At 68.3% G+C, this 55,271-nt stretch carries 57 protein-coding genes (1 of these 57 running past the window's edge); 36 read left to right on the top strand and 21 right to left on the bottom strand.

Translation table 11 applies throughout. From position 1 onward, the window contains the following. A protein-coding gene (locus MKK88_RS17780) for a class 1 fructose-bisphosphatase (RefSeq protein WP_244001981.1) crosses the window boundary here: on the bottom strand, window positions 1-468 show its start. 588 nt of this gene lie to the left of the window's left edge; the window shows 468 of its 1,056 coding nt (coding positions 1-468); the start codon lies at window positions 466-468; its stop codon lies off the left edge, out of view. 195 nt (window positions 469-663) lie between these two features. Between MKK88_RS17780 and MKK88_RS17775 the strand changes: the two genes are divergently transcribed. Together MKK88_RS17775 and MKK88_RS17770 are read left to right on the top strand one after the other, a co-directional pair. Next, window positions 664-1,611: a LysR family transcriptional regulator gene (locus tag MKK88_RS17775; RefSeq protein ID WP_244002072.1), complete on the top strand. Its 948-nt coding sequence runs from the start codon at window positions 664-666 to the stop codon at window positions 1,609-1,611. Beyond that, complete coding sequence (locus MKK88_RS17770) at window positions 1,608-2,849, top strand: NAD(P)/FAD-dependent oxidoreductase (protein ID WP_244001979.1); 1,242 nt, start codon at window positions 1,608-1,610, stop codon at window positions 2,847-2,849. The genes MKK88_RS17775 and MKK88_RS17770 overlap by 4 nt, the downstream gene beginning before the upstream one ends. A 6-nt stretch (window positions 2,850-2,855) precedes the next feature. Here MKK88_RS17770 and MKK88_RS17765 read toward each other — a convergent pair whose 3' ends face one another. The 3 genes from MKK88_RS17765 to MKK88_RS17755 form a co-directional block, all read right to left on the bottom strand. Beyond that, the gene (locus MKK88_RS17765) at window positions 2,856-4,097 is read right to left on the bottom strand and encodes an MFS transporter (RefSeq protein ID WP_244001977.1); all 1,242 of its coding nucleotides are present in this window, start codon (window positions 4,095-4,097) and stop codon (window positions 2,856-2,858) included. Between the two features lie 83 nt (window positions 4,098-4,180). Next, window positions 4,181-4,420 carry a hypothetical protein gene (locus MKK88_RS17760; RefSeq protein WP_244001975.1) on the bottom strand — a complete coding sequence of 80 codons (240 nt, stop codon included), beginning with the start codon at window positions 4,418-4,420 and terminating at the stop codon, window positions 4,181-4,183. 36 nt (window positions 4,421-4,456) lie between these two features. Continuing rightward, window positions 4,457-5,344: a LysR family transcriptional regulator gene (locus MKK88_RS17755; protein ID WP_244001973.1), complete on the bottom strand. Its 888-nt coding sequence runs from the start codon at window positions 5,342-5,344 to the stop codon at window positions 4,457-4,459. Between the two features lie 96 nt (window positions 5,345-5,440). Between MKK88_RS17755 and MKK88_RS17750 the strand changes: the two genes are divergently transcribed. Both MKK88_RS17750 and MKK88_RS17745 read left to right on the top strand, forming a co-directional pair. Then, the gene (locus MKK88_RS17750) at window positions 5,441-6,067 is read left to right on the top strand and encodes a glutathione S-transferase family protein (protein WP_244001971.1); all 627 of its coding nucleotides are present in this window, start codon (window positions 5,441-5,443) and stop codon (window positions 6,065-6,067) included. 8 nt (window positions 6,068-6,075) lie between these two features. Continuing rightward, window positions 6,076-6,996, top strand: coding sequence for a pyridoxamine 5'-phosphate oxidase family protein (locus MKK88_RS17745; protein ID WP_244001969.1), 921 nt, complete (start codon window positions 6,076-6,078; stop codon window positions 6,994-6,996). A 7-nt stretch (window positions 6,997-7,003) separates the two neighbouring features. Here MKK88_RS17745 and MKK88_RS17740 read toward each other — a convergent pair whose 3' ends face one another. Continuing rightward, window positions 7,004-7,660: a glutathione S-transferase family protein gene (locus MKK88_RS17740; RefSeq protein WP_244001967.1), complete on the bottom strand. Its 657-nt coding sequence runs from the start codon at window positions 7,658-7,660 to the stop codon at window positions 7,004-7,006. Between the two features lie 200 nt (window positions 7,661-7,860). Here MKK88_RS17740 and MKK88_RS17735 point away from each other — a divergent pair, with 200 nt between their 5' ends. From MKK88_RS17735 to MKK88_RS17720, 4 genes are all read left to right on the top strand, one after another. Then, window positions 7,861-8,241, top strand: coding sequence for a response regulator (locus tag MKK88_RS17735; RefSeq protein WP_012320502.1), 381 nt, complete (start codon window positions 7,861-7,863; stop codon window positions 8,239-8,241). Between the two features lie 68 nt (window positions 8,242-8,309). Beyond that, window positions 8,310-10,283 (top strand): AI-2E family transporter, encoded by a 1,974-nt coding sequence (locus tag MKK88_RS17730; protein ID WP_244001965.1) that lies wholly within the window; start codon window positions 8,310-8,312, stop codon window positions 10,281-10,283. A gap of 119 nt (window positions 10,284-10,402) precedes the next feature. After that, the gene (locus MKK88_RS17725; RefSeq protein WP_244001963.1) at window positions 10,403-12,022 is read left to right on the top strand and encodes a hybrid sensor histidine kinase/response regulator; all 1,620 of its coding nucleotides are present in this window, start codon (window positions 10,403-10,405) and stop codon (window positions 12,020-12,022) included. 18 nt (window positions 12,023-12,040) lie between these two features. After that, complete coding sequence (locus MKK88_RS17720; protein ID WP_244001961.1) at window positions 12,041-12,355, top strand: plasmid stabilization protein; 315 nt, start codon at window positions 12,041-12,043, stop codon at window positions 12,353-12,355. Window positions 12,356-12,508: 153 nt separating this feature from the next. On the opposite strand, the gene MKK88_RS17715 is transcribed toward MKK88_RS17720, so the two are convergent. After that, window positions 12,509-13,405, bottom strand: a complete 897-nt coding sequence (locus MKK88_RS17715) for a ketopantoate reductase family protein (protein WP_244002070.1) — start codon at window positions 13,403-13,405, stop codon at window positions 12,509-12,511. A gap of 11 nt (window positions 13,406-13,416) precedes the next feature. Then, window positions 13,417-16,497 carry an FAD-binding and (Fe-S)-binding domain-containing protein gene (locus MKK88_RS17710; protein ID WP_244001959.1) on the bottom strand — a complete coding sequence of 1,027 codons (3,081 nt, stop codon included), beginning with the start codon at window positions 16,495-16,497 and terminating at the stop codon, window positions 13,417-13,419. Between the two features lie 116 nt (window positions 16,498-16,613). On the opposite strand from MKK88_RS17710, the gene MKK88_RS17705 reads away from it, so the two are divergent. From MKK88_RS17705 to rpmG, 6 genes are all read left to right on the top strand, one after another. Further along, window positions 16,614-16,952: a hypothetical protein gene (locus MKK88_RS17705; protein WP_244001957.1), complete on the top strand. Its 339-nt coding sequence runs from the start codon at window positions 16,614-16,616 to the stop codon at window positions 16,950-16,952. A gap of 131 nt (window positions 16,953-17,083) precedes the next feature. Continuing rightward, window positions 17,084-19,399, top strand: coding sequence for a ribonuclease R (gene rnr / locus MKK88_RS17700; RefSeq protein ID WP_244001955.1), 2,316 nt, complete (start codon window positions 17,084-17,086; stop codon window positions 19,397-19,399). Between the two features lie 23 nt (window positions 19,400-19,422). Continuing rightward, window positions 19,423-19,887, top strand: coding sequence for a DUF983 domain-containing protein (locus MKK88_RS17695; protein WP_244001953.1), 465 nt, complete (start codon window positions 19,423-19,425; stop codon window positions 19,885-19,887). Further along, window positions 19,844-20,587: an NUDIX hydrolase gene (locus tag MKK88_RS17690; protein ID WP_244001951.1), complete on the top strand. Its 744-nt coding sequence runs from the start codon at window positions 19,844-19,846 to the stop codon at window positions 20,585-20,587. Before MKK88_RS17695 ends, MKK88_RS17690 begins: the two co-directional genes overlap by 44 nt. Beyond that, window positions 20,584-21,768 carry an MFS transporter gene (locus MKK88_RS17685; protein WP_244001949.1) on the top strand — a complete coding sequence of 395 codons (1,185 nt, stop codon included), beginning with the start codon at window positions 20,584-20,586 and terminating at the stop codon, window positions 21,766-21,768. The genes MKK88_RS17690 and MKK88_RS17685 overlap by 4 nt, the downstream gene beginning before the upstream one ends. A 107-nt stretch (window positions 21,769-21,875) precedes the next feature. Then, a complete protein-coding gene (gene rpmG / locus MKK88_RS17680; protein ID WP_160532473.1) occupies window positions 21,876-22,043 on the top strand; it encodes a 50S ribosomal protein L33 in 168 nt (55 codons plus the stop codon). Window positions 22,044-22,170: 127 nt separating this feature from the next. Here the strand turns inward: rpmG and MKK88_RS17675 are convergent, their stop codons facing one another. Continuing rightward, window positions 22,171-23,076 carry a hypothetical protein gene (locus MKK88_RS17675; protein ID WP_244001947.1) on the bottom strand — a complete coding sequence of 302 codons (906 nt, stop codon included), beginning with the start codon at window positions 23,074-23,076 and terminating at the stop codon, window positions 22,171-22,173. Window positions 23,077-23,315: 239 nt separating this feature from the next. On the opposite strand from MKK88_RS17675, the gene MKK88_RS17670 reads away from it, so the two are divergent. Continuing rightward, window positions 23,316-23,783 carry a hypothetical protein gene (locus MKK88_RS17670; protein WP_244001946.1) on the top strand — a complete coding sequence of 156 codons (468 nt, stop codon included), beginning with the start codon at window positions 23,316-23,318 and terminating at the stop codon, window positions 23,781-23,783. Window positions 23,784-23,976: 193 nt separating this feature from the next. On the opposite strand, the gene MKK88_RS17665 is transcribed toward MKK88_RS17670, so the two are convergent. After that, the gene (locus MKK88_RS17665) at window positions 23,977-25,086 is read right to left on the bottom strand and encodes a hypothetical protein (RefSeq protein WP_244001944.1); all 1,110 of its coding nucleotides are present in this window, start codon (window positions 25,084-25,086) and stop codon (window positions 23,977-23,979) included. A gap of 450 nt (window positions 25,087-25,536) precedes the next feature. Between MKK88_RS17665 and MKK88_RS17660 the strand changes: the two genes are divergently transcribed. The 7 genes from MKK88_RS17660 to MKK88_RS17625 all read left to right on the top strand — a co-directional run bounded on the left by MKK88_RS17660 (window position 25,537) and on the right by MKK88_RS17625 (window position 29,327). Beyond that, window positions 25,537-25,731, top strand: coding sequence for a ribbon-helix-helix domain-containing protein (locus MKK88_RS17660; RefSeq protein WP_244001943.1), 195 nt, complete (start codon window positions 25,537-25,539; stop codon window positions 25,729-25,731). Window positions 25,732-26,106: 375 nt separating this feature from the next. Continuing rightward, window positions 26,107-26,397: a hypothetical protein gene (locus tag MKK88_RS17650; protein ID WP_244001939.1), complete on the top strand. Its 291-nt coding sequence runs from the start codon at window positions 26,107-26,109 to the stop codon at window positions 26,395-26,397. Then, on the top strand, window positions 26,397-26,645 hold the full coding sequence (locus tag MKK88_RS17645; protein ID WP_244001937.1) for a hypothetical protein: 249 nt from the start codon (window positions 26,397-26,399) through the stop codon (window positions 26,643-26,645). Before MKK88_RS17650 ends, MKK88_RS17645 begins: the two co-directional genes overlap by 1 nt. 167 nt (window positions 26,646-26,812) lie before the next feature. Beyond that, entirely contained in the window at window positions 26,813-27,160 is a 348-nt protein-coding gene (locus MKK88_RS17640) for a cupin domain-containing protein (protein WP_244001935.1), read from the top strand. Between the two features lie 150 nt (window positions 27,161-27,310). After that, window positions 27,311-27,577 carry a DUF837 domain-containing protein gene (locus MKK88_RS17635; protein WP_244001933.1) on the top strand — a complete coding sequence of 89 codons (267 nt, stop codon included), beginning with the start codon at window positions 27,311-27,313 and terminating at the stop codon, window positions 27,575-27,577. A gap of 115 nt (window positions 27,578-27,692) precedes the next feature. Then, window positions 27,693-28,808, top strand: a complete 1,116-nt coding sequence (locus MKK88_RS17630) for a hypothetical protein (RefSeq protein ID WP_244001931.1) — start codon at window positions 27,693-27,695, stop codon at window positions 28,806-28,808. 9 nt (window positions 28,809-28,817) lie between these two features. Then, window positions 28,818-29,327, top strand: a complete 510-nt coding sequence (locus MKK88_RS17625) for a hypothetical protein (RefSeq protein WP_244001929.1) — start codon at window positions 28,818-28,820, stop codon at window positions 29,325-29,327. Here MKK88_RS17625 and MKK88_RS17620 read toward each other — a convergent pair. Next, window positions 29,281-29,688 carry a hypothetical protein gene (locus MKK88_RS17620; protein WP_244001927.1) on the bottom strand — a complete coding sequence of 136 codons (408 nt, stop codon included), beginning with the start codon at window positions 29,686-29,688 and terminating at the stop codon, window positions 29,281-29,283. The two genes, MKK88_RS17625 and MKK88_RS17620, sit on opposite strands and share 47 nt — an antisense overlap. Window positions 29,689-30,660: 972 nt before the next feature. Between MKK88_RS17620 and MKK88_RS34305 the strand changes: the two genes are divergently transcribed. Beyond that, the gene (locus tag MKK88_RS34305; protein ID WP_409566675.1) at window positions 30,661-30,960 is read left to right on the top strand and encodes a DUF3761 domain-containing protein; all 300 of its coding nucleotides are present in this window, start codon (window positions 30,661-30,663) and stop codon (window positions 30,958-30,960) included. Between the two features lie 739 nt (window positions 30,961-31,699). Here MKK88_RS34305 and MKK88_RS17610 read toward each other — a convergent pair. Beyond that, entirely contained in the window at window positions 31,700-32,068 is a 369-nt protein-coding gene (locus MKK88_RS17610; protein WP_244001923.1) for a hypothetical protein, read from the bottom strand. Between the two features lie 167 nt (window positions 32,069-32,235). Here MKK88_RS17610 and MKK88_RS17605 point away from each other — a divergent pair, with 167 nt between their 5' ends. Further along, window positions 32,236-32,682: a hypothetical protein gene (locus MKK88_RS17605; RefSeq protein WP_244001921.1), complete on the top strand. Its 447-nt coding sequence runs from the start codon at window positions 32,236-32,238 to the stop codon at window positions 32,680-32,682. Window positions 32,683-33,420: 738 nt separating this feature from the next. Here the strand turns inward: MKK88_RS17605 and MKK88_RS33870 are convergent. After that, on the bottom strand, window positions 33,421-33,546 hold the full coding sequence (locus MKK88_RS33870) for a hypothetical protein (RefSeq protein WP_279602375.1): 126 nt from the start codon (window positions 33,544-33,546) through the stop codon (window positions 33,421-33,423). Window positions 33,547-33,710: 164 nt separating this feature from the next. Between MKK88_RS33870 and MKK88_RS17600 the strand changes: the two genes are divergently transcribed. Continuing rightward, window positions 33,711-34,178: a hypothetical protein gene (locus MKK88_RS17600; protein ID WP_244001919.1), complete on the top strand. Its 468-nt coding sequence runs from the start codon at window positions 33,711-33,713 to the stop codon at window positions 34,176-34,178. A 116-nt stretch (window positions 34,179-34,294) separates the two neighbouring features. Here the strand turns inward: MKK88_RS17600 and MKK88_RS17595 are convergent, their stop codons facing one another. The 8 genes from MKK88_RS17595 to MKK88_RS17560 form a co-directional block, all read right to left on the bottom strand. Further along, the gene (locus tag MKK88_RS17595) at window positions 34,295-35,599 is read right to left on the bottom strand and encodes an MFS transporter (protein WP_244001917.1); all 1,305 of its coding nucleotides are present in this window, start codon (window positions 35,597-35,599) and stop codon (window positions 34,295-34,297) included. 120 nt (window positions 35,600-35,719) lie between these two features. Next, entirely contained in the window at window positions 35,720-36,409 is a 690-nt protein-coding gene (locus MKK88_RS17590) for a 4-carboxy-4-hydroxy-2-oxoadipate aldolase/oxaloacetate decarboxylase (protein WP_244001915.1), read from the bottom strand. Next, window positions 36,406-37,131: a PIG-L deacetylase family protein gene (locus MKK88_RS17585; protein ID WP_244001913.1), complete on the bottom strand. Its 726-nt coding sequence runs from the start codon at window positions 37,129-37,131 to the stop codon at window positions 36,406-36,408. The genes MKK88_RS17590 and MKK88_RS17585 overlap by 4 nt, the downstream gene beginning before the upstream one ends. Before the next feature lie 187 nt (window positions 37,132-37,318). After that, window positions 37,319-38,215 carry a LysR family transcriptional regulator gene (locus tag MKK88_RS17580; protein WP_244001911.1) on the bottom strand — a complete coding sequence of 299 codons (897 nt, stop codon included), beginning with the start codon at window positions 38,213-38,215 and terminating at the stop codon, window positions 37,319-37,321. A 113-nt stretch (window positions 38,216-38,328) separates the two neighbouring features. After that, window positions 38,329-39,837, bottom strand: coding sequence for an MmgE/PrpD family protein (locus MKK88_RS17575; protein ID WP_244001909.1), 1,509 nt, complete (start codon window positions 39,835-39,837; stop codon window positions 38,329-38,331). Between the two features lie 63 nt (window positions 39,838-39,900). Further along, window positions 39,901-41,379 (bottom strand): MmgE/PrpD family protein, encoded by a 1,479-nt coding sequence (locus tag MKK88_RS17570; protein WP_244001907.1) that lies wholly within the window; start codon window positions 41,377-41,379, stop codon window positions 39,901-39,903. A gap of 32 nt (window positions 41,380-41,411) precedes the next feature. Beyond that, window positions 41,412-42,392: a 2-hydroxyacid dehydrogenase gene (locus MKK88_RS17565; RefSeq protein ID WP_244001905.1), complete on the bottom strand. Its 981-nt coding sequence runs from the start codon at window positions 42,390-42,392 to the stop codon at window positions 41,412-41,414. Window positions 42,393-42,413: 21 nt separating this feature from the next. Next, window positions 42,414-43,670 carry an alpha-hydroxy acid oxidase gene (locus tag MKK88_RS17560; protein ID WP_244001904.1) on the bottom strand — a complete coding sequence of 419 codons (1,257 nt, stop codon included), beginning with the start codon at window positions 43,668-43,670 and terminating at the stop codon, window positions 42,414-42,416. 335 nt (window positions 43,671-44,005) lie between these two features. Here MKK88_RS17560 and MKK88_RS17555 point away from each other — a divergent pair, with 335 nt between their 5' ends. From MKK88_RS17555 to MKK88_RS33865, 10 genes are all read left to right on the top strand, one after another. Then, window positions 44,006-44,899 carry an amidohydrolase family protein gene (locus tag MKK88_RS17555; protein WP_244001902.1) on the top strand — a complete coding sequence of 298 codons (894 nt, stop codon included), beginning with the start codon at window positions 44,006-44,008 and terminating at the stop codon, window positions 44,897-44,899. 113 nt (window positions 44,900-45,012) lie between these two features. Beyond that, window positions 45,013-45,798 (top strand): IclR family transcriptional regulator, encoded by a 786-nt coding sequence (locus tag MKK88_RS17550; RefSeq protein WP_244001900.1) that lies wholly within the window; start codon window positions 45,013-45,015, stop codon window positions 45,796-45,798. A gap of 87 nt (window positions 45,799-45,885) precedes the next feature. Next, window positions 45,886-46,689: a class II aldolase/adducin family protein gene (locus MKK88_RS17545; RefSeq protein WP_244001898.1), complete on the top strand. Its 804-nt coding sequence runs from the start codon at window positions 45,886-45,888 to the stop codon at window positions 46,687-46,689. Window positions 46,690-46,694: 5 nt separating this feature from the next. Next, window positions 46,695-48,074 (top strand): MmgE/PrpD family protein, encoded by a 1,380-nt coding sequence (locus tag MKK88_RS17540; RefSeq protein WP_244001896.1) that lies wholly within the window; start codon window positions 46,695-46,697, stop codon window positions 48,072-48,074. Window positions 48,075-48,144: 70 nt separating this feature from the next. Next, on the top strand, window positions 48,145-49,485 hold the full coding sequence (locus MKK88_RS17535; protein WP_244001894.1) for an MFS transporter: 1,341 nt from the start codon (window positions 48,145-48,147) through the stop codon (window positions 49,483-49,485). 14 nt (window positions 49,486-49,499) lie between these two features. Beyond that, a complete protein-coding gene (locus tag MKK88_RS17530; protein ID WP_244001892.1) occupies window positions 49,500-50,945 on the top strand; it encodes an MFS transporter in 1,446 nt (481 codons plus the stop codon). Continuing rightward, window positions 50,894-51,682: an enoyl-CoA hydratase gene (locus MKK88_RS17525; protein ID WP_244001890.1), complete on the top strand. Its 789-nt coding sequence runs from the start codon at window positions 50,894-50,896 to the stop codon at window positions 51,680-51,682. The genes MKK88_RS17530 and MKK88_RS17525 overlap by 52 nt, the downstream gene beginning before the upstream one ends. A 43-nt stretch (window positions 51,683-51,725) precedes the next feature. After that, a complete protein-coding gene (locus MKK88_RS17520) occupies window positions 51,726-52,898 on the top strand; it encodes a CaiB/BaiF CoA transferase family protein (protein WP_244001888.1) in 1,173 nt (390 codons plus the stop codon). Between the two features lie 70 nt (window positions 52,899-52,968). Beyond that, on the top strand, window positions 52,969-54,276 hold the full coding sequence (locus MKK88_RS17515) for an MFS transporter (protein ID WP_244001886.1): 1,308 nt from the start codon (window positions 52,969-52,971) through the stop codon (window positions 54,274-54,276). A 7-nt stretch (window positions 54,277-54,283) separates the two neighbouring features. Next, on the top strand, window positions 54,284-54,418 hold the full coding sequence (locus MKK88_RS33865; RefSeq protein ID WP_279602374.1) for a hypothetical protein: 135 nt from the start codon (window positions 54,284-54,286) through the stop codon (window positions 54,416-54,418). A 67-nt stretch (window positions 54,419-54,485) separates the two neighbouring features. Here MKK88_RS33865 and MKK88_RS17510 read toward each other — a convergent pair whose 3' ends face one another. Next, a complete protein-coding gene (locus MKK88_RS17510; protein ID WP_244001884.1) occupies window positions 54,486-55,082 on the bottom strand; it encodes an ABC transporter permease in 597 nt (198 codons plus the stop codon). Window positions 55,083-55,097: 15 nt separating this feature from the next. Between MKK88_RS17510 and MKK88_RS17505 the strand changes: the two genes are divergently transcribed. Continuing rightward, window positions 55,098-55,271, top strand: a 174-nt coding sequence (locus tag MKK88_RS17505) for a transposase (RefSeq protein ID WP_244000709.1), incomplete at its 3' end; no start/stop codon positions are given.

Raw genomic sequence — 55,271 nt, 5'->3', positions numbered from 1 at the left:
CGCGATCTGCGCCGAGCCGGGCGTCGTGAACGAGGCGATCGGGTTCGACGAATCCTTGATCGACGGCCGGATGCCGAAGATCATCCCCACCGCCATGTTGACGCCGATGTTGGAGGAGCCGTCGAGGGGATCGATGGCCACCGCGAGCGGCGCGTCGGGGTTCAGCCGCATCACCTCCTCGGCCTCCTCGGAGGCGACTTCCGCCACGGGGGCGCCGCGCAGGGCCGCCGTCACGCTCTCGTGGGCGATCACATCGAGCGCCTTCTGCACATCGCCGTCGCTGTTATGATCGCCCACCGCCGCGAGGTCGCCGCCGAGCGCCCCGCGCCCGATCCGCTCGCTGATCTCCACCGCCGAGCGCGCCACCGCGGCGATCACCGCCGCGGCGTCCTTCAACGCCGGGTTGCCGTCCACGGCCTGCGCCAGACAGGTGTCGAGGGGCGTCCCGATCGCCGCTGAGATTGCCATCGGCTTAACTCTCCTGCTCGGATCCCGCCCGCCGGGATCGCGCATTCCGCGCCGGCTCTGTAGCGGCCGCGCCCCTGTCAAGATAGCGGTCCCTGTCTCCGGATCGACAGGAACCCGCGGCGGCGCCTTCAAGATTTCTGTGCGATCTTGTGCCATAGGACGAAAAAAAACGAGATGTCCGCCGAGAAATCCGCCATGCGCAACCTCTCCCTCAAGCAGCTCCAGGCGGTCGCGGCGGTGGCCCGCCTCGGCACCATGACCCGGGCGGCGCAGGAGCTGAACGTCACCTCGGCTGCCCTCTATGCGCGCATCCGCCAGCTGGAGGAGGAGGCGGGCCTGCTGCTGTTCGACCGGACGCCCGGCGGCCTCAAGCCGACCGATGCCGGCCGTGAGATGCTCTGGGCGATCGACAGCATCAACACCGTGCTGGAAACGTGCACGGATCGCCTGCGGACGCTCCGCGGCGCCGAGGGCGGGCGCGTGGCGCTCGGCGTCGTCTCCACCGCCAAATATTTCGCCCCACAGGTGATCGCGGGCTTCGTCAAGAAGCATCCGGGGGTCGAGATCAGCCTGTCGGTGCGCAACCGCGGTCAGACCGTTGAGGCGTTGCGCGGCTACGAGATCGACTTCGCCCTGATGGGCCGCCCGCCCCGGGATTTTCCGATCGAAGCCGCCACCTTCGGCCCGCACCCGATCGTGCTGATCGCGGCCCCGGACCATCCCCTGGCGGGGCGGCCCGGCCTCACCCGGGAGGATCTCGCCGATCAGCCGTTCTTCCTGCGCGAGGAAGGCTCGGGCACCCGGATGGTGTTCGAGGAATTCATGGCCGGCGTGCTGGTCAAGCGGGCGCCCCTGGAGATCGACACGGGCTCGAACGAGACCATCAAGCAGGCCGTCATGGCCGGGCTCGGGATCGCGCTGCTGTCGGTGCATTCGGTGGCGGCGGAGCTGGAGAGCGGCCGCCTCGTGCTCCTCGACGTGAAGGGCCTGCCCATCCGGCGCGACTGGTACGCGGTCCGACGCGCCGACAAGGTTTTGGGGCCGGCGGCTTCGGCGGTCTGGTCCTACCTGATGTCGGAGGGTGCAAACAGCCTGCCGGGCGTCGCGCGCAGCGGCCTGGTGCTGGCGGGGGCCCGGGCATGAGCGCGGCCGGCATCGTCGTCGCGGGCGCGGGCCAGGCGGGCTTCCAGCTCGCCGCTTCCTTACGCGAGGACGGCTTCCGGGAGCCGATCACCCTGGTGGGCGACGAGACCGCCCTGCCCTATCAGCGCCCGCCCCTGTCGAAGGCCTATCTCGCCGGCAAGACCGACCGGGAGGGCCTGTTCCTGCGCCAGCCGGGCTTCTTCGCCGAGCACACGATCACGCATCGGCCGGGGAACCGCGCCACGGCGATCGACCGGGCGGCCCGGCGGCTGCACCTGTCGAACGGCGACAGCCTCGCCTACGACCACCTCGTGCTTGCCACGGGCGCCCGCAACCGCCCCCTGCCGGTCCCCGGGGCCGATCTCGGCGGCGTGCACCAGCTGCGCGGGCTCGCGGATGCCGACGCGCTTCGCGCGGAGATCGCGGCAGCCCGGTCGATCGTGGTGGTGGGCGCGGGCTTCATCGGACTGGAATTCGCCGCCGTGGCGGCCGGGCGCGGCCTCCCGGTGACGGTGATCGAGGCGGCCGACCGGCCGATGGCCCGGGCGGTCTCGGCCGAGATGGGGTCGTTCTTCCGCGGCGCCCATGAGGCGATGGGCGTGCGCTTCGCCTTCGGGGCGGGCGTGACGGCGATCCTCGGGCGCGACGGCCGAGCGGCCGGAATCGCCCTGGCGGATGGGACAGAGCGTCCCGCTGACCTCGTCCTGATCGGCATCGGCGTGCTGCCGAACCGGGAACTCGCCCTGGAGGCGGGGCTACCGGCCGAGGACGGCGTGCGGGTCGACGCGTTCCTCGCCACCCCCGATCCGGCGATCTCGGCGATCGGCGATTGTGCCCGGTTCCCCAGCCCCTTCGCGCAGGGGCTCACGGCGGACGGCACCGTGCGGATCGAATCCGTGCAGAACGCCATCGACCAGGGCCGCGGCCTCGCGGCCCGGCTCCTCGGCAAGCCCGCCGCCTACGGCGCGCTGCCCTGGTTTTGGAGCGACCAGGGCCCGCACAAGCTGCAGATCGCCGGGCTGTCGGGCCCGGGCGATTCCAGCGTGGTCCGCGGCTCGGGCCCGGCCTTCTCGGTCTTCCGCTTCCGCGACGGGCGCCTGAGCGCGGTGGAATCCGTCGACCGCGCGGGCGACCACATGGTGGCCCGGCGTCTTCTCACCGCCGGGACGCCGCTGACGCCGGATCAGGCGGCTAACACGAGCTTCGATCTCAAGGCGCTGGCGATGCAGCGGGGCTGAACCCGCTCAGCCCGGAAACGCCACCGGCGCCGGCTTCTGCCGCAGGGCGTAGGCCGTGCCGATCCCCAGCGCCAGGATGGTGACGGCGCAGCCCATCAGCGCCCCGAACTGGCCGAGCCGCACGAGCGCCTGACCGATCACCGCGACGCCGAGCGCCTGCCCGCAGAAGAACGAGAAGGCGTGGAGCGCCACCGCGGAGGCCCGCGCCTTGGGCGCCACTTCAGTGACCTGCGTCTGGTAGGTGTTGTGCAGCATGTAGAAGCCGAGGCCCATGGCGGTGAGCGCCGCGCAATCGACCGGCCACGAGCCGGCGAGTCCCACCACGGTGAGCGACGCGCCGCAGATCAAACCGCCGCCGATCAGCATCCGCGGCAGGCCGAGGAGCCGCACCAGCAGCCCGACCAGCGCCGAGTAGAGTAAGCCCCCGACCGCGAACCCCGCCAGTACGAGGCCGGCCTCGCGCGGGCCACCCTCCCCCCGCGCCTCGATCAGCGGTGCGAGATGCGGGAAGACGCCGAAAATCGCGATCGCCTCGATGAACACCGCCGAGAACAGGACCCGCGCCCGGGGATTGTGCAGGATCGTCCGGTAGCGCGTCACCGCCTCTCCGAAGGCTGGACGGCGGGCGGGAGCCCGACCGGCGCGGTCGAAGCCGAACACGGTCGCCGCGCAGGCGCAGGCCGCCACCCCCGCCGTGACGGCGAACACCCCGCGCCAGCCGATCGCCGCCTCGATCAGGCCCGCGAAGGTTGAGCCGGAGAGCTGGCCGAGAATCACCGCGACGAGGAAACGCCCGATCGCCACCTGACGGCTCTCCATCGGCACGCGGTCGCCGAGCAGCGCCAGGGAGAGCGGGATGCAGCCGCCGGCCGCTGCGCCAGCCAGCATGCGCAGGCCGAACAGGCTGCCGATATCGGGGGCGAGGCTGCACAGGGTGAGCGCCACCGCGAGCACCGCGAGGCAGGTGCTCATCACCCGCTCCTTGCCCAGGGCGTCCCCGATCGGCCCCAGCACCGGCTGGATGAACGCGTAGGGAAGCGCGAAGGCGGTGGAGAGCAGTGCAACCGTATGGGCGTCGCTTCCGAGATCCCGGGCGAGCACGCCGACCAGGGGCTCGACCGAGCGCAGCGCGAAGGTGCTGCCGAACCCGGCGCAGGCCAGCACCACGATCAGCCGCGGGATCGAGGTGGCCGGTGGCGCGGCCTGGACGACCGCAGGGTTGAGGGCCTGCTCAGGGCTGTCGGTCATGGGGGACGCTTCGCGACGCGGGCGGGGTGCGATATGCCGCATCGCATCTCCCCGGCCCCAGAGGAACCCCGCCGCGCGACAGATCAGCGTGCGTAGAACGCGGGATCCGACGCGTCGGTCGAATGCTCGAATGCCCATCGTAAGACCGAGCAAAGCGGGAGGTTGGGATCGAGCCCGTGCGGCGGCACCGGCTCCAGGAACCAGCGGTTGTCGATCGTCAGGATCTCGGGGCTGCGGTCGAGATCGGCGCCCGCCCGATCCACCACAGCGTCGAGGGCTGCTCTATCCGCCCCGCGCTGATTGCGGCAGCGCCTGCGTTTCACGGTCGCTTCCATTGGCGCACCGCCCGCGATGACGGATCAGGGGGCACGCAGCACCGGCAGGGCTTTCAGCGCGTCGGCCGCGAAATCCAGGAACGCGTTCACCCGCGCAGGCCGGAAATCCGCGCTCGGGGTCACGAGTTGCACCGGCACCGGCGGCGGCTCGTAATCCGCGAGCAGGCGCACGAGCTGGCCCGACGCGATGTCCTCGGCCGCCTGATAGGACAGGACCCGCGCGATACCGCGCCCGGCCCGGGCCGCGATCAGGGCGGCCTCGACCTCGTTGACGATGAGGCGTGGGGTCAGGCGCACGCGGTTCGCCCCGAAACGCCACTCCCGCAAACCCGTGCGCACGAAGCCCTGGATGGTATCGTGCTCGGCGAGATCCGCAGGGAGGTGGGGCATGCCCCGGGCAACGAGGTAGTCCGGGCTTGCCACCACGATCTGGCGCACCCGCCCGACTTGCCGGGCGACGAGGCGTGACTCCGCGAGCCGCCCGATCCGCAGGGCGACGTCGATGCCCTCTTCCACGAGGTCGAGATTGCGGTCGGCGAGCACCAGCTCGACCTGCGTCTCTGGATAGGCATCGAGGAAGCCCGACACGACGGGCGCCACGTGCTTGCGCCCGAACAGCAACGGTGCCGTGACCCGCACGAGGCCGCGCACGGCGTCGCGCGCGGCCCCCGAGACGGCCGCCTCGTAACCCGCCAGGATGCCGCGCGCCCGCTCGGCGAGTTCGAGGCCGGCCGGCGTCGGGGCGAGGCGCCGGGTCGTGCGTTCGACGAGGCGGGTGCCGGCCCGCGCTTCCAGACTGGCGAGCGCGCGGGTCACGGCGGCGGCGGAGCGGCGCTGGCGCCGCGCTGCACCCGCCAGGCTGCCCGCATCGATGATCGCGACGAAGAGCGTGAGTTCGTCCAGCCGGTCCATCGATTGCTGCGCGGATTGAAAGTCTGATTGTCAGAATCTGCGGATTTCGGGCAAACGGCGCAAGGGCGACATTCGGCAGGCAACGGAGCCCAGCCGATGACCGAACCGAACCTCACCCTCTACGGTCTGCCCCTCTCAGGCCATTCGCACCGCGCGGCGCTGTTCCTGTCGCTGCTCGGCCTGCCCTATCGCTTCGTCACGGTGGCGGACCGGGATCAGCCTGAGGCTGCGGAACTCCGGCGCCTGAACCCGCTCGGCCAGATTCCGGTCTTGGTCGATGGTCCGGTGGTGATCGCCGATAGCAACGCGATCCTGGTCTATCTGGCCGCCCGCTACGCGCCGGAGAGCGGCTGGATGCCGAACGACCCGCTCGGCGCCGCGCAGGTTCAGCGCTGGCTGTCCGTCGCAGCCGGCGAAGTGCGCTACGGGCCGGCGCTCGCCCGGCTGATGGTCGTGTTCGGCGCCCAGGCCGACCGGGCCGCCGTCCACGCCACTGCGGCCCGGATCCTCACCTTCATGAACGACCATCTGGCCGGTCGCCCCTACCTCGCGGCCGATCGGGCGACGCTCGCCGACATCGCCTGCTATTCCTACGTCGCCCACGCCCCGGAGGGTGGTGTCTCGCTCGCGCCCTACCCGGCCGTCCGGGCGTGGCTCGCCCGCGTGGAGGCGCTGCCGGGCTTCGTTCCGATGCCCGCCTCCCCCATTCCCCAATCCGAGTGAGGTGTGCCATGGCCAGCTTCCATGCTGACGAGATCCGCGCGCAAGAGCAGGCGGGCCACGTCCTGGGCGAGACCCCGGCGATCCGCCCGCTCATGCCCGAGCAGCACCGCACCTTCTTCGCAGGCCTGCCCTACCTGTTCGTGGGCACCGTGGACGCCGCCGGCGCGCCGAGCGCCACCGTGCTGACGGGGCAGCCCGGCTTCGTGCAGTCGCCCGACGCGATGCATCTCACCATCGCGTCGGCCCTCGACCCGGCCGATCCCGCGCTCCGCGCCCTCGTGCCCGGCGCCGAGGCAGGACTCCTGGGCCTCGACTTCGCCACGCGCCGCCGCAATCGGGCCAACGGGCGCGTGATGCATCGCGACCGGGACGGCCTGACGATCGCCATCGCGCAAAGCTTCGGCAACTGCCCGCAATACATCCAGCGGCGCGTGGCCGAGCCCGAGCCCGAGATGCGCCAAGCGGGGCCGATCGAACCCCTGGCAGCCCTGGATCCGGAGGCCGCCGCGCTGATCCACGGCGCCGACACGCTGTTCGTGGCGAGCCGATCCCGGGACGGGCTCGCCGATGGCGGCGCCGACATCTCGCATCGGGGCGGCCGGCCGGGCTTCGTCCGGGTCGCGGGCGACGTGCTGACGGTGCCGGACTTCTCCGGCAACCGCTACTTCAACACCCTGGGCAACCTGCTCGGCGAGACGCGCGCGGCGTTGCTGTTTCTCGATTTCGAGCGCGGCGACCTGCTGATGCTTCAGGGGCACACGGTGATCGACTGGAGCGGTGCTGAAGCCGCCCAGCTGACGGGGGCGCAGCGGACCTGGTCGTTCACCGTCGAGGCCGGCTGGCGGCGCCGGGCCGCCGTCCCCCTGCGCTGGAGCCGGCCCGAGCCGGCACCGCAGCTTGCACGCACCGGCATCTGGGAGACGGCGTGACGCCTCGTCAGGCCGCCCCGGCCTGTGCTGCGGCCGCCGCGTGCTCCGCGGCGAGCTGCGCATCCGCGGCCGCCACCCTCTGGAAGGCCGGCCGGGACCGGACCCGCTCGACATAGCCGGTCAGCACCGGATCGGGCGCCACGAGGCCGAAACCCGTGGTCCAGCCGAGGGCGCTGCCCCAGAGGATATCGGCGGCGCTGAACCTTTCGCCGAGGAGATAGGGTCCCGGCGTCAGCGCCTCGATCACACGCACGATCACGCTGTCGTACTCTCCATAGGCCGACATGCCGCGCGGGCCGGGCTCCCGCTTCAGGTGACGGTCGATCACGGCGGGCTCGAAGCACGAGCCGTAGAACACCATCCAGCGCAGGTAGGTCGCCCGGGCGGGATCGGTCGTTGCCGGAGCGAGGCCGGCCTCCGGGAACAGGTCGGCGAGGTAGAGGTAGATGGCGGCCTGCTCGGTCACCAGCGCGCCGCCGTGCCGGATCGCCGGCACCTTCGCCATCGGGTTGATGACGCGGTAGGCCTCCTGAAGGTGCTCGCCCGCGCGCATGTTGAGCGCGTGGAGCCGGTACGGCACGCCCAGCTCCTCGAGGAGCACGCGCACCCCGGAGGAACGCGTATTGGGCGAATGATAGAACGTGATGTCAGCCCGATCCGCCACTCTGTTCCTCCCCGATATTGACGATTCGTAGACTGGCACGCTCATACCAGCCGACGCCGGGGTCAACCGCACGGCCCGCCCCCTTCTCGACGGACCGGAATCGCGGCAGGAGCGTTGGGCGATTGTGCGGTGCCGCGCGTTGGCATGCCGGCCGGCAGGTCGCGAGCCGGGAATTTCGCGAGCCGGGGATTCGAGTTCTGATGGCGAAGATTCTGTTGGTCGAGGACCACGAAGAGATCTGGGATTTCCTGTCCCGGCGGCTCAAGCGCCGCGGCTACGAGGTCATCCTGGCCCATGACGGCGAGGCCGGCGTCCGGCAGGCGCGCTCGGGCCAGCCCGACGTGATCCTCCTCGATATGAACCTGCCGGTCCTCGACGGCTGGTCAGTCGCCCGCACGCTCAAGTCCGGCACCGACACGCGGGCGATCCCGATCATCGCGCTCACCGCCCACGCCATGTCGGGGGATCGCGACAAGGCGATCCAGGCGGGCTGCGACGACTACCATCCCAAGCCCGTCGATTTCTCCAAGCTGCTCAGCCAGATCAGCGCTGCCCTGGGCGAGACCGCACAGGCGAGCTGACGCGGATCCGTTCGCGCCCATGGCCGTTCCCACCCGACCCCTACGCGTGAGAAGTCTGGAGCGTGTCCGTGAGTGAGGATCCCGTCACTGCCCAGCGCCTGCGGGAGGGCCTCCCGGTCATCGTGGCGCTGGCCTCGCTCCTCCTTGTCGTGGCGACGATGGCGGCCTTGTATCTCGGGCGCGACATCCTGGTTCCGGTGACGTTGGCGATCCTGCTGAGCTTCGTCCTGGTGCCGGCGGTTCGAATGCTCCGGCGGCTGCACGTGCCGCGCGCCGCGGCGGTGCTGCTGGTCGTGGTGATCGTGTTCGGTGCCCTGTTCGGGATCGGCAGCCTGATCGCCAGCGAGGCCTCACAGCTCGCCGCCGACCTGCCACGCTACACCCAGACCATGCGCACGAAGATCAAGGACCTGCGCGGCGCGACCGCCGGCAGCGGAAGCCTGTCGCGCATCGTCGACATGGTGCAGGATCTGAGTGCCACCCTGCAGCCGCCACCGGCCGCGGAAATGCGTGGCGAGCGGGGATCGGCCACCCATCCGCTCACGGTCGAGATCACGCCCGCGCGTGCCAGCGTGATCGACACGCTCCAGACCTTCGCGGGCCCCGTCCTGCATCCGCTCGCCACGACCGGCCTGATCCTGATCTTCACGGTCTTCATCCTGCTCCAGCGGGAGGATCTGAGGAACCGGGCGATCCGGCTGGCCGGCGGTTCGGAGGATCTGCGCCGGACCACGGCGGCGATCGACGATGCCACGAGCCGGCTCAGCCGCTTCTTCCTGGCGCAGCTTGCCCTCAACATCGCCTTCGGTCTGGTGATCGGCTTCGGCCTCTGGCTGATCGGCGTGCCGAGCCCGACCCTGTTCGGCGTGCTCGCCGCGATCCTGCGGTTCGTGCCCTATATCGGCGCCGCGATCAGCGCCCTGCTGCCGCTGATCCTCGCCGCGGCGGTCGATCCCGGGTGGTCGATGGTGATCGCCACCGCGGCCCTGTTCCTGGTGGTCGAACCGATCTGCGGCCACGTGATCGAGCCGCTGCTTTACGGTCATTCCACCGGCCTCTCGCCGATCGCCGTCATCCTGGCGGCGACGATCTGGACCTTCCTGTGGGGGCCGATCGGCCTCGTGCTGGCGACGCCCCTCACGGTCTGCCTCGTGGTGCTGGGGCGGCACGTGGAGCGGCTCTGGTATCTCGACGTGCTGCTCGGCGACCAGCCGGCCCTGTCGCCACCCGAGATCTTCTATCAGCGCATGCTGGCCGGCGATCCGGCCGAGGCGATCGACCAGGGCTGGCAGTTCCTGAAGGCCCGTGCCCTCGTCACCTACTATGACGAGGTCGCGCTGGCCGGCCTGCTCCTGGCCCAGGAGGACATGTCGCGCGGGACCCTCGATCGCGAACGCCAGGAAGAGGTCGGCGCGGCGATCCGCACCGTCGTCGATCGCCTCGGGACGGCGCCGGTCGCGCGGCGATCCCGGCGCGGATCGGGGCGGGGGCCTGATACCGAGACCGCCGCGGCCTTGGCCGCGATCGGGCCCGACCGGGACGTCGCCGGCATCGTCCTCACTCGCGAGGATCTGGCGCCCCATTGGCGCAGCGAGACGCCGGTTCTGTGCGTATCCAGCCGCGGCCCGTTCGACGAGGCGGCGACCCTGATGCTGAGCCAGATCCTCGCCCGGCACGGGCTCGCCTCGCAAATCCTGTCGATGGCAGCGATCCGCGCCGGCGAGCGACCTTCGAACCCGGAGGGGCTGGCCCTGATCTGCTTCTCCTATCTGGAACCGGTCAGCCTTTCGCAGATTCGCTTCACCGTTCGGCAGGCGCGGGCCGCGGTGCCGGGGGTGCGCATCCTCGTGGGTTTCTGGCGCGAGCGCGACCCGGCCACCCTGGAGCGCCTGCGCCGGGCGACCTCGGCGGACTTCCTCGTGACCTCGCTCAACGAGGCGCTCTCGGCGGTGCTGGGCACCTGCCGCGAGCCGACGCGACGCGTCGCCCCTCCGTCACCGGCCCCCCTGCCCGGCCCGGTGCGCAAGGCGGCAACCGCCTGAGCGTTCGACATCAGGAAACCGCGCAGTCGACTTCGCGTTGCAGACCGCTAGAGTCTGCACCGGCAGGTCGTGACGGGCCGCACGCCTCTGCCAAACCGGAAGAGTGAAGACCGCTTCGCATGTCCGAGACCCCAGAAACCCCGCCCGTCGGATCCGGTCCCCAGGTCCGGGACAGCGCGCCGAGCGACGTCACGGATCGCAAGAGCGATATCTTCTTCGCCGCGGTCGAGACGACGCGGATGCCGATGATCGTCACCGATCCGCGCCAGCCCGACAACCCGATCATCTTCGCCAACCGCGCCTTCCTGGCGATGACCGGCTACACGCCGGAGGAGCTGATCGGGCGCAACTGCCGCTTCCTGCAGGGCCCCGACACCGACCGGGAAAGCGTCGCGCAGGTCCGCGCGGCGATCGCCGAGAAGCGGGAATTCGCCACCGAAATCCTGAACTACCGCAAGAACGGCTCGACCTTCTGGAACGCCCTGTTCGTCTCGCCGGTCTACAATGCCGACGGCGAGCTCGTGTATTACTTCGGCTCGCAGCTCGACGTGTCGCGGCGCCGCGACGCCGAGGAGGCCCTGGGCCAAGCGCAGAAGATGGAGGCGCTCGGCCAGCTCACGGGCGGCATCGCGCATGATTTCAACAACCTGCTGCAGGTGATCGTCGGCTACGTCGACATCCTGGCGGCCGGCCTGGAGAAGCCGGATGCCGACCGCGCCCGGCTGGGGCGCGCCACCGACAACATCCGCCAGGCCGCCGATCGCGCCACCACCCTGACGCAGCAATTGCTCGCCTTCGCCCGCAAGCAGCGGCTGGACGGCCGCGCGGTCAACCTCAACACCCTGATCGAGGGTATGGGCGAAATGGTCGCCCGGTCGGTGGGCGAAGCGGTCAAGGTCGAGCTCGATCTCGCCCCGGACCTCTGGAACTGCCGCGTCGACCCGACCCAGGCCGAGGTCGCGATCCTGAACGTGCTGATCAACGCCCGCGACGCGATGCCGGAGGGCGGCACGGTGCGGATCGCCACAGAGAACAGCGAGATCGCCGCCCGCGGCCGGGAGATCGGGCCGTTGCGTGACGGCCGCTACGTCAGCATCGCGATCCGCGACACCGGCACCGGCATCCCGCCGGCCGTGCTGGCCCGGGTGATGGACCCGTTCTTCACCACCAAGGAGGAGGGCAAGGGCACCGGCCTCGGACTCTCGATGGTGTACGGCTTCGCCAAGCAGTCGGGCGGCGCGGCGCAGATCGAATCCACCGTCGGCGAGGGCACGACGGTGCGGCTCTCGTTCCCGGCGACGGACGGCGACGTCAGCGCGGTGCCGAAGGTCTCGCTGCGGTCCGTAGACCGGCAAGGCACCGAGACGATCCTGATCGTCGACGACCGGGAGGATGTGGCCGAACTGGCCCGCACGATCCTGCGGGATTTCGGCTACGTGACCCTGATGGCCAGCAATGCCCGCGAGGCGCTGGAGATCCTCGATTCCAGCGAGCGGGTCGATTTGCTGTTCACCGACCTGATCATGCCCGGCGGCATGAACGGCGTTCTGCTCGCCCGGGAGGCCCGGCGGCGCCAGCCCAAGCTCAAGGTCCTGCTCGCCACCGGCTACGCGGAGGCGAGCCTGGAGCGAACCGATATCGGCGGTTCGGAGTTTGATCTGCTCAACAAGCCTTACCGGCGCACCGAGCTGGTCCGCCGTGTGCGGTCCATTCTCGACGGCCCGACCGGGGTAGGCTGAGCGCACAGGAGTCGCGCGATGTCACAGGGCGACAAGGCGAAATACACCGACAAGCAGAAGCGCAAGGCCGAGCACATCGCGGAATCCTACGAATCCCGCGGCGTGCCGGAGAAGGAGGCGGAAGCCCGCGCCTGGGCCACCGTCAACAAGGATGACGGTGGCGGCAAGAAGCCCGGCGGCTCGGGACGCGGGAAGGCGACCGACCATCCGGCCGCCCACAAGGGCGGCGAATCGGGTGGCAAGGCATCGGCCGAACGCAGCGCGGCCGAGCGCTCCGCCTCCGCCAAGAAGGCCGCCGCCACCCGCAAGGCCAACGCCGCCGCGCGCGCTTGATCGCGTGCCGCCGACCCCGCGCCGTCCGGCTGCGGTGGATCGACGATGTCGAGGCGAGACATCGCGAGCGTATCGCCCACCCGGCCCGACGGGATGGCTGCGGGAAGCGGTCGCGCGCGATCCCGAGGGGACAGGCGGCCGCATCCTACGACCTTAGTCCCGAACCTGCGCCTCAGCGAGTTTGACGAGCGTGTGCAGCATCCGATTGGCCGGCGTTGGGATACCCAGCGCGGTTCCCGTGCGTACGACGTAGCCGTTGAGGTGATCGATTTCGCTGGGCCGGCCGCGGGCAAGATCCTGAGCGGTGGAGGAGCGCTGATCGGCCATCGTGGTGCTGAGGCCCAGCACGCGATCGAGGATGTCGGGCGCCACGGACACCCCGGCCGCCTCGGCCACGGCGACGCATTCCCGCACCACGTCGGTCATGCATGCCACCACGCCCTCGCCCTGCACCAGCCGTCCGTAGGGGAGTTGCGTCAGCGCCGAGAGGGCGTTGTAGGCGCAGTTGAGGATCAGCTTGCCCCACAGGGCGTCGATGGCCCGCTCCGACACGGTGGTGGGGATGCCGGCGGCCGTGAAGGCGGCGGCGATGCGCCCGCTCACCGGTGAGGCGCCGATGATCAGGTCGCCCCGCCCGTTGTGCCGGACGCGGCCCGGCCCGGCCATTTCCGTGGCGACATAGACCGCTACCGGCACGACGGGCCGCCCCAGCACCGCAGCCAAGCGGTCGGCATTGTCGACGCCGTTCTGGAGGCTCAGGACCGCCGCCGCGGGATCGAGATGCGGGGCGATCGTCGCGCCGGCCGCCTCGGTGTCACCGGACTTCACGCAGACGAGGACCAGCTTAGCGTCGGCGACCCCGCTCCCCTCGGTGGTCGCCCGCACGGCCACGGAATCGGTTTGGGCCGCACGCTCCAGAACCAGACCCGATCCCCGAACAGCCTCCGCCAGAGCAGGCCGTCCGATCAGCGTCACCGTATGGCCGGCCTTCGCCAGCAGAAACCCGTAATAGCAGCCGACCGCCCCGGCCCCCACCACGGCGACGGTCAGGCCCGCGCCGCTCATCGCGCCGCAGCCGCCGCGCGCTCGGGATGGAACGGCGCCGCGCCGACCTCCGCACGAACATGTTCGAGAAGCGCCTGGACCGGGTGGCGCAGCCGCACGCCATCGACCAGCTTGGCCTGGGACCGGCAGGAATAACCGTCGGCTAGCAACGTACAACCCGGGGCCTCGGCGACGTGGCGGGCCCAGCTCAGGCCATAGATCGCCTCCGAGGTCGCGCGGTGGTGCGCCTCGTGCCCGTAGGTCCCCGCCATGCCGCAGCAGCCGGCCGCCGGCACCTCGAGATGCAGTCCGAGATGGGCGAACACGGCCTGCCAGTCGCGCACCGCCCCCGGCGCGTTGGTGCGCTCGGTGCAGTGGGGTAGGAGCCGCATGGTTCGGCCGCCCTGACGCGGCGTGATCCGGTCGAGCCGGTTCGCCAGCCATTCCTGCAGGAGTTGAACCTTCGGCAGGTCACCACCCAGCACCTGCGCGTATTCGGACCGATAGGTCAGCGTCATCGACGGGTCGATGCCGACCAACGGCACGCCCTGCCGGGCGAAGGCACGCAGCATCGCGGCGTTGGATCGCGCAACGTCGCTGAAACGGGCCAGGAAACCGTGAACGTGCAGCGGCTTGCCATTCGGCCGGTAGGGCACCAGCCAGGGCTGGAATCCGAGGGCGATGAGCAGCGCGCAGGCGTCGGCCACCACCTCCGCATCGAAATGGCTGGTGAAGGCGTCCTGCACCACCAGAACCGTCGTCTCGCGCGCGGGCGGGCTCAGCCGGGCCAGCGCCTCCGGGCTCGCGACGGCGACGCCGAGATCCGCGAGCCGCGTCCGGAGATCGACGGGCGACAGGGGCGGGATCGCCACCAGCCCGGCCTTGGCCAGGAGCAGGCGCGTGATCGGGCTGGTCAGCAGCGCGTTGCTCAAGCGCGGCGTCCGGGCGGCCAGCGGCAGCAGCGGCTCCAGCGCCGCCACGAGGTGGTCCTTCAAGGGGCGGGCGTAGCGCGTGTGGTAGAGCGCCAGGAACTTCGCCCGGAAGGTCGGCACGTCGACCTTGATCGGGCAGGACCCCGTGCAGGATTTGCAGGCGAGGCAGCCATCCATCGCCTCCTTGACGGCATGTGAGAAATCCTTCGCCTCGGACCGCGGCCGCAGGGCGCTGAGCAGGGTGGCGCCCACGTCGCGGAGCCAGCCGGAGCGCTGGCGCGCCAGTTCGGCGGCCGGATCGAGCCCTTCCGCCGCCGTCCGCCGAAGCCACTCGCGCATCAGCGAGGCGCGACCCTTGGGCGAGTGCCGGCGCTCTCGCGTCGCCTTCCAGGACGGGCACATGGCCTCGTCGGCATCAAAGGAGAAGCAGGCGCCGTTGCCGTTGCAGTGGAGCGCCTCATCGAATTGCTGGCGGACCAATGCCGGGATGGTGCGATCCTGCTCGCCCCGGCGCGGTACGCCGTCGATCCGCGTGAGGCTCTGCCCGCGCGCCGAGGCGATCTTGCCGGGGTTCATGCGGTCGCCCGGGTCGAAGGCGCGCTTGATCGCCTCCAGCGCGGGCATCAGCGGCCCGAAGGTCGCGGGTACGAATTCCGAGCGAAACCCCTTGCCGTGCTCGCCCCAGAGCAGTCCGCCATACTTAGCGGTGAGCGCGACCACGCCCTCCGTGATCTCGCGGATGAGCTTATTCTGGTCCGGATCCTTCAGGTCGATCGCCGGGCGGACGTGCAGCACGCCAGCATCGACATGGCCGAACATGCCGTAGCGCAGCCCCTTGCCGTCGAGGAGCGCCCGGAACTCGGCGATGTAATCGGCGAGCCGCTCCGGCGGGACGGCGGTGTCCTCCACGAAGGGGATCGGCCGGGCATCGCCCTTGGCGGCACCCAGCAGGCCCACGGCCTTCTTGCGCATGGTCCAGAGCCGCTCGATCGCTTCGCCCCGGGCGATGGTGAAGCCCAGGCGCTTGGTGTCGGTGCCGCGCTCGGCCTCCAGCCTCCCGGTGAGCCGCCCGAGGGCCGTCTCCACGCCGGCCTCGTCGTCGCCGACGAGCTCCACGAGGTTAATTCCGTCCACCGGCCGGCCAGCTGGGTCATCGGGGAAGAAGGCCTGCACCTCGGCCCAGATCGGGTCCTTCCGGGCGAGCGCCAGCACGGTCGAGTCGATGGTCTCCACCGAGGCGGCGCCGAAGGGCAGCAAAGCCTGCGCATCGCGGAGTGCGGCGTCGAAATCCACGTAGGAAAGCGCCACCAGCACCGCCGCCTTCGGGATCGGCAGCACGTTGAGCCGCGCCTCCGCGATCAGCGCCAGGGTACCCTCCGAACCGCAGAGCACGCTCTTGAGATCGAACCGGCCCGCCGCGTCGCGCAGATGGGCGAGGTCGTAGCCGGTCAGGCAGCGGTTGAGCTTGGGGAACCGCTCCTCGATCAGCGCGGCATTCTCGGTGACGACGGCATCGACGGTGCGGTGGATCTCCCCTGCCCGGTCGTTGCGCCCCTTGGCGGCCGCGAGGCCGGCCGCGTCCAGGGGCTCGGCGGTCCAGACCGTGCCGTCGGTGAGGATGCAGGTCAGCGCCAGGACGTGGTCTCGGGTCTTGCCGTAGAGGCACGAGCCCTGCCCGCAGGCATCCGTCGAGATCATCCCGCCGATCGTGGCGCGGTTCGAGGTCGAGAGTTCCGGCGCGAAGAACAGGCCGTGCTTGGCCAGTTCCCGGTTGAGCTGGTCCTTTACCACCCCCGGCTCGACCCGGACGCTGCGGTGGGCGACGTCGATTTCCAGGATGCGGTTCATGTGCCGCGACGTGTCGACCACGAGGCCGTGGCCGAGCGACTGGCCATTGGTGCCGGTCGCTCCGCCGCGGGGCCGGATCACGATCTCGGCAAAACGCGGATCCTCAAGCAGCTTGGCGATGCGCACGAGGTCGTCGCGGGAGCGCGGGAAGGCCACGGCCCCCGGCTCGACCTGATAGATCGAGTTGTCGGTGGAGAAGACGGTGCGGTCGGCATCCGACAGCGACAGGTCCCCCTCGAAGCCGCGCAGGCGCAGCTCCGCGCAGGCCGCGGTGTAAAGGGGCACGGCCTCGATAGGGCGGGTCAGGACCGGGATCATCCCTGCTTTCTACACCGCGCCGGTCGCGAGGGAAGATCGGCGGTTCTGTCACATCGGGTCGCCGGTCGCTGGCATCCGGCTTGCCATGCCTCCGGGACCTTCGGAACGGAATGCCCATGAACGCGAGCGTGGAACGGGTCAGGGATGCCCTGGCCGAGTTGATCAAGGCGGCCCTGATCTCGGACGACGCGGCGAGTCTCGCCTGCCGGGACGCGGGCCGCGCCAAGCTTGCAGCGCTCGCGGGCGATCCGCCCGACCCGGCGAGCCTGCGCATGGACGGCGCCTGGACGCTGGCGATCCAGGAGGCCGAGACGCCCGAACTCGCGCCGCAGGAGGGACAGGTGAACCTGACCCTGCCACGCGCCTGCCCGTTTACCCTGGATGAGATCGTGGCGCCGGGCTTCGACGTGGATCGGGCCGTCGACCACATCCGGAAAATCGCCTCGACCGGCTGAGCGGACCTGTTGAGGAGCGGCGGCGTGGCGTTGCCGCAGGCGGGTCCGGCACCCATGTTAGGATCACAGGACCAGACTGGTCCGACGCCCGTCCGGGCCCCCTCTTCCGAGAACCATCCGGCACCCCTCGTTTGGCACGACGCACCACCGCCCCGGCGGCCGAGCCCGCCGCTCCCCCGCCCGTCCCCACCCGTGAGCAGATCCTCGCCTTCGTGGCCGAGTCGAAGGAGCGCGTCGGCAAGCGCGAGATCGCCAAGGCGTTCGGCATCACGGGTTCGGCCAAGATCGAGCTTAAGCGCCTCCTCAAAGAGATCGAGGCGGACGGCGCCCTTGACCGCGACCGCGGTGGTCTCTCCCCGGCCGGGCAGCTGCCGCCGGTCGTGCTGGCCGATATCCGCTCGCGCGACCGCCACGGCGATTTTCTGGCGGTTCCGGCGGAATGGACCGGCTCCGGCAAGCCCCCGTCCATCGTGCTGACGCAGGCCCGCGGCCCCCGCAAGGGCAGCCGGCCGGCGCCCGGCATCGGCGACCGGGCGCTGATCCGCGTCGAGCGCGACGCCGAGGGCGGCTACAGCGGCCGCGTCGTCAAGGTCATCGGGAAGAACAAGGCCGAGATCATCGGCGTCTACCGGGAAGGCGCGCAGGGCGGCCGGATCGTGCCGGTCGAGAAGCGCTCGCAGGGCCGCGAGATCCTGATCCCGCCCGGCGAGGAGGGACAGGCCCGCGACGGCGACCTCGTCAGCGTCTCGCTGGAGCGGGAGACCCGCTTCGGCCTGCCGCGGGGGCGCGTGCGCGAGCGGCTGGGCTCGCTGGGTTCCGAGAAGGCCGTGAGCCTGATCGCGCTCCATCTGCACAACATCCCGCACGTGTTCGCGGACGCGACCCTGGCCGAGGCGGATGCCGCCAAGCCCGCCACCCTGCAGGGCCGGGAGGATTGGCGCGACCGCCCCCTGCTCACCATCGACCCGCCGGACGCCAAGGACCACGACGACGCCGTGATGGCCGAGGCCGATCCCGACCCGGCTAATCCAGGCGGCTTCATCCTCACCGTCGCCATTGCGGACGTCGCCGCCTACGTGCGCCCCGGCGCAAGCCTCGACCGTGAGGCGCTGGAGCGGGGCAATTCGGTCTACTTCCCCGACCGGGTCGTGCCGATGCTGCCGGAGCGGATCTCCAACGACCTCTGCTCGCTTCGCGAGGGCGAGGATCGGCCGGCACTCGCGGTGCGCATGGTCATCTCGGCCGATGGCGAGAAGCGCCGCCACGGGTTCCACCGGGTGATGATGCGCTCCCGCGCCAAGCTCGCCTACGCGCAGGCGCAGGCGGCCATCGACGGGCATCCGGACGACACGACCGGCCCGCTGTTGGAAACGGCGCTCCGCCCCCTCTGGGCCGCCTACGCGGCCCTGCGTGCGGCCCGCGACCGCCGCGGCCCGTTGGCGCTCGATCTGCCCGAGCGCAAGGTCCTGCTCAGCCCGGACGGCGCCGTCGACCGGGTGATCGTGCCGGAACGCCTCGACGCCCATCGGCTCATCGAGGAATTCATGATCCAGGCGAACGTGGCCGCCGCCGAGACGCTTGAGCAGGCCAAGCAGCCGTTGATCTACCGCGTCCACGACGAGCCGGCGCTCGAGAAGATGCGGGCCCTCGGCGAGGTTCTGGCCTCGGTGGGCATCAAGCTGCCGAAGGAAGGGGCGCTGCGCCCGGCCCTGTTCAACCGCATCCTTGCCCTCGCGGCCGAGACCGAGCACGGGGTCTTCCTCAACGAGGTGATCCTGCGCAGCCAGGCCCAGGCCGTCTACGCCGCCGAGAATCTCGGGCATTTCGGCCTGAACCTGCGCCGCTACGCCCATTTCACCTCGCCGATCCGGCGCTACGCCGACCTGATCGTCCACCGGGCGCTGATCACCGCCGGCAAGCTCGGCTCCGATGGGCTGCCCCCGGAGGTCTCGATGGGCGAACTCGCCCAGATCGGCGAGCAGATTTCGGCGGCCGAGCGCCGGGCCATGGCGGCCGAGCGCGAGACGATCGACCGGCTGATCGCCCACCACCTCGCCGATCAGGTCGGGGCGACCTTCGCGGGCCAGATTGCCGGGGTCACCCGGGCCGGACTCTTCATCAAGCTCGACGAGACGGGGGCGGACGGGTTCGTACCGATCTCGCAGCTCGGCGCCGAGTATTTTCGCCATGAGGAAGGCCGCCACGCCCTGGTGGGCGAGCGCACCGGCGAGACTTTTCGCCTGGGCGACCGGGTCGAAGTGCGGCTCGTCGAGGCCGCGCCGGTGGCTGGCGCGCTGCGCTTCGAGCTGCTGAGCGAGGGCCGCTCCGGCGCCAACACCTCCGGCCCCGGCAGGAAGCCCGGCGGCCGTCCGTTCAAGGCCGCACCGCCCGGCCGGCCCGCCGGCATCCGCAACACCGGGTCGCGCCACCGCGGCTCGCGCCGCTGAGCCGGTCGGTGTAGACCCCGACCATGGCTACCGACGCGATTCCCGAGCGCACCCGCCTGATCCCCGCGATGGCCCGGGGCTTCATCGGCCGCTGCCCGCATTGCGGCCAGGGGCGGATCTTCGGCCGCTTCCTGAAGGTGCGGCCCGAATGCGAGGCCTGCGGCCTCGAACTGCACCACCACCGCGCCGACGATCTGCCACCCTACGTGGTGATCTTCATCGTCGCCCATATCGTCGGCTACCTGATCCTGGAGACGGAGAACGCCTACGAGGTTCCCCTCTGGGTCGAGATGGGGGTCTGGCCAGTCTTCACGCTCCTGTTCGCGCTGATTCTGCTCCAGCCGGTCAAGGGTGCCGTCGTCGGGTTGCAATACGCCCTTGGCATGCACGGCTTCGCCAAGCTACCGCGGAGCCGTCCCGCCCCGGGGCCCGAGGAGACGCGCCTTGCCGCTGCCGCAGCCGGAGTCCCAGATCGCGACCGCGCCTGAGCGCAAGCCCGAAGCGGCGCGCCTGCGCCCGCGGGACGCCGCCACCATGATCGTGATCGACCGGCGCGGGCGGGGCGGCCCGAAGGTCCTGATGGGCCGGCGCAATCCGAACCTCGCCTTCATGCCGGGCAAGTTCGTCTTCCCGGGCGGGCGGATCGAGCTCGGCGACCGCCACATGCCGGTGGCCGGGGCCTTGCCCGATTACGCCGAGGCGGCGCTGACCCGGCAGGTCTCTAGGCCGCCGCATCATCTCGGCCGGGCGCTCGCCCTCGCCGCCATTCGCGAGACCTACGAGGAGACAGGCCTGCTGCTCGGCACGACCGAGCACGGCGCCCCGGAGGAGACGCCGGCGGGCTGGGAGGGGTTCGCCCGGCACGGCGTCCTGCCGGATCTGGAGGCGCTGCACCTCGTGGCGCGGGCGATCACGCCGCCCAAGCGCGTACGCCGGTTCGATACGCGTTTCTTCACGGTCGACCATCGGATGGTGGTGGCCGAGGAGCCGGGACGTGTGACGGCCGACGCTGAGTTCACCGAACTCGCCTGGGTCCGCCTCGACGCCGCGCGCAAGCTCGACCTGCCGTACATCACCCGCGCCATCCTGGACGATCTGGAGGCCCAGATCGCCGTCGATTTTGCCCCGCACCGCATGATTCCCTTTCACTATGAGCGCTACGGCCGGCGCGAACGGGTCGCCCTGTGAACCGGGAGGAACTGGAGCACGCGGGACGGCGCGGGATCAGCGCGGAGGATGTGGCGGCGATCGCGGCGGCGGTGACCTGCGTCACCGTCGTCGGCATCGGGCTGAGCCTGTCGATCCCGCTCCTGTCGATCGAGCTGGAGCGGCGCGGCGCGTCGAGCACGCTGATCGGGATTAACACCGCGGTGGCGGGCATCGCCAGCATCTGCACGGTGCCGTTCGTGCCGCGGCTGGCCGCGCGGATCGGCGTCGCGCCGCTGCTCGGCCTCGCGCTGGTCGTTGGGGCGATGAGCCTTGCCCTGTTCCCGATCCTGCCGGGGATCGCGCTCTGGTTCCCCCTGCGCTTCGTCTTCTCGATGACCCTCGGCGCCCTGTTCGTGCTGTCCGAGTACTGGATCAACGCCGCCGCCCCGCCGGAGCGCCGGGGCTTGGTGATGGGCATCTACGCCACCGTCCTGGCGGCGGGCTTCGCGGTGGGCCCGCTCCTGCTGGCCCTCGTCGGAACCGAGGGGCCAGCGCCCTACGCGACCGGTGCGGTCCTGATGCTGGCCGGCGGATTACCGATCCTGCTCGCCCGCGGGCTGTCGCCGACGATCGAGCCGGGTTCGGGCCAGGGCCTTCTCGGCTATCTCCGACTCGCCCCCGGCGCGCTCGCGGCCGCGCTCGCCTACGGGGCCGTCGAAACCGGCATCTTCGCGATCCTGCCCCTCTACGGGCTGCGCCTCGGCTACGACGCGCAAGGGGCGGCCGGGCTCGTCAGCCTGATCGCCCTCGGCAACGTGCTGTTCCAGATCCCGTTCGGCTGGCTCGCCGACCGGTTCGACCGGGGCGCGGTCCTGCTCGGCGCCGGCCTTGCGGGCGCCGCCGGCTCGGCGCTTATTCCTCTGACAGCCGGAAACCCGTTGGCGTTCGGCCTGCTGTTGCTGGTCTGGGGCGGCATCGCCGGCACGCTCTACACCGTCGGTCTCGCCATGCTGGGCGACCGGACGCCGGCGAACGATCTCGCGGGCGCCAACGCGGCCTTCGTGGTGCTCTACAATGTCGGCCTGATGCTGGGGCCGCCGGTGATCGGCGGCGGGCTCGACCTCGTGCCGCCGCACGGCTTCGCGTGGGCGCTGCTCGCCCTGTTCCTGGTCTTCGCGGGCGCCCTCGCCGCAACGGAGCGCAAGCGCGCCCGCTCTTGACCTGCCCGGCCCGATCGGGCATTCACCCGACCGTATTCGGCCGGGTCTTCCCGGCCATTTGCGTTTCGCTCACGCGGAATGCCGCACCCCTGCAGGAGCGCCGCGCCATGGCCAAGGCCGTCACCGTCAAGATCAAGCTCATGTCCACCGCCGACACGGGCTACTTCTACGTCACCAAGAAGAACTCCCGGACGCAGACCGAGAAGCTGTCGATGCGCAAGTACGACCCGGTCGCGCGCAAGCACGTCGAGTTCAAGGAAACCAAGATCAAGTAAGCGTTTCGACGCTAACGTATTGACTTGATTAGCAAAGCCGCTCCAAATTCGGGGCGGCTTTCTTCGTCCGGGTCACAACAGGATCACGCAACGAACGCGCTACCGCTCGCTGGAAAGCCCCACGAGTTCAGCCCTCTTGCTTGGGGCGAACCCTCTTTGGCACCCAGTCCAACTCGGTCGCGACATCGGCTTCCACCGTGATGCCATCGCCCAGCCGGTACGCATTCTCCGACAGCAAGCGCCGGGCAGCTTCAAGGGCTGCCTTCTTCCCTTCGCAGAACTCTACGATCGTATCGATTTCTTCGGCCTGCGTTCGGGCTTCATCCCATCGCATGATGCGGACAAAGGCGTACCAGCCGCCTTTACCTGTCCTCTGTCGAATCCGGATGTCCTTCAGGCGGTCGACCTCCGCGGCGAACGCCTCGTACAGGATCTTCTCTCCGTCATAGATCCTGGCGTAGCGGCGCAGCTCGTAGGCCAAGCCCTTCAGCGCCGGCTCGGAGAGCTGCTCGAGCTCATAGCCGATCGTGCCGAAGGCAGCCTGGATCTTCGATAGGGCCCGCTCGCCGTCGTGCGTCAGCGGGGGCACCTTCACAGCGGTGCCCTTCACGGGTCGCACTTCCTCGATCTCGGCTGCCGCCCAGGGCCAAATCGCGGCGCTGATCCCATCGAGCTCCTCGCCGGTCACCGGCCAACGATGCTTGGCCTCCCACTTCTTCCGTTCGAGCTTTGGACGCAGGTCAACCACGGTAGCCTTCGAGCGGCCGGGCCGATCGAAGGCCCATGAAAAATCGAACGGCTCGATGACGAGCTTGCCCGCTTCGTCGAACTCCCAGAATGAGCCCTTCGCATCCAGGATACGGGCCGGCTTCCCATCATCATTCTCGACAATGATCTGCGCCACCCGCTGACGGGTCCCGGCATAATCAGGCAAGGCGTCCTCACCCTGCCACAAGCCCTCACAGATCCGACGCGGCACGCTCCGCAAGTTGCCGGCTTTCTCGAAGACGAAGTGCCGTACCGTGATTCCCATGCCGGCACTCACCGATCCGCGAAGCGCTCAAGCGTATCTGCCGGAGGCTTACGCTCGCAACCGGGCACATATGGCTCGCAGAATTAATAGGGCTCTGCCACTCTAAGCCCGCATGGCGAACCATCCAGATGTTGCTGTCGATTTCAGCGTGAGGATATCCGAGCTCTCGGATGCGCCTCCGGAATGCTACATCCAGACAATCCGGGGAATAATTGGCACATACGACGGGAACTGACGGCTTGCGACCGCTGGGATCTCTGCGTGCCGACTTGTTTTGCATTCAAGAATTCGTGAATAATAATATAGCACTTTTTGAAATGTACGACTGTCTCTCAGCCCATTTGGCCGAAAGCCTTGAAATAATATACGACATCGAATGTGAAGAATTCCGCGATGACGTGATAGACGCACTTGGGTTTGAGTTTGGACCTGAGATCATTTGGCACTTAAATGTTACAAGACTGGACGTAGCTTCCGGACACCGTGGAAACCGGGTTGGGGTGCGAGCGCTTGGTTTACTTAGACGTTTTGTTCAGCGCGAAGGACTGATCGTAACACTCAAGGCATTCCCCGACGCGAAAGGACATCCTGGCGCTGCGGCGATTCGGAAGCTCAGCCGCTATTATGTTGGCTCCGGTGAGTTGGGTCTCGTGGAGGCGGGCAAGCCTTCAGGCGGATGGCTTACGGGGAATTGGTCGCTCCGCTGACTGCACAGAGCTCTGAATGCCACAGAGCTTGAGGGGCCCTTAAAACTGGATTCTATCGCCTCATCGTCCAGCAGAGCGATGATGCGCTCCACGACGTCGAGCGCCAGTTCGGCGAGCTGCTCAAATTCTTCTCGAGGTATGGTCGCGGCGGCCACTCGATAGCTACCGGGAAAGCTGACGACGTTGCTCATGTTCAGCCCCAGGCCTTCACGGCTTCCAGAAGGAGATCGCGATTGCGGATGGCCCCCTCGCACAAGAGCTCGTCCTTGATGCGCAGGCTCAGAGCGGTATCGCGCTCCCAATCAGCTTGGGGATTCCGCAGACGCATCTCGTCAGCGATGCGGTCTCGGATAAATGCCGCCCGTTCGCCCTCGGCATCAGCCAACGCGCCGGCTGGCGTATGGCGGTGCGATCCCGCCTGGCGATAATCGATGCAGTAAGCGAGCTCCGAAACGGCCTGCCATTGGTCCCTGACGGACGTGTAGGCATCCCAGAGGTTGCTCAGCGCCAGGATGTCGAGATTGCTGAGATCGACCGCATAGGCCTGTGTCATCGCCCATTCGGCTGCACCTCCGGCTTTGAGCGCAACGGGGCTACCCTGCTGCCTAGCGAAGCGGTTGGCCGTGTCCAGCAGGATGGTGAGCGCTTCCTCCTGGAACGTGTTGCCGATCTCTATGCCGCTATCTCGGAGGAACTCTTGCAGGTGCGCGGCCAAGGCGCATAGGCCAGCCGTTGTGGTCGGCGTGGTTGCGGCCAGCGCTCCGTAGGCCTGATCCGCATGCTGGCAGGCCAATTCGGACAGCTCGTCAGTCAGCTGCGAATTGGCTGCAACGAAGGCCGTGCGATGCGCTGCGATTGCCGGGAGGATGGGATCAGCCTGCTCTGATGCTTCGGCAGCCGCGAGCGTATCAATCCCATCGCAGATCGCCCGCACGGCGGCATATGCCAGGCCGCTGTCGAGCGAGTTCACCTCGAAGCTCATACGCAGCACGTCGACCTTGCAAGCGAGATCACCGATCGAATGCACCGGCGCATCGATGACAGCCTGCTCCGCGGCCGTTGCTATGGTCCCGAGGCGATCCGCAGCCTCGTCCGTCAGCCCGCGCTGATTCACGGCCTCGACGGCGGCCAGCCAGTGATCGCGCAGTTCGGCGGCGCACGCCGAAGCGGTCGGCTCTGCAGCCTCCTGTCCCTTGGAGAGGCGCCTCAGAACGCGGGCGGCCGATGCCTCAACGTCGGCTGCGCGCTCACGCAGAGAGGCACGCTGAGGGGGCCGCATCTTTCCCTGAGTTGGCTTTGCCATCACAACCTCCACGCGCACGGCATGAAGCCGTAGGCGAAGACACCTCCGGCGATAATGGCGATGGCGGTCAGCAGCTCGCCGGCAGAATCGAGGAACCGAAGCGCGCGGCTATGCGGAGTATCAGGTCGAACCGGGGCGACTGCCTCCCAGGGTTCGATCGCACCGGGCAATGGCTCGTGCGGCAGGGAGCGGTAGCGGAGGTCACCTGTGTGTTCGCGAACCGTGCCAATGACAACAGGACGACGGATTGGAACGGGCTAGCTGAAGTCCGGAATGGTGGCGTAGGGCCGTGAGAGCGAACGGGAGCGTTCACCGGCGCGCGCCGGTGCTGTAGGCTTACTGATAGCCATGATCGTCTCCGAAGGACGTGCTTGGTTAGGGCCGAACAAGAGCACCACCTCTTGTTCGGCCCGGCGGTTTCTGACATTATCAACCTGCGAGAGGTTGTCAATGTCAGAAACCGGCAAAAACAAGGGCGGCCGTCCTCGCGTCGATGCCACTCCGATCACAGTTCGGGTCCCGCCGGGTCAGCTCGACAGCCTTGATGCATGGATCGCCGATCGTCCGGAGCCGAAGCCCAGCCGACCCGAGGCCATTAGGGAAGCTGTTTCGGAGCACCTGAAGGCGAAGGGCTACCTGAAGTGAGCCGCCCTCGTCGCGTCGGCCTGCCTTGGTACGTAGCTGAGAACTATGAGGCGTTGCGGGGTAGTCTTGCCGATGGCGCGAAGCTGCCGCCACTGTACGAGACGTGGCGTGCAGCAACCGAGCAGATGGAAGGCGTGGTCCAGCGCAGCGGCGTTGAGGTCGTGCGTGTGCCGATCGAGCCGGTGGCCTTCGCATCGTGGTGTGCACAAGATGGCTCAGAAAGAGACGGCGCAGCCCGTGCTAGGTATGCAGCCGAGATGATCGCCGCGGATGAGCCTGCCTGAAGGCAAAGTCGTCAGCGTCATCTTGCTCGTTGAGAACGGCGAGGGACCGGGGGTGCGGCTGCGCAAGGAATGAAAAGCCTGAGCAAGCCTCGTGGCTGATGAGCCCATACGCCCCGGCAGCGAGGCAGACTTCACCGTTCTCGCTGATGCCAACAAGGACCGGGAGCGCGTCAAGCTCGTTCACAACGAGCGTACGAAGCTTTCCGCGACGATGTTCAACAACGTCGCTACCGCCTTCTTCGTCGGCGGCGGGGTCGCTCCGATGCTCGGAGTATCCTCAGCATCCCCAAGCCCCTGGCAGCTCGCTCTCGGACCGGTTTGGCTCCTCGTAGGTTTCGTCCTACATTTCGGTGCTCGCCTCATCCTCAGGAGCCTCAAGTGATGAGCTTCCTGCAGATCTATCTGGTTTTGGGTCTGCCGGCCGTCGCCTTGATCGCGCTGGCCGTAGCTATCCTTCTGGCACGGCGAAGCGCGCGTCGCGTCGATGCGGCGGATGCTCAGGTGCAGCGTGCAGTCTCTGAGCGCCGCCGATACCTCGAAGGCTTGGCCGGCGAGGGCGTGAACGGGCTTGAAGGCAAGGTGGCTATAGCAAAAGCCAACATCGTCGCCATTCGTCGTTATGGCGAATGAGGATTTCCGCCGTCAGGCTCCCGGAGTCGCCATCCAGACCACGCCAGGGTTGACCGTTTCCGTGTCGCGCAGCTGCCGGGCCTCGCGGATCGCCTTGGGGGTCAGGCCGAGGTCAGCAACCGGTGCTCGCTTCGTGACATTCGGCATCGATCATGAGGGAATAGATCGTGACGTCGGACCCTGAATCCTCGCCCTCGATCAAGAGGACTGAGCTCAGCCGGTTGCCGGTCACCGGCCTCGATCACCTGGAGATCATCACCCAGCTCGTGGAGTTCCCGCCGGGGGCAACCTCGCTGCGCCACTTTCACAACGGCGAGGAGACCTTCTACGTGCTGGAAGGCGGCTTTGTGCAGGAGATCGGCCGGCCGCCGCGGGAGCGGATTCCCGGCGAGCACGGCATCATCCGGCGCGGCACCCATCACTCGGGCTACACCGTCGTCGGCGACAGGACCATCAAGGTCCTGTCGGTCTACGTCGCCGACAAGGACAAGCCGCTGCAGGTGCCCGTGGGGTGATCGCCGGAGCGCCTTAGCATTGCGAGGCAAGCATCCGAGACCGCAACTGATTGCTGATGCAGAAATTGGCGCAGTGAAGAGCGGGGATAGCCGCTAAGCCCCACTAGGAATGGCTGTGTTCACGTGCACCCTCGGTGGAGAGGCAGCTGCATGGTCACGATCTCAGAGATCCTTGAACGCCAAGAGAGGAATCGGCGCCAGCTGTACCAGATCTACGTGGATCTGCGGCGACAGGCTGAGCCGAGCGAGGACTTCGAACTGCACAGCCTCGCGGCTGAGGCCTACAAGGCCTTCATGCGCTCCTTTCTTGATGCTGATGAACGCCTTGTTCTGGATCTTCAGGATCAAATTGCCGAGATGCAAGCGGAGCTCAATCAGTGGCGTCGAGGCATCCGCCGATCGGAGCGAGATGATTAGCCGCTCCGCTGACCGCGCAATCGACGGTGGATGAGGGAGCTTAGGTGCAACCTAACGAATAGCATGCTCGGCAACGATGCGGCATTGTCTCCATCAATTGGGAAGCAAGTGTCACATGCCAACGATTGATTTGCAGGCCAAGATAATTCCGCCGACCCAAAACGTTTGGTTCGTCAGGCCAGGAAAAGACTACAAACTCTACCAAGCGTTCATCAATTACAATATGATTTTGGCCGACTTACCGAGTTTAGATTTGCGTAGCGGCGTAACACTTGCGCAACAACCTCAATTAATAAACCGCATTCACAGATCAAGAGCAATCCGAAAGTGGTATCGTGGAGATCGAGAAGATTCGTTTCCAAGTCGAAATTTAAACGCGTACCCTGATACTGTGCGTGATGGCGGAATTTCACAGCTAAACTCAGTTGTTGAGCGCTATTTTTCGGAGGCTCGACGCGACGATATCGTTTTAGTCATCCCAGGCGCCTACACTTCGGACGCTTATGTCGGTGCGCTTACTGAGGATCCTCAAGAAATTGTCAGTCTTAGCCTAGAGTACATGTACAGCAGCGAGCCTTTGCAAGGCCGTAGGGTTGAATGGCTAGGAAAGACGGCAAAAAAAACCCTGGCCAATCCAATCTTAGAAATCGCCGCAAAGCCAAATGCTTTTGTTCGCCTGGGACCCGAACTGAGGCGGGATATATACGAGTTGGCCTATCCAGGGTTTGTCTGGGGCGACGATACTAACGCGCGATTCAATGTTACGAGCAGCGAGTACACATCATACGATGATTTTTTGATACAAGGATTCTTCAACTTTGTATCATCAAATACACGAGCGATTGCCGAAGGCAATCCACATAATGTGCAGGGCTTCCGTTTGGCTGCATTTGAGCGAGCGGGGGAGTACACGCCTGATCTGAAAACGGACATCAATTCTCCAGGATATCTCAACCTATCTTCTACGAAGGTTGTGCCGCTCGTGGTCGCCGCGCTGTTCGTTGCGGCCGTTGAGATTGGACCCTCAGCCCAGCCAGCGGCGGAGGCTGGCACCCTTCGGATCGGAAATTCACTGGCAGCTGCCGATGACGCATGTGTCGCAGAGGTTGAGCGGCTCGCCCTTCAACAACTTATATTGCTGGGGGCTGACGGCTGGGCTGAGGCGTGCGAGAAGGCGCGACATTCCGCCGACCGGAATGGACTCAGAGGACCGGCCCGCGTGAGACGCTGAAGACTGAAAATGAGCATCCTGTCGAAAATATCTGCCTTGCCCCAATGGGCGACGGCTTTAATTTCGTCCGCAGGCGGCGTCGCGGCTGCAGTAACGACTTGGTTTTGGTCAGATTACACCACATTCCGCAATGCTCAGAATGAGATAAACAAAAGTACCGCCGAACAATCAATTAAATCTGATTCGGACCTAGATCCGTTTATCGTCAAATTTAAAAACTTGGTCGTCGGTAAAGGCGAGGTGACGGACAAGGACCGGGATGAGTTTACGGACGCTTTACGTCTTTCTCAGAGCCATGCTGCGGATCTAAAAAACAGATATCCGTCGTTACAAGCCCCCTTTGAAACGTATACGACATCGCTTGTTGGATTAAAGCAATCTTTAAGTAATCTGAATGGCCCCATCGACGGCAAGAAGTATGTGACCGCACTCGGTAGATACTTTGTGGCACAAGCTAAGTGGCGGCAGGAAGTCACGCGAGCGCAGACTGCCTATTGGCGTTCTTTCGCGTTTCGCTGATCTTCTTTGATTCTCTGTTTTTAGCTAGCCGCCACCCCGCCTTCCGCCGACAGATCCGCAGTCCGATCGCCATGAGCCTCGGCCGGAAAGCCTCCAGGGCCGCCCTTAGAGCCGCCTCATCTTGCCACCTGCCGGCGGCCATAAGGCACGGCACAGGATGCCGTCTCCGGGCCGCCAGGACGTGCAAGGTGCGCAGGAGAGCCCCGCCGCAGCCGACGGCGCCGAGCGGCCCGAGCAACAGCATGTCGGCCATGTTGACGGCGGCGAGCCGCCCGGCCGGCGGCTTCACGCCCAGACGAATCTCTGAGCAGATCCGGTTGACCTCGGCGGCCAGCCGAGCAGCATCGGCTGCCTTGGCCAAGTCACGCTCGTACGCGCGCTTGGCTCCGATCACCACGGCCGCATGCGCCCGGTAGCGGGCGGTGTACTCGGCCTAGCGCGCGGCCATGATCGAATCGACAACAGGCTTCTGCGCACCCACACAAACCAGCTACAGCTGCGTTGCCCTACGAGCCCGAAGATGGGCCGAACCGAGGAAACGCACATGAACGCCAAAACATTCGCCCTCGCGGCCTCTCTCGCCGTCGCTCTGACCGGCACAGCCTACGCGCAGGCGCCGGCCACCGCGCTAGGTGCGCCGCCGACCTCTACGGGTGTGGCCACGCCCCAAGCGGGATCAACTGGTGCTCCAGGAGCCGTAATAGGATCGCCGACCGGGCAGCCGGCCGACACGCGGTCGAACAGCTCCTCCGCCGCCGGCAATGCAAATCAGCCCGAGCGCGCGGCGCCTCAGGGCGGTGGCGGTGGCGGCAGCAAGTAGCCGCCGATCGCCATCATCTTAGCGCGCGCTCTTCAGCCCCGCCGGCTCAGCCGCGCGGGGCTTTTTCGTTCCATCCCAGAATTGAATTGCTGAGTTGTTGCAACCAGAGGTGGAAAACAGTAGAGGGAAAAGGTTCCAGATCGAGACACTCCTTCAGCCCGCCCGGCGCAACACCGCGGCGGGCTTATTTTACCTCGGCTGCGCCCCTCCCAATGCCTGTGTTAGCCCCATCAATGCCGCAGCGCGGGTCTTCCTTTTGCGCTGCAGCGCGGTAGCTCTCTCGACGGATCCGCTCGTTCTCAACACCCGAGGCTCGGATCTGGGAACGCCTGCCCGGCTCCAGCCGCGGTGGGCGTTTTCGTTAAGATCCAGCGGGCATCCTGTCGCCGGATTCGGCCAATCGCCCCTCACGATCCGGATCTGGAAAGCCCGCCCGGCCCAGTGCCGCGGCGGGCTGTTCTTTGCCCGCGATCAGCCTCACCGTGTCGTTGAGTTCGAGGCCTGAGGTTCGCGGTGAAGTTCAAATCGGTCGCCGTCGCGCTGCTCGTTGCCGCGCCGTTCATCCACGCTGGTGCTGTAGCCGCCCGCGAGTGCCGGGTCTTCAGGCCTGACGAGCTTGCTGTCGGCACCTACCGGAACGTCGATGGCTGCACCGTCCCGCGCCCACAGGATGCGAGCTGCCCGCCGCCGCGTGACGCTCAGTATCGATGCGGCGATGGCGATTGGAGCTATGCCCAGCATTGCCGAGGCGCATGCTCCCATCATGGGGGCGTGCGCTGCACAGTCGGCTCTGGCAGAAACTGCTGCCCGTAGGAATCCCGGCGCGGGACGCACAAGCGGCCGGCCCCTCATGGCCCGCTAACCGCCACCGGCCATCCTACCCCCGAGCCAAGTTGCGTATCGGCTCAACCTACCGCTGGTGAGATCGGACGCTCCCCCGCCTTGTGAGCAGATCGGGGCGGGGCCGAGCGGGTGAGTTAGGCCGGCGGCAGCCGCCGGGATGGCGGTGTCGGGGGGGCCCTATAAGGTCAGCCGCCAGTGGCGCGATGTTCGCCAGCCGGTGCTGGGCGGCCCGCACTCGCGTGCCTTTGGTTGAACCGTCGCGTGAGCACGGCAAAGAAACCTCCGCCGCCGACGATCGCCAGTCCGAGGGCGCACCATAGGAGCGCAGTGGGTGTCATGGCCTACTCCTCTGATCGCATGACGAGAAAATTTAAGACGTAAGGGAGGATATGGAACCCCAGCGCGATAACACACCACTGGGCAGCGTTTGCGTCCAGAGCCGCGTCGGCATCTCTAACGAACGGGACGATTGCTGCGGCTGCCAGAATGCCGGCAGCGAGCGTGTTGCAGAATGCGTTGAAGTGCTTCAGGCATTCATTGATGCGCTTTGCGTCGAGTTTCCGTATTGCCGGGTCGTCCGGGGGCTGTGAAGACGATCCTCCACCGAAGGCAGCAGCATTTGATTTGCGCACGGCTTGTTCAGTTTCAAGATCGGTGAAACTATCTACCGATCTAAGCTGAGTAGACGTTTTCCTCGTTCCGCCAGACATTATGCCGGCCTTCTGAGAACATTGTAAACCACTTGGTAAATGACGGCGACGGGGCCGCGGCATGGCATGACTGAGAACGAGATAAAATAATCAAAATCACCATCGTGGGCGAAATTCGGACCCACGCGAGTTGCGGTAGCAAGCACGAGATTTGTGGGTCTAAAATGCTCGATAGCTAACACGCCATCGTCTTCAACCTGAATATTGTTCGAAATCTTATTCTCGCCGTCAGTTCGGACGGTGAATTTTAATTTGTACTCATTGTCATCCGCGAAAGGCATAAGTACTGCCGTCTCGTTTGCGCCGGTAATAAACGTATCCGTAAAGACAAGCTCCATGCCTTCGATATTAGCAGTAGCTCGCGGCATCAGCGTGCCTCCTGGACTGGACTGATCAGGCCCACTTCGCCGGATCGAGAGCCTATCAGCCCTCACCCTATGCCGCGCGCATGGAACCCCCGCCGCCTTGCCGGGCGTGAGTCTTATGCCGCCGTGAGTTGGCGCCTCATTAATCTCACTCTTCTACGACGCTGGCCATGTCAAACCTCCCGCCCGCCGTCGCCTCCTGGCGCGACCAGATCGAGCGCCTGTCCGAGCTCGCCTCGCCGTGCCGGTATCTCGCCCCGGCGAAGTGGAAGGCGATGCGTGAGAACGCCATGGCCTTCATCGACCAGCACGGCACCGAGGCACACCGGCTTGGCTGGACCGCGCCGGAGCTGTTCGGCGTGCATCCGCAGACCAGCACCCTGCGCGTGGATTCGTGCCAGGTGCAGATACTAAGAGCGTCCGCCGCCCATGCGATAGACGCTGATCGTATGGCATTCGCACAGACCTCAGGCTACTGGTTCATCAAAGGTCAGATTCTGGGCATCGCGCTCCGGGAATTTGTTGCAAGAGGCGCTGAAGATGTCACGGTATTGGTGGAAGCGGCCTCGCAGATTGCGAGGGAGTATAGACCTTATAGGAAGAGGAATACCGGTTGAACGCTTTAGCTCGCACATAAGCTATCACGAAGCAGGTCACGCTTTTTTATCTTGGTATTTGGGGATAAAATTATTCAAGGTACAAGTCCTTCGACATAAACCAAGAAGATATCTGCAGACCAGACATAAACGCTCATTAGGCAATTCACCCGGTTTTTCGGAGCCAGTGTATAATTTTCGCGAAAGACTGCGCTATCCGCGGGCAAATGGCGCATATTTAGGAAAACAAATTCGCATAAAGCAAATTATGATTTCATACGCTGGGCCAAAAAATTCATCTTTGATAATGCCCAGAATGACAATAGAACATTGCTTTCTAGCTTTTGGCGAACGCGATTATGATATGATCCAAGAATGTCGAAAAAAAGCATGTGTTGGCGATAATCATTACAAAAGCATAGTGGCAAAAACTGAATCAATAATGGCTCTGCCACAGGCTCGCAGTGCGATGGTGTCAATTGCGGAATGGCTTGCCAGACACGGCCATATCAGTGGGCAAAATGTCGACCGCATATGCGCGGCTTCTTTTGCGCAATATCCAGATCGACACCGAATTTCAAACTGAGGTAGTACCAATCGTTCACCGCGCTTGTTCTTAAAGCTTGTGCCCCAGGACGAGGAGGCGGTAACTGCGCCGACGTCGGGCAGCCTGCATTAAGCAGGCGCTAGACCGCCACGGTGCCTCTCCGCCTCATCCTCGTTGGCATGCCGCCTCTTCGCGGCGATCACCTCCTCAATTCACACGATGGCCACCTCGTGCGCCTGGACGGTCCGCACGTCGCCGAGCGCCTGCCCGATCTGCCACCAGTGCCAGGATCGCACGTCGGCCGGCGCCTGCAGGTAGGCCTTCTGCGCGTCGGTCACGTCAGTTGCCCCACCGGTCAGCGCAAGCCTCTGATGTGGCGCGCGGTTTTTGACTCCATCCACAGCACTCCACCGCCATCTTGGCGGCCCCCGCCGACGGCAATTGAAGCACGCCGTCGCCTCGGGTCTGTTCCTTCTTCGTTCGCAAACGGAGGAGCACCAGAATGGGGCGCCTGGGCACCGTGCCGCCCGGCCGGGTATGGGTCGATTGCGCCGCGTGCAGGCGCTCGGGGCGCTACAGGGTCGCCAGCCTGCTTGACCGGTTCGGGCCCGACATCTCGACGCTCGACCTGCTGCGCCACCTCACGGCCTCCTGCCGCTACCAGCGCGCGCCTGGGGCGCTGCCCGCGCGGAAATACGAGCATCTGTGCCTCGCCGCGATCACGCTGCCGCAACCGGTGAAGCAGATCCCGCCGGTGCCGCCGGGCGTACCCTACACGATCGAGATCTGGGATCGGATCGGCGGGAGGCTCGAGCTGCACCTCGCCACCATCTACCCGCTGTCCCTGGCGATCGCCGCGTTCGAAGCCGCCTGTCTGGAGTGGCCGACGAAAGAGGTCACCCTGCGGGATCGGGCGCGGATCGTTCGGAAGCGGACATCGCCGCCGAGCCCACTCCCGACCCTTCTCTGACTTTCGGAACGTCTGCTTGCCGGAAGTCTGAGGGGCCGCGAATGACGGAAGGTGGCCGAAAGCGGACCAGCGGCTTTCAGCCCCAAAGGTTGAAAAGCGGCCGCTCGGCTGCAGATCTAGGCCGACACGATCCGCGATGCGTGTTGAGTTTGACCGACTGCTGATGCCTGCCCGCCACTCTGGTCATGAAGATCCGTTCCGGCCGTTTCCGGCATGAGCAGCGTCGCGCAGAAAGCGACCCCGTAGGCGCAGAGGGCGCAGGCGCCCATTGCCGTCCCCAGCGGCAAGCTCGCGGCCAGGATGCCCACCGTGGCGGGCACGACCGAACCGAAGCCGCGACCGCCCCCAAGGCAGAAGCCCTGGCCGCTGGCCCGGATCGAGGTCGGGAACAGTTCCGCGAAGGTCGGCAGCATGCCCGAGGCCAGGGCCCCCTGGAACGCGCCCAGGAAGAAGCTCAGGACGATGGTCGTGGTGAGTCCGATCGGCGCGAGGAGAAGGATCGCGACGTTGCCGGACTGCAGCACCAGGAAGGTCATGAAGGCGGGGCGGCGGCCGATCCGGTCCGACAGCCAGCCGTAGAGGAGCGGTCCGACGAGGGAGCCGAGGATGTTCATCGCGAGATAGCCGGTGCTCGACTTGATCGAGAGGCCGAGTGCCGTGCGCAGGTAGGTCGGCAGCCACGTGATCATCACGTAGGCGCCGCCGAAGATGCCGGTCGACATGATCGCGGCGGCGGCCGTGCGGCGCAGGTGCCGACCGGTGAAGATCGTCCAGAACGGCGGTGGCACAACGCCGTCGCGCTGCGCAGCCTGTGCCTCGGCGTAGATGCCGGATTCCGGGACGAGCCGGCGGATGAAGAACACGAGGCCTGCCGGGATGATGCCGACGGCGAAGAAGACGCGCCAGCCCGTTTCCTCGGAGAACAGGGACGCGATGACCGGAAGCAGGCTGACCGAGATCGCGTAGCCGACCGCGTAGCTGCTCTGGACGGAGGCCGCGACGCGCCCGCGCAGGGCCGGCCGGATCACCTCGCTGATCAGGACCCCGCCTACCGCGGCCTCGCCCCCGTAGCCGAGGCCCTGGAGGAAGCGGACGAGGGCGAGGGACCAGACGTCGCTCATGAACGCGGCCAGGCAGGTGAAGCCCGCGACCATCAGGATGGTGACCTGCAGGATCCTGACCCGACCGATCCGGTCGGCCAGGATGCCGGCGGCCCAGCCGCCGACCGCGGCCCCGGCGAGGGAGGCCGTGGCGAGGTATCCGGCCTCGGCTTGCGTCAGGCCGAGCGTCGCGATCAGCGCCGGGATGACGAGGGCGTAGATCGTCGTGTCCATGGCATCGAGGCCGAACCCCGCGAAGCAGGCCCAGTAGGTTCGGCGCTCGGTCTGATCGAGCGTGTGGTACCAGCCGAGCTTCATCATGTCGCGTCTCCTCCGGCCATACGGGATCGTGCGCCGCCTGGGCTGCCGGCCGGGCGGGCTGCACGGTTCAGCCGGTACCGTCTCTTCGTGGACGGTCGCCGGCCTCTGTCTCGGCGTTCGTCAGTCCTGCGGACCGTCCACGTATTCGAGACCGGCGGCGGCCAGAGGCCCGCGCATCGCGTAGAGGTCGAGGCCGAGTTCGCCGGCTGCGAGCCGGGCGCGCTTGGCGACCTCGTTGGCGGCCCGCGCGTCCGCCTGCGCGGCGACGGCCTCGGCGTCAGCATGGGGTACGACCACGACGCCGTCATCATCCGCCACGATCACGTCCCCCGGCCGGACCAGGGCGCCGGCGCAGACCACGGGGACGTTGACGCTGCCCAGCGTCGCCTTGACCGTGCCCTTGGCGGAGATCGCCCGCGACCAGACCGGGAAGCCCATCTCCTTGAGCGTGCGCACGTCGCGGCAGCCCGCGTCGATCACCAGGGCGACGCCGCCGCGTGCCTTCAGCGAGGTGGCCAGCAGGTCTCCGAACATGCCGTCGGTGTTGTCGGTCGTGCAGGCGACCACCAGGACGTCGCCGGGGCGGCACTGCTCGATGGCCACGTGCAGCATCCAGTTGTCGCCGGGCTGCGCCAGCACGGTCACGGCGCTGCCGGCGATCGCGGCGCCCTCCCAGATCGGGCGCATGTAGGTCTTCAGGAGGCCGGTACGCCCCTGCGCCTCGTGGACCGTGGAGACGCCGTGCCGGGCGAGCGTCGCGGCGACGGCCGGCGCGACGCGGGGGATGTTGCGGACGACGACGGTCCTCATGCCAGTTCCTCCAGCGTCATCGGGAAGAGGCGCTGATAGGCCTCCCCGTAGATCATCGCGGTTCCGGAGTTGCGGCCGCCCTGGACACCGCGGTTGAGCGCCACGCGGGTGTAGTATTCCCAGAGGTGCTTCTGGGCGGCGAGCACCTGAAACGCGCGGAACTTGGTCTCCCACACGGCATCGATGTTCAGGATGACCTGGGGCTTGAAGTTGCACTGCTCCGGCTGGTGCGGCTCGAACAGGAACACGGGCGGCGCGGCGTAGCTGCGGTCCGGGTCCGGCTTGTGCCCGGCGGCCTGGGCGATCACCCGGGCCTCCTGCGCCACGTGGGCGGCGACCGGATGGTCGAAATTATAGGGGTCTTCGAGGGCGTGGGTCAGCACGAAGGCCGGACGCTCCTCCCGGTAGACGTCGACGAGCCGGTCGAGGACGGCCTCGCCGACGCGCAGGGGATAGTCGCCGACGTCGAGGAACTCGATTTCGGCGCCGAGAATGCCGGCCGCCTCCTCGGCCTCGGCGCGGCGCCGGGCCTTCACGTCCTCGATCCGCACGCCCGCCTTCTTCCAGGCCCATTGGCTCTCGCCGCGCTCGCCGAACGACAGGCAGACGATCTTCATCCGGTAGCCCTTGCGTGCGTGCAGGGCGATGGCGCCGCCAGCGCGCCAGACGAAGTCGCCCGGATGGGCTGTCACCACGAGGCCCGATCGTGCTGCGGCCGCCATATCTCATCTCTCCCGGAGCGTGCGTCGCCTCTCGCGCACTATTGTGCATGCAGAGCTATCGCCGGCCGCCCGAGCAAACAAATGATTAAATTGAGGCTATTGATGCGCGTCATCGAATAATGCCCGCGGGTTCGGGCATGCCGGCGCGATGCCATCCGGGCGGTTCCTTCCTGCCGGGGGGGCGCGGTCAGAGCGCGTTGAAGTACGCCCGGATCATCCGGGCCAAGCTCTCCGCCACCGGTGACAGGGTGTGATTGCGGCGCGTCACGATGCCGATCGTCCGCGCGATGCTCGGTGCCCGGAGCGGCACGGCGACGATCTTTCCCTCGTCGGCGGCCTGAAAGGCGAGGCGCGGCACGACGGTCACGCCCAGGCCCCCGCGCACCATGCCGATGGCGGTGGCGACGCGGTGCACCTCGTAGGCCCAGGTCACGTCGGCGTAGCGTCCCCCCAGCCCCGCCGCGATGAGCAGGTTGTTGCCGGTCTGCTCCCCGATCCGGATGAGAATCTCACGGTCCAGCTCGGACCACGTCACCACCTTCGCGTCGGCGAGCGCGTGATTGGCCCGGCACACCAGCACGAAGGCTTCTTGATGGATCGGGGTGATGTCGAGGTCGTAGTGCTGCGCCCACATGATGGTGATGCCGAATTCGGCCTCGCCCGCCCGCACGCGCTCGATGATCGCGGTGGCCGATTGATCGAGGACGCGCACCAGCACGCCCGGGTGAGCGGCGCTGAAGCCCCGCAGGATAGCGGGCAGGTGGTGACCGGCGATCGTCGGCAGGCAGCCGAAGCGGACGACGTCCTGGCTCTCGCGGCCCTGCCGCCGCAGGGTCCCGAAGATCTGGGAGAGCTCGTCGACGATGCGCTGCGCGCTCGGCAGAAGCTCGACGCCGGCGGGCGTCAGCGTCACCTGCCGCGTCGTCCGCGCGACGAGCCTGACGCCGAGCTCGTCCTCCAGTTTCTTCAGGCGGTGGCTCAGGGCTGCCTGCGAGAGGCTGAGGCTGGCCGCGGCCCGGTTGAAGCTCCCCCAGTTGGCGATGCTGAGGAAGGCCTGAAGGCCCAGGAAGTCGATCCGCTCCATCACCCCTCGCCGTCGAAACGCGGCGCCAGCATTCGCACGGACGGAGAGGCCGCCGCTACGGATCGGCCCGCCGCCGGCCAACCACAAGGCGACGCCGCGGATGCCGCCGAGGCTCAGGCGAAGAGGCCGGTGCAGACCGCGCGCATGTCGGGGACCGCCTCCAGGTTCCGGACGGCGGACACGATTCGCCCGACCCGGTCGCGCGGCAGCCCGGCGAAGTCGGCGCAGCCCTCGAACTTGGCCACGGTGTCGTCGAAGCTCATCGGCTTCTCCGGGCTGCCGCGGGCGAAGTCGCCCTGACCCAAGACGGTGCGCCCGTCGGTCAACCGCAGCTCGACGTAGCTGCGCATCTTGTCGGCCCCGGCCGCGTCCGCGTCCGGGTTGTTGTAGAAGGTGACCCGGTCGATCATGGCCTGCAGCTCTGGCCGGTTGACCACGTCGTCCTGGAACTGCCCGAGCCCCGCCTTGCCGAGCACCAGCAGCACGGCCATGCAGTACTCCATGCTGAACTTGGCCTGCAGGCCCGTCCTGGGCCGGTGGTGGATCAGCGTGTTGAGCATCTGCCGGTTGGTGCCGACCCGGACCTGAGCCACCTCCTGCGGCCGGATGCCGTGCTGCGCGATGAGATCCGCCATCACGTCCATGGCGGGGTGCGTGAGCGAGCCCGAGGGATACGGCTTGATCGACACGCCGGGCGAGAGCAGCGACCACGGCCGGCCCAGGCGGCCGACGATCGCCCCGGGATCCCAGCCGCCCCCGAAGGCGGCGAAGAAGCCGCGCTTGGCCTCGAGGATGTCCTCGGCCGCCGTCCAGCCCAGGGCCGCGAGGTCGGCCGCCACGATGCCCGCCTCGGCGCTGTGGCCGGCCTGGAACGGCTTGGTCATCGTGCCGAAATTCTCGCGCAGGCCGCCGGCCTCCGCGCCGGCCACCCCGAAGGCGTTGCGCAACTGCCTGGCGTCGAGGCCGCGCAGCTTCCCCGCGGCCGCCGCCGAGCCGAACACCCCGCACATGCTAGTGGAGTGGAAGCCGCTCTCGTAGGAGCGGGGCGCAATCGCCTCGGCGAGCTTCGTCGCGACCTCGACGCCGAGATGGTAGGCCAGCATGAAGTCGCGGCCGGACTTGTTTAAGGCTTCCGCCAGGGCCAGGGCGGGGGGCAGGGTCGGCACCGTGGGGTGGGTCAGCAGACCGTAGACGCGGTCCTTCGCGACGGCGAGCTGCGTGTCGTCGAAATCGTCGGCGTGGATGGCGACGCCGTTGGCGAAGGCGGCGAAGCGTGGGGCGGCGTGCTGGTCCGTTCCGAGCACGGTGGACAGCCCGTTCAGGACGCCGAGCTCGGCGAGGTAGCGATGCACGATCGGGCCGGTCTCGGCCTTCTGTCCGGCGATGGCGAGGCCGAACGCGTCCAGGATGTGCTGCTTGCCGAGCGCGATCAGCTCCGGCGGCAGGTCCTCATAGCGGGTCGCGACCACGAAGGCGGCCGTTTCCGCCGTTACCCCGGCGGTGCCAGCCAGACCGGCGGGTGCGTCGGCGGCGAGGGCTCGACGGGATGCGTCGGGCAGAAGGCTCATCCCGGCGCCGAGCGCCGCCAGGCCGGACAGGAATTGCTTGCGGCTCAACGTCATCGTCGGATCCTCCTGGCTCGGGTCTCGTCGCGTGGCGCACCATCCCCGACGCCCCGGGGTCGCTCAGCTCAGGCGCAGTAGCCCCGCGACGTCGCGCATGGTCTTGACCGTCTCGATCCCCAGGACTGTGTCGATCAGCACGGAGGTCCTGTCCGCGCCGAGGACCGGCGCCATCAGGTCGCGGCATTTCGTGACCACCTCCGCGCGCGGCATCGGGTTGTCGGCCGTGCCGCGGACCGCCAGCACCTTGTCGGATAGGATTGTCCCGTCGTTCAACGCGATCTCCACGATGGCGGCGCGCGCCGGTTCGAGGCGCTCCAACTCGTCGCTCGGGATCAGCTGCACTTTGGCGCGCAGACGCAGGACCGTCGGGTCGGCCATGCGGCCCTTGTCGTGCGCCGCCTGAAACGAGGCGGTGCCGTCGAGCAGCATGATCGCCACCATGTGCTGGAGGCAGATGTCGGGCATGTCGCGGTTGTCGACCACCCGCGCCTCGGTGTGGGCCACGCGCACGATCACCGACTGGATCGTCCCGGGATCGATGGACCGCCGCCGCAGGATGTTGCTGAGGGCATCGAGCGGCGCCTGGATCGGGGAGCCCACTGTCCATTTCTTGATGTTGGTGCGGGCGACCTCGTAGCGCTCGCCGAGGCCGGCCGTCAGCTCGTCGAGGTGGGCATCGGGCGCGTAGGCGAGGAAGTAGTTATCGGCGCCGGAGAAGATGTCGTCGATGCCGGTGCATCCGGCCTTCACCATCAGCGCCGCGGTGAGGCCGCTGCGCGCGGGCATGCCGGCGAACACGAAGGACTTCTCGATGTGCTGCGTGTCGCGGGTCCAGGCGCCGATGCCGGAGGATTGCTGGGCCGCGTAATCGAGGACCCAGCGCATCTGCTGCGCATCGAGCCCGGCGGCGCAGGCGGCGGCCGCCGCGGCCCCGAAGGCACCCGCGATGGCGTGGGTGCTCTTGTGGCCGGTGTTGCGGAACGGGATCGCGTCGAAGCTGAGGGTGACCCGCGGGCCGACGTCGTAGCCCAGCGTCACGGCGCGCAGGAAGCGCGTGCCGTCGATCCCGAATTTCTCCGCGGCGGCCAGCGCCGCCGGCACGATCGGCGCGCCCGGATGCGACTGCGAGAACTCGTTCGAATCGTCGGTCTCGTCCGAATGCGCCAGCATGCCGTTGACCAGCGCCGCCACGAGCGGGTCGGCCGTGGCTCTGGACGCGACGAGCGTCGCGTCGCCGGAGCCGCCGTAGGAGGCCGCGAAGCTGTAGGCCGCCTTGGCCGGCAGCAGGCCGGAGCCCGACACCATGGCGGCGAAGGTGTCGAGGATATGGTGCTTGGCCGCCTCGACGACTGCGTCCGGCAGGGCCCGGTCACCGGCCTCGGCCATGTAGGCGCTGAGCTTCGCCATGACCGGACTGATCGTGCCTGTGGCCGCCAGGGCGCGCAGCGGTGCGGTCCCCAGGATGGCAGCGACGCCGACGCCGGCGCCGCGCAGCAGAGCCCGGCGGCTCGCCTGCATCGGATTCGTTCTCGGTGACATCGGGACTCCGGGCGGTTCGTGCAGCGCGCGGCTCAGGCGCGCTCGGGGATCGGCGAGAGGACGGGCTCGCCCGCGAAGAAGGTGGTGAGGTTGGCCACGACCTGACCGATCGTCGCCTCCAGGGTCTCCGGGGAACGCCCGGCGATGTGCGGCGACAGCACGACGTTCGGCAGTGCGCAGAGCGCCGCCGGCACCTCGGGCTCGCCCTCGATCACATCGAGGGCCGCCCCGGCGAGGCGGCCCGCTCCCAAAGCCTCGATCAGGGCGTCGGTGTCCACGACCGAGCCGCGCCCGACATTCACGAGGAAGCCGCCAGGACCGAGGGCGTCGAGGGCTGCGCGGCCGACGCAGTGGCGGGTCGCGGCGCCGCCCGGCAGCGCCACGAACAGCACGTCCGCCCAGGCACAGAGATCGACCAGGCTCGGCGCGTAGTCCCACGGCGCGTCAGGGACAGGCCGGCGGTTGTGGTAGCGCACCGCCATGTCGAAGCCGGCGCAGCGCCGGGCGATGCGGTTGCCGATCCCGCCAAGCCCCAGGATTCCGGCGCGCTTGCCCTGCGCCCCCGGCCGGGCGGTCCCGCCCTCCCGCCAGCGGCCCGCCCGCACGGCGGCATCGAAGCGCGGAATGTCGCGCAGCACCGCCAGGAACAGGCCCAGCGCGTGATCGGCCACGCAGGCCGCGTTGGTGCCGGTGCCGTGCGTGATGACGATCCCGCGCGCCCGGGCCGCCGGCAGGTCGACACCCTCGTAGCCGACTCCCTGCGCGCAGATGATGCCGAGAGCCGGCAGCGCGTCGATCAGGCCGGCCGGGATCGGCGTCGTCCCGTTCGTCACGATGGCCCGGATGCGTTCGCCCGCCCACGCGGCGACCTCCGCGCGGGCCTCGGGCGTGACGGCTTGGTGCACGGTGAAGTGCGCCTGCAGCCGGTCGAGGGCGAAGGCCGCGAGGTCGATTGCCAGCAGCACGTCCGGCCTGAGCTCGTCCGCCTTGTCCCGTGATGCTTCACTGCTCATGTGCTTCGCCGCCTCGGAGGTTCACGGGGTCGGCCCGACGGGGATCCGGTGCAGGTGGTCGGGTCCGAGTTCGGACAGGGTGTTCGCGCCGAGCAGGCCCATGTTGCGGACGATCTCGTCCTTCAGGATCGCGATCGCGCGCTCGACCTCGGGCTGGCCGCCGACCGCGGCGGCGTAGAGGAACGGCCGTCCGACGAACACGAAGGCGGCGCCCAGCGCCAGCGCCTTCAGCACGTCGGTGCCGCGGCGGAAGCCGCTGTCGATCATCACCGGGATCGTGCCACCGAGCGCCGCGACGACCGCTGGCAGGGTGCGAAAGGGGGAGACGGTCGCGTCGAGCTGGCGGCCGCCATGGTTCGACAGGATCACGCCGTCGGCCCCGAGATCCCGGGCCACCACGGCGTCGGCTGCCGCCATGATCCCCTTGATGACGAGCCGGCCGCGCCAGCGCTCCCGCACCAGCCGCAGGTGGTCCCAGCACAGGTGGTCGCGGTTGCCGAAATCCCGCAGCACCGAGGCGGACAGGATCGGCGCCCCTCGCACCGCGTAGGAATTCTCGAAATGCGGCATGCCGTGGCGCACCAGCGTGCGCAGGAACGTGCCCGCACTCCAGCGCGGGCGCGCGAGCCCGTCGAGGGCCAGCCGCAGGCTCGGCCGGAGCGGCGTCGAGAAGCCGGTGCGGGTGATGTTCTCGCGGTTGCCGGAGATCACGGTGTCGACGGTCACGACCAACGTGCCGAAGCCCGCCCTCGCGACCCGGTCGACCAGGGCCGCGATCCGATCGGGCTCGGCGGGCAGGTAGGCCTGGAACCACGCGTCCGGGTTGTGCGGGATCACGTCCTCCATGCGGATGAGGGAGGAGCCGCTCATGATCATCGGCACCCGCGCCGCCCGCGCGGCGGCAGCCAGCGCGATGTCACCGCGATAGGCGGCGAGCGCGCTCAGGCCCATCGGGGCGATGCCGAACGGCGCGGCGTAGTCCTGGCCGAGCAGTGTCGCGGCAGCCTTGCGCGCGCCGACCCCGACGAGGACCCGCGGTACGAACCCGACCTCGCGCAGCGCCCGCCGATTGTCGTCGAGCGCTGCGTTGGTCTCCGCGGCGCCCACGATATAGCCGAACACGGGCCGCGGCAGGTATCGCCGTGCCGCCGCCTCGTAATCCGCCAGGGCCAGCGCGACGGGCTTGCCGCGCCGGCGCGTGCCGGTGGCGGTCTCGGTGGCCGCCGTGCCGGGGATCGCTTCCGTGTGGCCGGGCAGTTTCTGGGCGCCTGACGCCATCGATCTTCCGTTCGGTGCTGGCCCGGTTGTCCCGACGCCCGCAAGACAGCCAAGTCTGAGCCCGTACTTCACAAGTGTGTAAGATCGGCTGCCCGCTGTCTATAGGTGTAGGCATGCCGGCGCCGTCGAGGCATGCGGCGAATGACGAAGCGAGGCCCCCGTTCGGGCCTCAGGATATGTGACAGAGCCGATCTTGCGGTTCGCCCTCTCGTTGCGGACGGAAGCCGGCTTTACCCTCGGCGACGCCGGGCTGCATCAAAAAATTCATATCCGTGCATTGCAGCTGCATCCGCGGCGAGCCATCAAGGGCGTCGGAGTCAAGCTGGAGGACGCCGATGAGCCGCGACTGCCTAGCCCCGAAAGTCTCCGAGCCACCGGACGTCGCGCTGCCGGACGGCGCCTGCGACAGCCACACCCACGTGTTCGGACCCTACGCCCGCTACCCCCTGGCGGAGGACCGCAGCTACACGCCGCCGGAGAACGACGGCGCGGCCCTGTTGCGTCAGCTCGACGCCATAGGTCTCGCGCGGTGCGTGATCGTCACCGCCAGCGCCTACGGGGCCGATAACCGCGCCATGCTGGATGCACTCGCGCTGGCCCCCGACCGCCTGCGCGGCGTCGCGGTCCTGTCCGAAGAAGTCACTGAGCCCGAACTCGACGCCCTGACGGCGGCTGGCGTGCGTGGCGTGCGCGTCAACCTGTTCCGGCGGGACGGCCATCAGGTCTACCGCAACGGCATGGGGCTGGAGGTTTTGAGCGCGCTCGCCCCGCGGCTGAAGGCGCGGGGCTGGCATCTCCAGGCCTGGCTGCACGCGCCGGACCTGCCCGAGCTCTGGCCGGCGCTGGCTGCCTGCGGCATGCCGGTGGTGATCGACCATATGGGCCGCATGAGCACGGCCCGGGGCATCGACGATCCGGGCTTCGCACGGCTGTGCCGGCTGGTGGCGGACGGGGTGGCCTGGACCAAGATCTCGGGGGCGGACCGCCTTACCGTGGCAGGTCCCCCCTACGACGACGTGGACCCCTTCGCGGCCGCCCTGATTGCGGCCAATCCGGAGCGCCTCGTCTGGGGCAGCGACTGGCCGCACATCAACTATTTCGGCGGCGCGACCGACCACGGCGTCCCATCGGACGGCGATCTGTTGCGGGCGCTCCGGCGCTGGACTGACGACAGGGACCTGCGCCGCATCCTCGTAAACAACCCGGCCGCGCTCTACGGCTTCCCGTGAGCGACGATGCTACCGGGACCCCGCGCCTTCCGGTATCAACGGCCGGTCGGCGGGCGGACAGGCCGGATCATGCGTTTCATAGATGTGAATAATCGCAGCGCGGTGCGGGCCTCGTGACCTTGCTCGCGGACATCCCGCCCGAGGCGCAGGGCGCGGCCGTCAAGTCGGCCCGCCGCGTGGTCGAGGTGCTGGAGCATTTCGACCGCGTCCAGTGCCCGCAATCGCTCACTGAGATAGCCCTGGCGCTGGGCTACCCGGCCTCCAGCACCCTGGCCCTGCTCAAGAGCCTGCTCGCCCTCGATTATCTCTCGTACGACTTCGAGCGCCGCACCTACAGCCCGACCATGCGGGTCGCCATGCTGGGCGCCTGGGTTCAGGCCTGCGTGTTCCGCGACGGGGTGCTGATCCGCCTGATGGAGGCGCTGCAGGAGGCGACCGGCGAGACCGTCGTGCTCGGGATGCAGAACGACCTCCACGTGCAGTACATTCACGTGGTCCAGGCGCGCCATCTCCTGCGCTATCACCTGCATCCCGGCACGTTCCGGCCGATCCACTCCACGGCCGCTGGGCGCATGCTGCTGGCGCACCAGTCCCGCGACGCGATCGCCCGCCTCGTCCGGCAACTCGACCGGCGCGCCGGGGTGACGCTGGACCTGGATGCCTTCTGGGACGGCCTCCAGGAGGTCCGCGCCGCCGGCTTCGCGTGGTCGGCCAATCAGGTGACCGAGGGCGCCGGGACCATGGCGGTGCTCGCACCCAAGATGGCCGACGGGCGGGCCACCGTCCTCGGCGTCGCCGGCCCCCTGTCGCGGCTCGAGCCGAACCGGGAGCGGATCCTCGCGAGCCTGCGCACCATCGTCGGGCCGCCTCTCGTCGATCCTAAAAATTCACGGTTGTAAATTTTTAGGAAGTGAGCGACCCTCCGGTCAACGCACGCCGATGCGCCGGATCCCGCGGGACCCGCGCCGGACAGACGGGAGGAGCGGATGACGAGCGGCATCGCCGAGCTTCGGGGGAAGCGCTACGACCTCGACCTGCCCTCGATGCGCGATCGGGTCTCGCCCGAGGAGTGGGAGGCGCGGGTCAACCTCGCGGCCTGCTACCGGCTGGTCGCGCTTTGGGACATGACCGACATGATCGCGAACCACATCTCGGTTCGCGTCCCAGGCGAGCCGGAGCACTTCCTGATCAACGCCTACGGGCTGCTCTACGAGGAGATCTCGGCCTCGAACCTCGTCAAGATCGATTTCGACGGCAACATCGTCGACAAGCCCAATTTCGATTACGGCGTGAACCGCGCCGGCTTCGTGATCCACAGCGCGGTCCACCGGGCCCGGCACGAGGTCGATTGCGTGATCCACACGCACACGCCGGCCGGCATGGCGATCTCCGCCATGAAGTGCGGCCTCCTGCCGATGACCCAGACGGCGATGCGCTTCTCGACCGTCGCCTACCACGATTACGAGGGCGTGGCGGTCGATCTCGACGAGCAGAAGCGCATCGTGGACGATCTCGGCGCGGCCGACCTGATGATTCTGCGCAACCACGGCCTGCTGGTGGTCGGGCCGACCGTGCCGCAGGCCTTCAGCAACATCTACCGCGCGGAACTCGCCTGCAAGGCGCAGCTCATGGCGATGGCGGCGAGCACCGACCTCGTCCTGCCGTCGGATGAGGTCATCGCCAAGACCAACCACCTCTACCGGCCCGAGGTGCGCCGCCCGTTCGGCGTGCTCGAATGGCCGGCGCTCCTGCGCAAGCTCGACCGGATCGACCCGACCTACCGGGATTGATCGCCGTGACCGCGGCTCACCCCGGCACGGTGATCGAGGCGCTGGCGGACTACGCGGCCACCGAGGGCGAGCGATCGCTGCCGGCGGACGTACGGCACCACGCCAAGCGCGCCCTGATCGACTGGTTCGCCGCGCTCCTGCCGGGCGCGCAGCTCCCGCCCGCGACCCTGCTGGCCGCGGCGCTCGCGGACGAGTTCGGGGTGACCGGCGGCGCCGTGGTGTACGGCACCGGGCGCCGGGCCCCCTTGCGCACGGCGGCGCTGATCAACGCCACCGCCTCGCACATCATCGAGTTCGACGACATCTTCCGCGATGCGATCTACCATCCGGGCTGCCCGGTCATCGGCGCGGCGCTGGCCGCCGCGCAGACATGCGGCGCCGACGGCGTGGCTTTGTTGCGCGCCATCGTGATCGGCTACGAGGTCTCGACGCGCATCGGCGTCGCGGTGCAGCCCTCGCATTACCGCTACTGGCACACGACCGGCACGATCGGGACCTTCGGGGCCGCCGCCGCGACGGCCGCCCTGCTCGGCCTCGATGCCACGCGCTTCGCCCACGCGCTGGCCACCGCCGCCACGATGGCGGCCGGGCTCCAGCAGGCCTTCCGCTCCGACGCCATGTCGAAGCCGCTCCATGCCGGGCACGCCGCGGAGGCCGGGGCGCTCGCCGCCCTGGCGGCCAGCCGCGGCGTCACCGGCGCCCTCGACGTGCTGGAGGGCGAGGCCGGCTTTGGGGCCGCGATGAGCCGGGGCGCCGCGTGGGCACACGCCGTCGATGACCTCGGGCGCCGCTACAACATCTGCGCCATGACGTTCAAGAACCACGGCTGCTGCGGCCACGCCTTCGCGGCGATCGACGCCGCCCTGGCTCTGCGGCCGGATCTCGACCTCGACGCCATCGAGGCCGTCACCATTGGCACCTACCGGACGGCCCTCGACGTCACCGACCGGCGCGCGGTCGCCACTCCCTTCGAGGGGCGGTTCTCGACGCCCTTCACGGTGGCGAGCGCCCTGGTCCACGGCAGCGTGCGGCTCGACGCGGTCTCGCCGGAGCGCCTCGCCGATCCGCGGGTCCAAGCGCTGATGCGCCGCGTCACCATGGTGGTCGATCCGGAATGCGAGGCCGCGTTCCCGGCCCGGCGCTCGGCCGTAGTGACCATCACCCTGGCGGATGGCCGCCAGCTCACGCAGCGTCAGCCGACCCGCAAGGGCGACCCCGACGCGCCGCTCACCGACGACGAGCTGGCCGACAAGTTCCGCGAACTCGCGAGCCCCGCCGTGGGGGACGCTGCGGCGCGCGATCTCCTCGCGACGCTGCGCACCCTCGACACGGCTTCGGCCGGCGTGGTGGCGCGGCTCGGGCTTGGACCGCCAGGTCCGGAATAGCGGTTCGGGCCGACCGAACACCTCCGCCAGAGCCGCGAGACCGGCCGGCGGCCTCCAGGGAGGAGAGCGCATGGACACCCGGGCAATCCCCGCCGGCCTCGCCGTACAGGACGGCCCGCGGTCGGACGGGGTGACGGACCTGAAGCGCGACACGATCCGTCTGATCAACCGGCGGTTCATGCCGATCCTCGTCATCGCCTACATGGTCTCGTTCATCGACCGGGTGAATGTCGGCTTCGCGGCTTTGACGGCCAACCGGGAACTCGGCCTCTCGGCCACCGCCTACGGCTGGGGCGCCGGGATCTTCTTCCTCGGCTACTTCCTGTTCGAGTATCCGAGCAATGTGATGATGGGCCGGGTCGGCGCCCGGATCTGGCTGTCCCGCATCATGATCACCTGGGGCTTCATCTCGGCCGGGATGGCGCTCGTGACCGGGCCGGTCTCGTTCTGCATCGCCCGGTTCCTGCTCGGCGTCGCGGAGGCCGGGTTCTTCCCCGGCCTGCTCCTGTTCGCCTCGCTCTGGTACCCGAAGGCCTACCGTGCCCGCTGCATCGGCATCATGCTGGTCGGCATGGCGGTGTCGAGCCTCGTCGGCGCGCCGATCTCCGGGCTGCTGCTCGGCCTCGACGGGTGGCTCGGCCTGTCCGGCTGGCAGTGGATGTACATCCTCGAGGGGCTGCCGGCCGTCGTCCTCGGCGTGCTGCTGTTCGTCCTGACCGACACGCCCGACAAGGCCGAATGGTTAAGCCGCGAGCAGCGGGACTGGCTGCGCCGGACGCTGGCCGCCGAGCCGGTCCGGGCGCACGCCGCGCGGAACGTCTGGGCGACGATCCGCGATCCGCGGGTGCTGTTCTACGCGCTCCTGTTCTTCAACGTCACGACGGCGAGCTACGGCCTGAGCCTGTGGCTGCCGCAGATCATCAAGGCCGCCGGCCTGACCAACGCCCAGACCGGTTTCGTGACCGCGATCCCCTACGCGTTCGGCACGCTGGCCATGGTGCTGGGCGGCTGGTGGTCGGACCGGCACGCGGACCGGATCGTGCCGACCGCCGCCATGACCTTCCTGGTCGCCGCCGGCCTCACGGCCTCGGTCTGGCTCGCCCAGCCGCTCGCGCAGTTCGCCGCGATCTGCGTGGTGATGATCGGGATCTACGGGCTGAAAGGCCCGTCGCTCGCCCTCTACACGGAGAGCTTTCCCGGCCCGGCGGCGGCGGGCTCGATCGCCATGGTGACGGCGCTCGGCAACCTGTCGGGCTTCCTGCCCCCCTACCTCGTCGGCTGGATCAAGGACGCGACGGGGCACTTCACCTACGGCCTCTTGTTCCTGGCCGGAGTCGCCTTCCTGGGCGGCGTGCAGGCCCTGCTAGCCCCCGCCTTCGAGCGCCGCGTCGCCGCGGCCGCGGCACGATGATGGAGCGCCCCGCGATGCTCGCCACCGACACCGCCCTCGGGGAAGCGCGCCCCGCCCTCCACCGCCGCATCGCCTCGATCCTCGGCGGGTCGGTTGGCAACCTGATCGAGTGGTTCGACCTTCACATCTACACGGCGTTCTCGCTCTACTTCGCGCCGCAGTTCTTCCCCGGCGACTCGCCAAACGTGCAGCTCCTCAATGCCGCCGGGATCTTCGCCCTGGGCTTTCTGCTGCGGCCCCTCGGAAGCTGGATCTTCGGCATCTACGCCGACCGGCACGGGCGGCGCGCGGCGCTGAGCCTGTGCGTGACCCTGATGTGCGCGGGGTCCTTGATGATCGCGATCTGCCCAACCTACGCGCAGGCCGGGATCCTGGCGCCAGCTTTGCTGCTCCTGGCCCGCATGCTCCAGGGCCTGTCGCTCGGCGGCGAGTACGGGGCGAGTTCCGTCTACCTGACGGAGATCGCGGATCCGCGCCGCCGGGGTTTCTTCAGCAGCTTCAACTACGTGACGCTGATCTCCGGCCAATTGCTCGCGACTTTCCTGCTGGTGGTGATGCGGATCCTGCTCAGCACCGACCAGATCGCCGGCTGGGGCTGGCGCATCCCCTTCGCCATCGGGGCGGCCTGCGCGGTGATCGGCTACGCCCTGCGCCGGAACATCGACGAGACGGACCAGTTCAAGGCGCTCAAGCGGCGCGGCACCGCGGAGCGTCCGACCCTGCGCCTCCTGGCTGATCCGCGCGCGCTGGTGCTGGTCGCCGGCATGACGGTCGGCGGCACGGTCGCGTTCTTCACCTACACGGTCTACATGCACCGCTTCCTGTCGAACTCGGCGGGGCTGACGCGGGACCAGACGACGCTGGTCTCCTGCGCCACGTTGTTCGTGTTCGCCCTGCTGCAGCCGCTGCTCGGGGCGCTGTCGGACCGGATCGGGCGCAAGCCCCTGCTGCTCGCCCTCGGCCTGCTCGGGACGCTGGGCACCGTGCCGCTGATGACCGCGATGACGCGCGTCCACGACGCGTGGTCGGCGCTGATCCTCCTGATGATCGCGCTCGTCATCGTATCCGGCTACACCTCGGTGAACTCGGTGGTGAAGGCGGAGCTGTTCCCGACTAGCGTGCGGGTGCTGGGCGTCGGCCTGCCCTATACCTTGGCGACATCCCTGTTCGGCGGGAGCGCCGAGTATGTCGGCCTGTGGTTCAAGCATCTCGGCCACGAGAGCCTGTTTTTCTACTACGTGAGCGCCTGCATCGCCTGCACGTTCGTCACGACGCTGTTCCTCAAGGAGGGCGGCACGGCGAGCCTCGACCCGGAGCGGGTCGCGGGAAGCCTTACCGGCGGGGACGACGCGCGCGACCGGTTCCCGATCCATGACGATCACAGCCAAACCGACCGAGGACTGATTCCATGGCAGACCCTCAACTCATCGTGCAGCGGGACGGGCCGATCGGCTGGCTGATCTTCAGCAACGTCGCCAAGCACAACGCCATGACGTTCGAGATGTGGGGCGGCGTGCCCGAAGCGGTCGCCGGCCTCGCGGAGGATCCGGAGATCCGCATCGTCGCGCTGAAGGGCGCGGGCGAGAAGGCGTTCGTGTCCGGCGCCGACATCTCCGAGTTCGAGACGAAGCGCGGCTCCGGCGAGGCCCAGATGGCCTACAACGCCGCCGCCGATGCGGCGACCGCGATCATCCAGACCTGCCCCAAGCCGACGCTCGCCATGGTGCGCGGCTACTGCATCGGCGGCGGTCTCGCCCTGGCGCTGGCCTGCGACCTGCGCTTCGCCGCCGAGGGCACGCGCTTCGCCATTCCCGCGGCCAAGCTCGGGCTCGGCTACCGCTACGCCGGCATGCGCCGCCTCGTCGACGTGGTCGGCCCCTCGCGGGCCAAGGACATCTTCTACTCGGCGCGCCAGTTCGACACCGCCGAGGCGCTCGGCATGGGGCTAATCAACCGGGTCGTGCCCAGGGAGGCGCTGGAGGAGGAGCTCCGCGCCTACGGCGCCCGCGTCGCCGCCAACGCGCCGCTGACGATCGCGGCCGCCAAGCTCGCCATCGACGCCGCCACCACCGAACCCGGGCCGGACGCGCTTGCCGCCATCGACCGGGCGATCAAGGCCTGCTTCGCCAGCGAGGATTACCGGGAGGGCCCGATCGCCTTCCGCGAGAAGCGGCCCCCGAACTTCAAGGGCCGCTGAGCGGCGCCCGACCTACCACGTTACGCGAAACCGGGAGACGCCCATGCCTTCTGCCACCGCGCTGAGCCGCTTCACGGTGCTGGATCTCACCCGCGTGCGCTCGGGCCCCACGGCGGTGCGCCAGCTCGCCGATTGGGGCGCCGACGTCATCAAGATCGAGCCCCCCGGGGGCGACCGGATCGGCGGCAACCGCGACGGCTCGGATTTCCAGAACCTGCACCGGAACAAGCGCAGCCTCACCCTCGACCTGAAGCAGCCCGAGGGCGTCGCCGTGCTGAAGCGGCTCGCGCGATCGGCCGACGTGCTCGTCGAGAACTTCAGGCCGGACGTGAAGGACCGCCTGGGCATCGGCTACGCGGCGCTGGCGGCCGAGAATCCCCGGCTCGTCTACGCTAGCATCTCCGGCTACGGGCAGGACGGCCCCTACCGCATGCGCCCCGGCCTCGATCAGATCGCGCAGGGGATGGGCGGGCTGATGTCGATCACCGGCGAGGCCGGCGGGGGGCCGGTGCGGGCCGGCATCGCGGTGGCCGATTCGAGCGCCGGCCTGTACTGCGCCCTCGGCATCCTGACGGCGCTCCTGGAGCGGGAGCAGTCGGGCCAGGGGCAGTGGATCCAGACCTCGCTGCTGCAGGCGCAGATCGCGCTGCTCGACTTCCAGGCGGCGCGCTGGACCATGGACCACGAGGTCCCGCCGCAGATCGGCAACCACCATCCGACCGCCAGCCCGATGGGCGCGTTCCCGACCGCCGACGGGCACGTCAACATCGCGCCGATCGGCGAGGCCATGTGGCGGCGCCTGTGCGGCGTACTGGGCCATCCCGAATGGGCCGAGGACCCGCGCTTCGCCGACCAGCCGGCCCGCAGCCGCAACCGCCACGACCTCGCCGCGGCGATCGCCGCGGTGACGCGGACCCGGAACGCCGCCCAATGGGTCGAGGCCCTGAACGCCGCCGAGATCGCCTGCGGCCCCGTCTACACGATGGATGAGGTCTTCTCTGACCCGCAGGTGCAGCATCTCGGTATGTCCGAGACGGTGGAGCACCCGCGCCTCGGGCCCATCGGTCTGGTCGCCCAGCCGATCCGGATGTCCCGCTCGGAAGGGCACGTGCGGGCAGCGGCGCCCGATCTCGGCGCGCAGAGCGACGCGATCCTGAACGCCTTCGGCTTCGACGCGCAGGCGGTGGCGGACCTGCGGGAGAAGCACGTGATCTGACGACCCGCCAGCCCGGCGCCGAGACCGGGCGGCCATCAGGGGAGGACACCATGCCGGATCGGAGACGTCCATGGACCGCGTGAGCCTCGCCGCGGTCTTGGACCGCACGCCCACAGCCGCACGGGTGACGTCGAGCACCCGGGTCTTCTGGATCACCTGGGCGGGCTGGATGCTCGATGGCTTCGACTCGGCCATCTACATCTTCGTGCTGGTCCCGGCGGTGTCGGACCTCTTGGCGGCCGGCGGCATCGAGCCCGCCCGCGGCACGATCGCGCTCTACGGCGGCTATTTCTTCTCGATCTTCATGCTCGGCTGGGCCTGCTCGATGTTCTGGGGCTGGCTCGCCGACCGGATCGGGCGCGTGAAGGTGATGTGCCTGACGATCCTCGTCTACTCGGTGTTCACCGGGCTCTGCGGCCTCGCGGGCGGGCTCGCCTCCTTCGCGGTGTTCCGGTTCTGCGCGGGGTTCGGCGTCGGCGGCGAGTGGGCTGCCGGAACGCCGCTGCTGCACGAATCGGTGAGCGAGCATCAGCGCGTGCGGCTCGCGGGCTGGCTCCACACCGCGACGCCGACCGGCCTGCTGCTGGGCGCGGCCGCCTCGTTCCTCGCCCCGGTGATCGGCTGGCGGGGCATGTTCTTCCTGGGCGTGCTGCCGGCCCTCCTCGTGGTGGCGATCCGCGCCACCGTGCAGGAGCCGCCGCGGGCGCAGCAGGCTCGGACCGAGTCCGGCCCTGATCAGCCGGGCCTCGCCGCCATGTTCATGGGGCCGCAGGGCCGCGCCACCTGGGCGGCCGGGCTCATGATGTCCTGCATCATCCTGGGCCTGTGGTCCTCGACCTACTGGGCGCCGACCCTGGTGATCAGCAAGCTCGTCGCCGCCGGCTCGACGCCCGCCGCCGCCCAGAAGGTGGCGGCGATCAGTGGGATCATCACCAACATCGGCACGCTGATCGGCTGCCTCGCGATGCCGTTCATCGCGACATGGTTCGGCAGCCGCCGCCGGACGGCCACGGCTTTCTTCCTCGGCGCCTTCACCATCAACCTCGTAGCCTATCTCGGCGCCGCCGTCTGGCTCGACAGCGTGACGCTGTTCATCGCGCTGCTGCCGCTCGTCGGCTTCTTCACCAACGCGGTGTTCGCGCTCTACACGATCTGGCTGCCCGAGCTGTTTCCCACGCGCCGCCGGGCCTTCGGGTCCGGCTTCGCCTTCAGCTTCGGGCGCATCCTCGGCGCTCTCGGGCCGACGATCGTCGGCAGCCTCGTGGCCGTGACGGGGTCGTATCCGGAAGCCCTGGCGATCATCTCGCTGATCTATCTCATCGGCTTGCCGACGATCTGGCTGGCTCCCGAGACGGCGAACAAGGAGCTTCCTGTCTGAAAGCGGGATGCTCTCGCAAGATCCGACGATCCTGCGCGACCCGGTGCTTCACGCCGACATCCTGCGCCTCCTCCTCGAATGGCGCCGCGCTCGGACGCGCCGACAGGCCGGGGCGACGCGGATCAGCGTCGCGAACATCTGACGCGTGCCCAGGCTTCGCCCCGGCGACCCACCGAAGGGCGTAGCCCTTTGGAAGCCCTTGAGTCCCGTCAGACGCCACCGACGGTGTGGCCGCGCGCACGGCGGTTGACGAGGAGGAGCGGGAGCGCCGTGACGATGATCAGAACCGCGGCCGCCGCCGCCGCGAGGCCGGCGCCGGTTCCCTCGATCGCCCGGTACATCACCACCGTCGTCGTCGCCCAGCGGCTCGTGTAGAGCACGATCGTGGCGCTGAGCTCGGATGCCGCGGTTATCCACACGAGGACGAAGCCGCCGATGAGGCCGCTGGCCATCAGCGGTACGGTCAGCGTGGCGAAGGTCTTCGCCGGCGACACGCCGAGATTGATCGACGCCTCCTCGAGGGACGGATCGAGCTGGTGGACGATGGCCGCCGAGGCGCGGACCGCGAACGGGAGCTTGCGCACCACGTAGGCGACTACGAGGATCAGCCACCCGCCCGTCAGCACCAGCGGCCCGCTGTTGAAGGCGACGATCAGGCCGATCGCCAGGATCGTGCCGGAGACCGCGAACGGCACCATGCTGACGAGGTCGAGCAGGCCGGAGAGCCCGGAGCGGGAGCGGGCCACCACGTAGCCGTGGCCTGCCCCCTGAAAAGTGGTCCTCCCTGAGGTATGGCTTTGAGCCATGTGGAGGATGTCGTCATGGGACGGAAGAAGCATACGGCTGAAGAGATTGTTGCTAAGCTGCGGCAGGTCGATGTCTTGATCTCGCAGGGTCGCAAGGTTGCCGAAGCAATCCGGTCAATCGAGGTGACCGAGGTCACATACTACCGCTGGCGGTCCGAGTACGGCGGCTTGAAGGGTGATCAGGTCAAG

Source organism: Methylobacterium sp. E-005 (genome assembly GCF_022829725.1).
Classification (GTDB): Bacteria; Pseudomonadota; Alphaproteobacteria; order Rhizobiales; family Beijerinckiaceae; genus Methylobacterium.
The sequence above is the reverse complement of the archived record's forward strand: the minus strand, read 5'-3'. Positions and strand labels throughout refer to the sequence as shown.

Excerpts from the sequence above, each read along its gene's own strand:
- MKK88_RS17775 (WP_244002072.1), top strand. The coding sequence starts at position 664 with ATGCGCAACCTCTCCCTCAAGCAGCTCCAGGCGGTCGCGGCGGTGGCC.
- MKK88_RS17770 (WP_244001979.1), top strand. The coding sequence starts at position 1,608 with ATGAGCGCGGCCGGCATCGTCGTCGCGGGCGCGGGCCAGGCGGGCTTC.
- MKK88_RS17765 (WP_244001977.1), bottom strand. The coding sequence starts at position 4,097 with ATGACCGACAGCCCTGAGCAGGCCCTCAACCCTGCGGTCGTCCAGGCC.
- MKK88_RS17755 (WP_244001973.1), bottom strand. The coding sequence starts at position 5,344 with ATGGACCGGCTGGACGAACTCACGCTCTTCGTCGCGATCATCGATGCG.
- MKK88_RS17750 (WP_244001971.1), top strand. The coding sequence starts at position 5,441 with ATGACCGAACCGAACCTCACCCTCTACGGTCTGCCCCTCTCAGGCCAT.
- MKK88_RS17745 (WP_244001969.1), top strand. The coding sequence starts at position 6,076 with ATGGCCAGCTTCCATGCTGACGAGATCCGCGCGCAAGAGCAGGCGGGC.
- MKK88_RS17735 (WP_012320502.1), top strand. The coding sequence starts at position 7,861 with ATGGCGAAGATTCTGTTGGTCGAGGACCACGAAGAGATCTGGGATTTC.
- MKK88_RS17725 (WP_244001963.1), top strand. The coding sequence starts at position 10,403 with ATGTCCGAGACCCCAGAAACCCCGCCCGTCGGATCCGGTCCCCAGGTC.
- MKK88_RS17720 (WP_244001961.1), top strand. The coding sequence starts at position 12,041 with ATGTCACAGGGCGACAAGGCGAAATACACCGACAAGCAGAAGCGCAAG.
- MKK88_RS17710 (WP_244001959.1), bottom strand. The coding sequence starts at position 16,497 with ATGATCCCGGTCCTGACCCGCCCTATCGAGGCCGTGCCCCTTTACACC.
- MKK88_RS17705 (WP_244001957.1), top strand. The coding sequence starts at position 16,614 with ATGAACGCGAGCGTGGAACGGGTCAGGGATGCCCTGGCCGAGTTGATC.
- MKK88_RS17695 (WP_244001953.1), top strand. The coding sequence starts at position 19,423 with ATGGCTACCGACGCGATTCCCGAGCGCACCCGCCTGATCCCCGCGATG.
- rpmG (WP_160532473.1), top strand. The coding sequence starts at position 21,876 with ATGGCCAAGGCCGTCACCGTCAAGATCAAGCTCATGTCCACCGCCGAC.
- MKK88_RS17675 (WP_244001947.1), bottom strand. The coding sequence starts at position 23,076 with ATGGGAATCACGGTACGGCACTTCGTCTTCGAGAAAGCCGGCAACTTG.
- MKK88_RS17665 (WP_244001944.1), bottom strand. The coding sequence starts at position 25,086 with ATGGCAAAGCCAACTCAGGGAAAGATGCGGCCCCCTCAGCGTGCCTCT.
- MKK88_RS17660 (WP_244001943.1), top strand. The coding sequence starts at position 25,537 with ATGTCAGAAACCGGCAAAAACAAGGGCGGCCGTCCTCGCGTCGATGCC.
- MKK88_RS17645 (WP_244001937.1), top strand. The coding sequence starts at position 26,397 with ATGAGCTTCCTGCAGATCTATCTGGTTTTGGGTCTGCCGGCCGTCGCC.
- MKK88_RS17635 (WP_244001933.1), top strand. The coding sequence starts at position 27,311 with ATGGTCACGATCTCAGAGATCCTTGAACGCCAAGAGAGGAATCGGCGC.
- MKK88_RS17630 (WP_244001931.1), top strand. The coding sequence starts at position 27,693 with ATGCCAACGATTGATTTGCAGGCCAAGATAATTCCGCCGACCCAAAAC.
- MKK88_RS17625 (WP_244001929.1), top strand. The coding sequence starts at position 28,818 with ATGAGCATCCTGTCGAAAATATCTGCCTTGCCCCAATGGGCGACGGCT.
- MKK88_RS17610 (WP_244001923.1), bottom strand. The coding sequence starts at position 32,068 with ATGCCGCGAGCTACTGCTAATATCGAAGGCATGGAGCTTGTCTTTACG.
- MKK88_RS17605 (WP_244001921.1), top strand. The coding sequence starts at position 32,236 with ATGTCAAACCTCCCGCCCGCCGTCGCCTCCTGGCGCGACCAGATCGAG.
- MKK88_RS17600 (WP_244001919.1), top strand. The coding sequence starts at position 33,711 with ATGGGGCGCCTGGGCACCGTGCCGCCCGGCCGGGTATGGGTCGATTGC.
- MKK88_RS17595 (WP_244001917.1), bottom strand. The coding sequence starts at position 35,599 with ATGATGAAGCTCGGCTGGTACCACACGCTCGATCAGACCGAGCGCCGA.
- MKK88_RS17590 (WP_244001915.1), bottom strand. The coding sequence starts at position 36,409 with ATGAGGACCGTCGTCGTCCGCAACATCCCCCGCGTCGCGCCGGCCGTC.
- MKK88_RS17585 (WP_244001913.1), bottom strand. The coding sequence starts at position 37,131 with ATGGCGGCCGCAGCACGATCGGGCCTCGTGGTGACAGCCCATCCGGGC.
- MKK88_RS17580 (WP_244001911.1), bottom strand. The coding sequence starts at position 38,215 with ATGGAGCGGATCGACTTCCTGGGCCTTCAGGCCTTCCTCAGCATCGCC.
- MKK88_RS17575 (WP_244001909.1), bottom strand. The coding sequence starts at position 39,837 with ATGACGTTGAGCCGCAAGCAATTCCTGTCCGGCCTGGCGGCGCTCGGC.
- MKK88_RS17570 (WP_244001907.1), bottom strand. The coding sequence starts at position 41,379 with ATGTCACCGAGAACGAATCCGATGCAGGCGAGCCGCCGGGCTCTGCTG.
- MKK88_RS17565 (WP_244001905.1), bottom strand. The coding sequence starts at position 42,392 with ATGAGCAGTGAAGCATCACGGGACAAGGCGGACGAGCTCAGGCCGGAC.
- MKK88_RS17560 (WP_244001904.1), bottom strand. The coding sequence starts at position 43,670 with ATGGCGTCAGGCGCCCAGAAACTGCCCGGCCACACGGAAGCGATCCCC.
- MKK88_RS17555 (WP_244001902.1), top strand. The coding sequence starts at position 44,006 with ATGAGCCGCGACTGCCTAGCCCCGAAAGTCTCCGAGCCACCGGACGTC.
- MKK88_RS17545 (WP_244001898.1), top strand. The coding sequence starts at position 45,886 with ATGACGAGCGGCATCGCCGAGCTTCGGGGGAAGCGCTACGACCTCGAC.
- MKK88_RS17535 (WP_244001894.1), top strand. The coding sequence starts at position 48,145 with ATGGACACCCGGGCAATCCCCGCCGGCCTCGCCGTACAGGACGGCCCG.
- MKK88_RS17530 (WP_244001892.1), top strand. The coding sequence starts at position 49,500 with ATGCTCGCCACCGACACCGCCCTCGGGGAAGCGCGCCCCGCCCTCCAC.
- MKK88_RS17525 (WP_244001890.1), top strand. The coding sequence starts at position 50,894 with ATGGCAGACCCTCAACTCATCGTGCAGCGGGACGGGCCGATCGGCTGG.
- MKK88_RS17520 (WP_244001888.1), top strand. The coding sequence starts at position 51,726 with ATGCCTTCTGCCACCGCGCTGAGCCGCTTCACGGTGCTGGATCTCACC.
- MKK88_RS17515 (WP_244001886.1), top strand. The coding sequence starts at position 52,969 with ATGGACCGCGTGAGCCTCGCCGCGGTCTTGGACCGCACGCCCACAGCC.
- MKK88_RS33865 (WP_279602374.1), top strand. The coding sequence starts at position 54,284 with ATGCTCTCGCAAGATCCGACGATCCTGCGCGACCCGGTGCTTCACGCC.
- MKK88_RS17510 (WP_244001884.1), bottom strand. The coding sequence starts at position 55,082 with ATGGCTCAAAGCCATACCTCAGGGAGGACCACTTTTCAGGGGGCAGGC.